The organism is Aliidiomarina maris (assembly GCF_003987335.1).
GTDB classification, from domain to species: Bacteria; Pseudomonadota; Gammaproteobacteria; order Enterobacterales; family Alteromonadaceae; genus Aliidiomarina; species Aliidiomarina maris.
On sequence record NZ_PIPK01000009.1, the window covers coordinates 1 to 57,671 of the forward strand.

Genomic DNA, 57,671 nt, shown 5'->3' on the forward strand with positions numbered 1-57,671 from the left:
AGCGACGTGGAACCACCTGAATCCATTCCGAACTCAGAAGTGAAACATGTCAGCGCCGATGGTAGTGTGGGGCCTCCCCATGTGAGAGTAGGACACCGCCAGGCATCCAAATAAACAACCCCAGCCCGAAAGCTGGGGTTTTTTATTTATATCCCGCCCTATCCCCACCACCCCACATGCAAATTCATGATTATACTGCTAAACTTGAATCATGTTATAGATAAAATTAGGTGAATATCATGAAACGAACCCTGCTAGCAGCCATTCCTGTTGTTGTACTTACCGCCTGTGGCCAACCCGATGTAGTGCCACATGAAACAGGTGTTGAAACCTTTACGGCTACGATAGTTGCAACTGAAGGTAATCGTGCCGAAGGTGTGGTCAATTTCCGTCGTAGTGGTGACGGTATTGTGGTGTCAGCTACCATCGAAGGATTAGAGCCAAACAATCGTCATGGCTTCCATATTCATCAGTTTGGTGACTGCACGGCGCCGGACGCTACGTCTGCGGGCGGGCACTTTAATCCAACGGGTGAACGTCACGGTGCACGTCATGATGACCAACGTCACCTGGGTGATCTTGGCAACCTGGAGGCAAACGACCAAGGTGTTGCAGTGCTTGAATACATTGATGATCGCTTAAGCATGGACGGGGCGCATAGTATTTTAGGCCGCGGCATCATTGTCCACGCTCAAGCTGACGATTACGAAACCCAGCCCACTGGTGATGCGGGCGGACGTATTGGCTGTGGTGTCATTGGTGTGGCAGAACGTAACTAAATTCAAGATAAATAAAAATGGCACTCAGTGAGTGCCATTTTTTTATCTTTCAATCGTGAAAAACAAGTCCGCACCGCTTTGTTCATTACTCGTGCGCGATTCAAAGTTTAGGTTATCCGTTAGTCGGTATTGAATAAAGAAGGTTGATACAGGCTCAATTAAGCCCATCCCATACTTAATATACAGCCGTGAAGATAGCTGCTTACCTATAAATAGCGCAGTTGATTCAAAGGTATCGCCTGAATCCAGTGATATCTCGTCGACCCCGAGTGTGTCTGAGAGACGCTCACCTAAACGATTACCGCCACTCATGCCCAATGCAAGTGTCGCCCGTGCCAGCATGTTTTGCTCGCCAGAGCTGCCTTGGCCTGGTCCACGACCAAACAATAAGTAAGACAGAATCGCGCTATCTTGCATCGTCGGGCTCGAGAACAAATTAAGCGTCGGATTCTCTAATGTCCCTCCGACCCGTGCGCCGACGGTAACGCTTTGCGCATCGATGCTACGCTCAACCCGCAAGTCCAAACCTGGGTTAGCGACCGGTCCGCCAGTAAAAATAAGGCGTCCTCGTTCAATATTGAGCGCTTGCCCATATATCTCATAAGCACCTGAGGCAACGTCAATATTCCCTACCGCAGTCGTTTCCTGCCCGGTCTGCTCTATAATTCGAAGACCCCCTTGCAAGCGACCTTCAAAACCAAAGGCGCTAACCTGTACATCGTCTCCAAGGTTGACGGTTAGGTCCATATCAATGGGTAAGCCGCCGATATTTTGTTCGTAAGGCCCGCCGTCACCACTGACAATCACTGTGTCATTTGAAATAGAGTCCACCGATTCGAAATCCGGTGGTGTGATTCGCGCATAAGGTACGTCAACAGCACCGCGCAGCCTGAGTAATTCTGGCGTGTATACGATACTTAGGTCAGGTGCGATGGTGACTTGTAACTCACGGGTGTTTAACGCCGGAAATGCTGCGCCTTGAATGTTCAGCTCGGCACGCTGGGCTGTTAAGTAATAAGCGCCATCAATATCTAGCTGGCCTTCACCAGCATCCACTGCGCCCTCCAAAATAAACGGTTCATCACGACCTGTTGGGGCTTGAATGACTAAATTGAGGTTACGTAGCTGCAAGCCGGTTGCGGGAATCTCAGCGCTGCCGTCGCGCAGCTCTAATCCACCTCCAATCGTAAGGTCGTCCAATTGTCCGGCGAAGTCGACGCGTCCGTTCATGTGTCCAGCGACGTTTTGAATTTCTGGCATTAACACAGACAGTAAAACAAATGAACGTACGTCGATTCCGATCTCACCATCAATACTGCGGGTATCATCAAGCACATCGTTAATCGTTGCATTACCCTCAGCGCCACCCTCGAGCTGGTCCGAAAGAATGCGTAATTGAGCTTCTAGCTGCTGTTGATTACCCACAAGCCTAAACAGTTCACCACTATCAAAGTCAACGCGAAGTTCCTGTGCAGGGACGCGTACTGAGGTGTCGCTAATGGTAAGGCGAACATCGGCATTGAGCTCATCGCCAGTCTGGTTGACATCGGCGATTACGTTAAACTCGCCAAGTATATTGACGTCTTCAGGTAAAAATGCGGAGAATAATTGATAGGGAATGGCCTCAGCACGGACTTCGAAGTCGAAATCCCCTGACGCTGCTTGCCATTGAGCCTGCGCACATAGTTCTGATTCACGGGTGGAAATGATCAGGCAGAAATCATCCAGCGCAAATTGCTCTGGTGATACGCGCAACGGTGCTGGCTGTGTTACGTTCCAACGGCCGATATCCGGATAGCGTAATTGCAGACGGTTGATAGTACCCTGCCATTCTTGCTCCTCGCGTTGCCAATCGCCATGTAATGCCACGCGCATTTCAAGTTGGTCATAGTCGACATCAATTTCGGTTTGATGCTGCTGCTGTTGACGCATGCGTACGGCTAAGCGCTCAATAGTCTGGCCCTCGGCTTGAATACCACTAAGTAACACATTGCCGGTAGGCAATCGAGTTAACGTGCCATCGGCTTCAACATCGGCTGATATATCGTCAAGCCGATAGGTTTGCCAAAATAGCTCGCTGCCACGAACCTGTATATTGAGCTGTGGTTGTTCCTCACTCCCAGTTACATCTCCGCGCGCACTTAGCTGCCCGCCAGCTTGCGGCAATAAAGAGGCGAGCTCCGGAATATCCACCAGGAAGCTTAAATTAATTCCCTCGGGGCTGTACTGTCCATCTGCGCGAATGCGCGTTTCGCCCCAAATGATATCTAGATTATTGGCTTGAAAATGGTCACCTTGAATATTGACATCGCCGCGGCCTGAAATGGTGTAGTCCATCAGGCTACCTTGCAGTTCATTGATGCTTGCCTGAAGCTCCAAAACATCATCGAAACGACCCTGAGTTGCAATTTGAGCTTTTAAGTCGCCTTGCAGCTCGTCACTGATTTCGGCAAAGTTAAGCTCATCCACTCGGATGTTTAGATCCCAACTAAGGTAAGGTGCCCAACCAATGCTACCATTTAAAGTGGCACTTCCTTGAGGCAAGTTTAAGGAGAGCTCAAGGTGCTCTGCACCATCTTGGGTGCCGGTGGCGCGCAACGAAAACTGATTTTGCGAGAAGCCAAAAGCTTCGGCATCTCCGCTAATATCAATATCAAGTACGTCGCTAATCACTGCGTAACCAGTTACAGTGACGCTGGAAATCATTTCTTCGGCACTCATGTCGAACTGTTCAATTGTGAGCGTGCGATCATTCCAAACCAGCGCCGCGCTGATATCTACTTCGCCTTGCTCAGCAGACTCAAGGTTGCCGTCCAACTCAATCCCAAACCGGGCTAGGTTGCCTTGACTATGTAATTCAAAATCTAGTGCATGAATACTGTCCTGTAAGGCTTCGTGACGTATATCTTTAAGCAGCACTTGGGCATCCCAACTCAGCTCATCAATATCTAATACTTGCGCTAGCTGAGCTTCGACCTCGCTGTCGACCAGACCTTGAGTGCGAAGGGTTACCTGTAACGCTTCTAAATCACCGACCAGTGCAAGCTCGGCTTGGATTGCACGCATATCAGGCAACGCAAATTCAGCTTCAAGGTTGATATCTAAAGGATAGTTGTCACGGGTTTCAATCGTACCTTGACCTCGAACTTCACCCTGCTCCACGCGTACCAGCAGATGTTCTATATGTTGTTCGTACCCAACACTTGAAGCTCGTAATTGTACTTCATCAATTACCTGCTCAAACTCACCGATCTGAAGATGAATATTGGCGAGATCTAGTGAATCTACTTTGATATCGATAGGTAATTCAATATCAGGTAATTCAAATTCCGTGTCTGCGGGCGCTTCATCCTCTTCGCTTGGTTCCAGTACCAACGACATGCGGCTAAAGCTCAGGGTGTTGACATGAAATGTGCGCGCCATCAATGCGCGCGGTTGCCAATCGAACTGCAAATCTTCAATGTCTATCGCACTGCCTGGCTGAGTAAAGCTTACATTCGCTATGCGTAAATCACGTAACAACGACCCCGACTGATGGGTAATGCTCAATTCGCCGGGCGCAAAACGTTCAGCGAGGTTTAAAGTGATTCGTGTGCCGCGTTCCGTGGTGAGCATCAAGGAGATGATGATCAGTAAGGACAGCAGGAAAATTAAAATACCGCTGATGATAATCGTGGTGGCAAGACCTGCTCGGCGCCAATTAATACTCATAAATCAGGCCCCAACGTCAAATGTAAGCTAACTTTATCGCCTTCTGGGCCAAAACCATGGGCGAGGTCTATGCGAATTGGACCCACTGGGCTTTGCCAGCGGAAGCCAAAACCGGCGCCATGCCTTGTAGCGCTGGTGATGTCGTTAAATGCATTACCTGCGTCCCAAAATGTGGCCACCCGAAAATTAGGCCGGAATTCGTAATCAAGCTCAATACTACCAACCATAAGGTGGCGTCCGCCTAACATGATGCCGTCTTCGTCACGGGGACCAATGCTGCGGTAACCGTAACCTCGAATCGAGCTGTCACCACCGGCATAAAACCGTAATGAGGTGGGTATACGGTCAAAATCGCTGGCAACCGTGGTGCCGAGTTCGCCACGAGTCAATAAACGATAATGCTCAGCAAAAGAGAACACGTATTTAGCGCCTAATGTAGCCTGTGCAAAGTCGGTACTGGAAAGTACCGCATCGGACGCGCCGCGAAGCGCCAAAGACGTTCTAAAACCTTCGCGCACGTTGAGTCGATCCGGTGTGTGGACACGATTCCATTGCACACTCGGGATTAAAAACTGGGTGTCCCGGCGCTCGCCGCTAAAGGTATCGCGTTCGTCCTGCCAGTCTAAGGCTATTGTGCGCTGAGTGCGCTCTAATTGGCGTTGCCAACTTACGCCTAAATTTACCAATTCAGAGCGTGTAGTGGAGGTGTCTTCATCACGCCAACCAGCACGAAGCACGTATTGGTCGGTTTGCGGTTGACGCCCCGGGATGATGTAGTTCGCACCCACCGCCGATATTAATTCAGAAAATTGAAACTGAGAATTAAAGCGATGACCACGAGTATTGACCCAGCGCCGATTTTGCTCGAAAAGTACGCGAGCACCCGTGTCTGTACCATAGCCCAGACCAGCGCGATAATGCGTGCGATTATTCGGCTCTACGTTAATCGCGACAGGCACAATGGCGTCGTCACTGGCCTCATCCCACAGCGGTTGAATTTGTACACGGCTAAAATAGTCGCTATCTGATAGCGCCATTTGCAGCTCTACCAATTCATCTGAAGTGATGTATTCACCTTGTTCAAATTGCACAAAGCGCTGCAGAATGTCTTCATCTAGCTGGGCTTCGCTAAAGCGAACATCGCCAAAGCGAAAGCGCGTGCCTGAATCAAATTCAATTAAGATATCGGCAGCATAATCATTCAAGTCGATTTGCAGTTCACTACGTTCAAAGCGCGCGTTACGATAACCACGGTCAGCCGCTAAAGACCGAATTCGGTTCTTCGCATTGTCGTAATTGCGATGATGTAAGTCCTGGCCCGGTTGAATGTTTAAATTGCGAATAAGGCGGTTGAATGCATCATCGTTCTCGGCGTCGCCAGTAATGCGAATATCGACGTTACGAATTGGCATGGCGGGGCCTGGTGTTATGCGGTAGGTTAAACGCCATACTCCGTTGTCGCGTTCAAATTCAGTCTCAACAGACGCGCGATAGAAACCAGCTGGGGCTAGCGCACGCAGAATTTCCTGCTCAGCACGGCGGTGCAAAAAGCGCACGCGAGCAGGACCCGGAGAGGGCTGCTGATGGTAATTATAAATGCCTAAACGGTTGCGCACATTGGTCAAAAGCTGTCCGCTAACGCCCTCAATGACCACATTCAGCTGCGGTCGACCATTATCGTCGTCTTCGTCGTCATTGAAGGCCAGCGCTGACCCGTTAAAAAGAAAAATAGCCCAAAACAGCAGCCAATAACGCATTACTACACCTTTTTCAGATTACTTCGCAGCTTGACGATAAGCTGCTAGCGCGGGTTCGCTTTGTCCAGCAGCCAGATGAGCATCGCCAAGTAAACGATAGAGAAAGTTATTAGGCTTCACTTGAACGGCTGCTTTAACGGCGCGAAGAGCTAATTCATGGTCCCCTTGATCGATAGCAATGGTCGCCAATAGTGCAAGTGCGTCGACGTCTTGCGGGGCTTGTTTCAAATAATCTTGAATAAAATCTGCAAGCGGCTCGTATTGGTGATGCCATTTGAGTTTAACAGGGGCGTGTAAAATGTGAGCAGGCGTTAGATAGCCTTTACGCAAACCTTTCACCAGCACGCGTGCCGCAATATCGTCGGCCTGTAAACGCTGCAAGTGCTGCACATAGATAACCCGAACGTTACCCAGCTTGCGCGTGCTAGCGTCTAAGCTTCGCCATAATTGGTGCGCTTCAATAGCATCGGTCGCCTTGCCAAAATAGCCTTGATACGCCATCACCTGATAACCATTCAGATGTTCAGCGGTCAATGCCTGAGAGCGCTCAAGTGCTGGCATCAACGCATATAAAGCGTTGCCTGCGCGATGCTCGAAGAACACCTCAGCGGCTTGGCGCTGCACACCTAAGTGTTGCGGGAAGCGCTGAAGTAGCGCTTGCATTTGTTTTACCGAACGCTCAGGAGCAGCGCGCCTCGCTTGAGCGAGTTCAAAGGCTAAACTGGCGTCATCTTGGTAGGTTTGAATGCGCTCTAAAAGCTTTTGCTCAGACACGACGTCCCCTTGCAGTTTTGCTGCATGCGCCGCAATTGAAAGTGCCATGAGGGGGTCTTGGACATAGCGTAAAGAATCTTCCGCGTGTTGCTGAGCCGCTTCATACGCACCTGTGGTTAAATCTTCGGTGCTTTGTTGCAATAGTTGCTGCGCTTTTTGGGCTTTGCGCTTAGCCGACCAGCGCAGCCCTCGCTGCGCGCTGCCGCGAACTTTCTTAAACGCCCAATCAAGCAACCACACCAGCAGCAGCAAGAGTAACAGAGCCAGAATTAAGACCACCAAGCTGGTTTCAATCGTATAGCCTGCAATGGCTATCATGACATAACCGGTCTGCCCGGACAGCAAAGGCCCGGCGATAAAGCCGCCAATGATGATCAGCAGGACAATAACAGCTTTAGTCACCGGTTATCTCCTTCCAGCATCTCCTCGACGACATCGCGTAACATCGCCTCTGACAGCAGGCGGGTTGGATAGGCTGGGTCTAAATCATACCCGCTCAGCTCGCGCAATTCCGCAAGGCTGCGCTGCACAGCTTGGCGCTCGGTATCAAAGTAGCTCTCGATCCACTCCGCTGCCTGTTCTAAGGCTTCACGGTAATTAATGGTTTGACGTTGCATCAGCGCTTGCTGCGCAATTTGCAGTTGTAATTCAATTTGGCTAACCAGTAAGGCGCGCTGTTCTTGCCCAATTTTCATACTTGGCAGCTCATCAGTACGTTGAATGCGGACAAAGTCATCCGTAAAGTTCGCCCAAGCCTTGGCCAGGTTAGCGCGCCATTCACTAAACTCGCTGCTGGTTGCCTGATCATCGCCTTCATCAAAACCAATTGTCTGATTTACAAAGGGCAACTGACGAATTTGACGTCGTTGAGTGCTCACGCGCATGCTCAAGCTTTCAATATCTTGCTCTTCAATTGACGCTATTAACTCAATGTCGTCACGTAGCTGCTGTCGTATCGGCAGCAAACGGTTCTGTTCGGCGGCTGCGAGCAGGTTCTCTGCACGCTCAAGTAACTGAATAGCGGTTTTACGGTCATGGTCTAGCCATAACTTGCGCCCTGCTGCTAACACTAAATCACGTGCTTCAACTAAAAACAGGTCTTCAGATACGCGCAAATTGGCGCTATCGACTTGCTGTTTAAGTGCTGTTAATTCTGCATTATGCTGTTCAAATTCCTCGCGCATTTGCTCGCGCTCAGCGGCCGCTTGTTCACGTAAAGCTTGCGCTTCTTGCTGACGTTGTTGCTGTAATTCATTAAAACGTCGCTGCAGCTGCTCGTCCATACGGTCAACTACATCACTGCGAATGGATTGCTGCGCGCGGTCTGCGTCCGCAATGCGCTGGTTCAGTTCGCTTAATTCAGCTTGGGTTTGCTGACGGAATGCCTCTTGTTGCGCCCACGCGTAATAACCACCCACGCCCAAAGTCACTACGCACAGCAATAATACAATGCTGATAAACAGGCCAAATGCACTGCGTTTTGGCGTTGGGATGGCGTCGCTGTGCGCTGCTTTTTGTGGGGTGTCCTGCTCTACTGCCACGGGCGTATCACTCTTAGTTGTGGGTTGGCTGTCGTCGTGCGACTTGTCTGTATTTACTGTCTGCTTAGTCAGCGCGGGCGCGTGACTACGATTGATTAGCTCAAGTAGGCTTCGTGTCAGCGCTGGGGTGCTGGCGTTGGTGGCAAGCACTATTTGTTGTTTGCGTATGCCATAGTGTAGCAGGCAATCTTGTAAACGTTGGCTGGACACCAGCCAGGTGATTGTCTGCAACCAGTCGCTACCGCCGTCAAGTCGTTCAATGGCGGTAGTAAATAATTCAATGTGCTGCTGGCTGGTGAACACGACAATATTGACTTGCTCACTCCAACTACTGAATGGACCGCGTAGATCTATCTCGCGTACTACGCGCTCATATACCTCTAACACCTCGACTTGAGCGCCGCGGCTGCGCAGGGTGTCAGCAATCAGCGTTCTTCCCTCGCGGCCGGTTATTACCATCCAGCGTTGTGCTTCGATGTTTTTAAGCGCGCTAAGTTCCAATAACGCTTCTGCGGTGTGTAACGGCGCCGGATAAGTAGCAGGTTGGCCACTCAATGGCACCATTGCTTCGGCCGTACCAGCGCCAACACAGTAATAGTTGGTCTGCGGCCAGTCTTGCTGGTGCTGCTGTATATGCGCATCGAAGTAACTTACCGCAGCTGGGCTAACTACCACAATACCATGATACGTGGCTTGCCAATCAACGCTGGCGCCCTCAGGTAAGGCGAGTGCTTGGGTGTCGACCATGGATTGGGTCGTAATATGACACTGCCGCCCGTGCAGCCCTTTGCGTACGGCTTTCGCTAATGCGTCAGCATGTTCGGGGGCGCGGACAATGAGAACGCCTGGTTGCATCATGAATCTCCGTGGTTCTCGTTCGCGTAGACTGCAGCCAAAATGTCTCCTGCACCACGCGCTAATAAATCCTCTGCTAAGGCGATGCCAATTGCTTCCGGGTCGCTTTGGCTTCCGGTTTGCTCACCCCGAATAATCAGCTTGCCGTCTGTACTGCCGACCAACCCTCGCAGGAAAATCTGTTCACCTTGCAGCTGTGCAAAGGCGCCAATTGGCACCTGACAACCGCCTTCAAGGCGACGATTCATGGCGCGTTCCGCCAATACACACACGCGGGTTTCTTCATGCTCAAGGGGTTTTAGCAAGGCTTTGACGCGGGCGTCGTCACTACGGCACTCAATCCCCAAAGCACCTTGCCCATTAGCAGGCAGTGACTGTTCAGGTGGCAGGCGCAGGCGAATGCGCTCGTCCAGCTCAAGGCGCACCAGCCCCGAGGTCGCTAAGATAATGGCGTCAAATTCACCGTCATCAAGTTTGCGCAGTCGTGTTTGCACGTTACCACGCAAGTCTTTGATTACTAGGTCGGGAAATTGCTCGGCAATTTGGCTTTTACGACGCAAACTACAAGTACCGACCACTGCGCCTGCGGGCATGTCTGCAAGCTGAGCATAGTGATTAGACACAAAGGCGTCGGTTGGGTCTTCGCGTTCACAAATGGTAAAAAGCTCTAGCCCTGGGGGGAAATCCACGGGTAGGTCTTTCATCGAATGCACAGCAATATCGGCACGGCCTTCCAACATGGCAACCTCAAGCTCTTTGACAAATAGCCCTTTACCGCCGATTTTCGCAAGCGGTGTGTCCAGGATAACGTCCCCGCGTGTGCTCATAGGCAACAGGGTGACCGCTAGCTGCGGATGGAGCGCTTCCAAGCGGGCTTTAATGTGCTCGGCTTGCCACAATGCCAAAGCGCTTTTACGGGTTGCGATGGTGAGGGTTTCTGTCTTAGTCATGCACTCGCTCTACTACGTGTATAAAATGGGCTGATGTGTTGGGCTAGCGATAGAAGCTAGCGCGACACACTAAATTCATATTCAACCAGGGTTTGATCGCGATCGTTGAGCACGCGCACTTGCCAATCGCCACTGGCCATATAACTGATGCGGCGGCTCGAATAGGTGCGCCAACTATCACTACCGACCGCTAACGTGACTTCGCTGTCCAATTCGCCGTTGCGCCACCATTGATGGCGAATACCACGACCATCATGGTTGATCACATGGGTAAAAAATACCAATTGGTCATAGTTGGCGCCACTGTGACGGTATGCGTGACCCAAGTTATCCAGGGGTTCACGATTTTCAACCGCACTGGTTAAAACGGCGCGTTCAACATACTGAGCGTTCACTTCAAGCTGGCTGTCGTCAGCGTTTTGCGCGTTGCTGGCGATAGGTGTGAAGCATAACAACGATAAAATAAGTACAACAAGTTGACGGTTTAACATTGTGGCGTCCTTATTCAACGGGTTTGGCGTGGTGACAAACGTACCTATGAATGCGATTATAGGTGTTTTGCGAACTTAAGTGTAACGTGAGCCATGAGAAAACGCATTATTCCCCTGTGTTGCAGTGTCGTCCTGTTGCTTGGGTTGACCGCATGTGGGCAAAAAGGGCCACTGTATATCCCGCCAGAGCGTGATACAACGTCGCCACAACCAGAGCAGCCTGTCGATGAGGCTGTAGATCAGAGTACTCAACCAGAGCCAATTGAAAATTATCGCAATGAATCAATTTAGTTATCAGCACGGCCAGTTGCATGTAGAAGCCTGTGCCAGCCAAGATTTAGCCCATACCTACGGCACGCCTTTGTATGTTTATTCCCGGGCTCAGTTAACGCATAACTGGCAAGCGTTTAATCAGCACTTACCGAAACCGCATCGCGCTTGCTACGCGGTAAAGGCCAATGGCAACCTCGCGGTTTTACAAGTGCTGGCGCACTTAGGTGCCGGTTTTGATGTGGTCTCCGGGGGAGAAATTGCACGCGTACTGAAAGCGGGTGGTCGCGCTGATAGTATTGTTTTTTCTGGGGTCGCCAAGTCCCACGCAGAAATTGAATACGCCCTTGATGTGGGTATTTTGCAATTCAATGTCGAGTCGCTCGCAGAATTAGAACGGATTAATCAGATAGCAGCTGAGCGCGGTACGTCTGCGCCGGTGTCATTGCGGGTGAACCCAGATGTGGATGCGAAAACCCATCCTTACATTGCCACTGGGTTGGAAGCCAACAAGTTCGGTATTCCCATGCGCGATGCAGTAGCGGCATTTAAGCGTGCGCACAGCCTTGAACACGTGCACGTGGTTGGAGTTGACTGTCATATCGGTTCGCAACTGACCGAATTAGCCCCCTTCTTGGATGCTATGGACCGCATGTTAGCCTTGGTGGATGAACTCGCGGCCATCGGGATCGAGATTGCGCACTTAGATATGGGCGGCGGACTTGGGGTAACTTACGACGATGAAACGCCGCCAGCGGTGGCTGACTATATTCAAGCCATGTTGGCAAAAATTGAACATTACCCGCAGCTCGCCCTTTACTTAGAACCTGGGCGCGCAATTGTGGCCAATGCAGGCATTTTGCTGACGCGAGTGGAGTATGTGAAGCCAAGCGATAAAAAAGATTTCGTGATTGTCGATGCAGGCATGAATGACATGTTAAGACCGTCGCTTTATCAAGCTTTTCACCGAATCGAGAACACGTCCACTCACCAGCACGGTGAGGCGCAAAAGCCCTGTGACGTGGTAGGCCCGGTGTGCGAAACTGGTGACTTCCTCGGCCAGGAGCGTAAGGTAAAAGCCGCTGAAGGTGATATTTTGGCGGTGTTCAATGCCGGCGCATACGGCTTTGCGATGAGTTCCAACTACAACACCCGCGTGCGTCCGGCTGAAATTATGGTGGATGGCAACCAGGTACATGTCGTGCGTCAGCGTGAACAACTCGAGCAGCTATGGCAGCTTGAACGAACTTTGGAGCTGTAATGCTGATTCACTTTTCCAAAATGCACGGCTTGGGCAACGATTTCATGGTGATCGATAATGTGACCCAGAATATCTTTCTGAATTCCGAGCAAATTGCGGCACTGGCTGATCGCAACCGGGGTGTGGGCTTTGATCAGCTGCTCATGGTCGAGCCTCCTTATGACCCCGATGTCGATTTCCATTACCGTATTTTCAATGCCGATGGCTCTGAGGTGCAACAGTGCGGCAACGGCGCGCGCTGTTTCGGTCGTTTCGTGCGCCATAAAGGGTTATCGAATAAAAACCAAATTCGAGTCAGCACCAAGAAAGGCGTGATTGATATACAGCTCAAAAGCGAAGAGCTGGTGGAAGTCGATATGGGCATGCCGGAATTTGAGCCACAACAGATCCCGTTTAAAGCCAATAAAAGTGAAGTGACCTATATTTTGCGCGCGGCGGAGCAAACATTCCTGTGTGGCGTGCTGAGCATGGGCAACCCACATTGCGTGATCTTGGTGGATGACATCGCAACAGCGCCTGTGGCTGAGGTCGGCGCTTTGTTAACACGGCACGAGCGCTTTGCCGAAGGGGCTAATATTGGCTTCTTACAAATCATCAGCCGTGACCATGCCAAGCTAAGAGTGTTCGAGCGCGGCGTCGGTGAAACTCAAGCATGTGGTACTGGCGCTTGTGCTGCTGCGGTTTGGGCGATGCGTCAAGATAAGTTGGCGAATAGCGCACGCATCGAGTTACCAGGCGGTAGCCTCGATATAACATGGCAAGCGGGCCATCCGGTGATGATGACTGGCACCGCAACTCACGTGTTTGATGGACAAATAGTGATATGAGCGATTCAAAGCAACCACAAAGCCAGGCATTACGCATTGATGATCAATTCATTGCTGAATACTTACAGGAAAACCCGCACTTTTTCGATGCTCACCCTGACTTGCTCAGCCATATGCGAGTGCGGCATCAGCAACAAGGCTCGGTGTCGCTTGTAGAGCGTCAGCAATTGGTATTGCGTGAGAAAGTTGCCGCCTTGGAAGAAGAAATCACCACGCTGATGGCGAATGCGCGGCGTAACGAATTTATCTTCGAATGCTATAGCGAGCTATACCAGCAACTACTTAACTGCACCTCGCTTGACGACCTTGAACAGGCATTACACTACACATTTATTGAGCAGCTTGGCTTGGTCGATATGAGCTTGAAGTTGTTTGTGCCGACTGCGCTTGAACACTTGGCTTTCAACGCCGACACTCATAAACACCTGGTGGGTAAACGCTTTGACCGTGCGCCAGTGTATTTTGGCCGTTTGCCAGCCGATGAACAAAAGCTGGTATTTCGGGCTAATGCACAACCGGTTGAATCGGTAGCCCTATTGCTATTGGGTGAGAATACCAAGTATGGGTTGCTGGCGCTGGGTAGTCGCGATGCGTCGCACTTTGAACCCAATATGGATCATCTGCTAATCAGTCAGCTGCAAGCTCTGTTGACCCAAGTGCTGCCGCGTCTGGTGGCTTAGCGGCGGCTAGCGCTTGGTTATTTACAGTGATGCGAGGTGAAAGTTTGTGAGTCACGCACTAGAGCCCAGTATCAATGCGTTTATCGACTACTTGCACAGCGCGCGTGGCTATTCAGTGCTGACCTGCCAAACCTATCAGCGCCAATTAAACGCCTGTGCAGATGTCCTGCACCAGCAAGGTTTATCAAACTGGCAGGGGTTAACGTCACGCGCTATTGAATCCTTGCTGATTAGCTGGCGCCGCAACGAAGTCGGCATCGCAACTATCAATCAACGCCTAGCCGCACTGCGTAGTTTTGCCGAGTTTTTATTGCGCCAAGGCGTATTGAGCAGCAATCCAGCTAAGTTAGTTAAAGCCCCGAAGGCACCGCGACGGCTGCCAAAGAATATGGACGTGGACGGTGTCGCGCACTTGTTGGACGAAACACCAACGGATGCCCTTGGTATCCGCGACCGCGCGATGTTCGAACTGATTTATAGCAGTGGTTTGCGGGTATCTGAATTAGTTGCCGTTAATGTGTCGGACCTGAATGCCAGTCGTGAGCTGCGTGTCACCGGTAAGGGTCAAAAGACGCGGATTGTGCCCTATGGCCGTGAAGCAGAGCGGTGGCTCAATGCGTGGTTAGAGGTACGTTCCCAGTGGCTGGTTACGCCAAGCGTGGCCGCGAAAGCGAGCCATCAAGGCCTGTTTATTAGTCAGCGCGGTGGACGCCTTACGGCGCGCTCAGTGCAGCTGCGCTTACGTGACTGGGCGCAGCGTCGTGGCATGCCCGAGCATGTGCACCCGCATAAATTACGCCATAGCTTCGCGTCTCATGTGTTGGAATCAAGTGGTGATTTACGCGCCGTGCAAGAGTTGCTGGGGCACGCGAACCTGAGCACCACCCAAGTATATACGCACTTAGATTTCCAACACTTAGCTAAGGTTTATGACACCGCGCATCCAAGGGCGCGTAAAAACCGTAAACCTGAAAAGTGATTTGTCAGTAAAAGGTTTAGCATGATCCAATTTCACCGCCGTTTACGTCCAGTTAAAGCGATCAGCTTTGATCTCGACGATACCCTCTATGACAACCTGCCGGTGATGCAACGAGCCGAGCAAGCGCTTAGCCAATATTTACTCGAGACTCATCCGCAAACGCAGTCGATGCAACTGAGGGATTGGCGTCAGTTACGCGACCAGTTAGCGGCCTCGGACCCTGAGTTAGCGGGTAATATGACCGCCCTGCGGTTGGCAACCTTACAGCAGGGCTTAGCGCAATCTGGGCTGCCTAAAGCACAGCTTCAGGCCGCCAGTGATGCTGCCATGACGCACTTTTTGACCCACCGTAACCGCGTCACCATTAGCCCAGAGGTGCATCAGTTGCTGGCGCAATTGGCGCAGAATTATCCATTGATTGCGATTTCGAACGGCAATGTAGACATTCAACAAATCGGTTTAGCGCCTTACTTTAGTAGTGCCTGGCAACCAAGCGCGCAATTGCGCGGTAAGCCCACTACCGACATGTTTGACGCCGCACGTCGAGCTCATGGCTTTGCCCCTCACGAACTGCTTCATATCGGTGACCATCCGGTCAGTGACATTCAAGGCGCTGCGCATTTTGGTGCCCAAAGTGTGTGGCTCAATCCAACCGGAAAGCCACTCGCACAATTAACTTGGTTGCCGACCGTCACGATTCGTCAATTGCCGCAGCTGGCGCAAATTCTATAACTGTACCGACGCTGGTTGCATATACAGTGGTAGACCCTTAGACTAAGTGGTTGGCGGCGCTCGCCGTCACTTGAAGCAAGTCAGTTTCCGTTTTCCGAGGTATCAGCGTGGACGTTTCTTATTTACTAGATGGCTTAAACGACAAGCAGCGTGAGGCTGTGAGTGCTGCCGAGCAAGATATGCTGGTACTAGCGGGCGCTGGCAGCGGTAAAACCCGCGTATTGGTGCACCGTATCGCGTGGTTAATTCAAGTTATGCAGCATTCGCCGATGTCAGTCATGGCGGTGACCTTCACCAATAAGGCAGCGGCGGAAATGCGTGGGCGCATCGAAGCATTGATGGGTCGTGATGTGCGTCAAATGTGGATAGGCACCTTCCATGGCTTGGCGCATCGTCTATTGCGCGCCCATTATAAAGACGCAGGGCTACCGCAAAGCTTCCAAATTCTGGACAGCGATGATCAGTTACGGTTAGTGAAGCGAACCATACGCGCGCTGAACATTGACGAGAAGCAATGGCCCGCGAAGCAAGCGCAGTGGTATATCAACGCGAAAAAGGACGAAGGCCTGCGCGCGCACCATATTGACGCCTACGATATTGCTGAACAAACCCACAAGCAAATTTACCAAACCTATCAGGAGTCTTGCGACCGTGCAGGCTTGGTCGACTTTGCGGAGCTACTATTACGAGCCCACGAATTACTGCGTGATAACCAATATGTGCGTGAACATTACCAACGCCGTTTTCGGCATATTCTGGTGGACGAGTTTCAAGATACCAACGCGATCCAATATGCGTGGGTGCAGTTGTTGGCGGGACAAGATAACCGCGTCACTATCGTCGGCGATGATGACCAGTCAATTTATGGCTGGCGCGGCGCGCAAGTTGAAAACTTGCAGCACTTTTTGCGTGACTTTCCCCAAGCCGAAACCATCCGTTTAGAGCAAAACTATCGCTCTACCAGCACGATTCTTAATGCGGCCAACCAAGTAATTGCCAATAACAGCGACCGCTTGGGTAAAGACTTATGGACCGACGGTCATAGTGGAGAGCCGATACGAGTCTACGCCGCGTTTAATGAGCAAGACGAAGCGCGCTATGTGGTGAGTAGTATTCAGCAGTGGCTGGAGCAGGGCAACGCGTTGCAGGATGTGGCTATTTTATATCGCTCTAACGCGCAGTCGCGAGTACTTGAAGAAACCTTGCTGTATGCCAGCATTGCTTATCGTATTTATGGCGGCTTACGCTTTTTCGACCGTCAGGAAATTAAAGACGCCCTGGCGTATTTGCGTTTGATCAGCAACCGCATCGACGATGCTGCCTTTGAGCGAGTGATTAACACCCCGAGCCGTGGAATTGGAGACCGTACCTTAGGGCTGATTCGCGAAGCGTCACGTGATCAAAAATTGCCACTATGGGATGCCGCCAAATTCTTAGTGCGTGAAAACTTACTCACAGGGCGGGCAAAGAATGCGGTGCAAGGGTTTATCAGCCTGATCGATACGCTGGAAGATGAATGTATTGACCGTCCGCTGTCAAAGCAAACCGATATCGCGATTAAACGCAGTGGTTTGATGGCAATGTACGAGTCAGAAAAAAGCGAAAAAGCCGAAACGCGGGTGGAGAACCTAGGTGAGCTGGTTAGTGCGACGGAAAGCTTTATGCCCACCGGCGAGGAAGATATGAGCCCATTGGCGGAGTTTTTGGCCCATGCAGCACTTGAGGCAGGTGAAGAGCAGGCCGATGAGCACCAGGACGCAGTGCAGCTAATGACATTGCACAGCGCTAAAGGCTTAGAATTTCCATTGGTGTTTATGGTGGGGGTGGAAGAAGGCTTGTTCCCTTCGCAGCAATCTATGGGCGAGCCTGGGCGCTTAGAGGAAGAGCGCCGGTTGTGCTATGTCGGCATGACGCGCGCCAAGCAGCAACTAGTGATTACCCATGCGGAAAGTCGCCGCTTATATGGCCAAGAGCAGTTTCACCGTAAGAGTCGGTTTATTGGCGAAATGCCCCCTGAGGCCCTGCATGAAGTGCGCATGCAAACCAAGGTAAGTCAGCCGGCCGCGCAACGTGGGCGCTTTCATTCAGGCGCGAGCCATGAAACCTTTGAGCAGACGGGCTACCAACTTGGCCAACGTGTGTTACACCAAACTTTTGGTGAGGGCACGGTGATTAATTACGAAGGCAGTGGTGCGCAAAGCCGCATTCAAATTAACTTCGATGAAAAAGGCAGTAAATGGCTGGTGGTTGCCTATGCCAAGTTAACCCCTCTAGCCTAGGTATTCAGACGCCTCGCAGCGCGCACACTTTGACGATGCGTGCGTGCGGCGTCAATCGAGTAAATCGCTAGCGCGACCCAAATGAAGCTAAAGGTTACGACTTTATCCATAGTAAAGGCTTCGCCATATACGCCGACCGCAAGCAATAGCATTAAAGTTGGTCCGATATATTGGAAAAACCCCAAGGTCGAGTAACGAATGCGCTTCGCTGCGCCAGTGAAAAATAGCAATGGCACCGTGGTTATCACCCCAGCAGCAATCAGCAAGCTATTCAGTTGCCAGCTGTTATCTAGCATATTGCTGCTATCGCTTTGGGCGAAGAAGCCGAACCAAATTAAGATAAATGGCAGCAACAAAAGTATTTCCAGCCACAAACCAGTGAGCGAATCGAAAGGCAGCGTTTTGCGCATGGCGCCGTAGACGGCAAACGATGACGCTAGTGCTAAGGCGACCCAAGGCACTGAGCCGAAGGTGACGAGTTGAATAACTACCCCAGTCAACGCCAACGCGACTGCTACCCACTGCAGGCGGCGCAGGCGTTCGGCAAAAAACACCATGCCCAGCACCACATTTAGCAACGGATTAATGTAATAGCCTAAGCTTGCTTCAAGAATAAAGTCGTTTGCCACCGACCAGATAAATAGAAGCCAATTGAAGCCAATTAATGTGGCGGCCACTGCAAGACGGGCCAGTAATGCGGGGGCTTTGAATGCGGCTACCACACGTTGCATGCGCCCGGTGGCGATGATAAGTACTAGTACCAGCAAAAACGCCCAGATAATACGGTGCGCGAGGACTTCAAATGGTGGCACATGGCTCACCGCTTTGAAGTAAATCGGCGCTAAACCCCAAATGGTGTAAGCGGCGATAGCAAACAACACGCCTTGGCGTGTGCGCTGCTGCTGTTCAGCGGCGAACTGCGCTTCAGTTTGAGCCGGTTCTGTCACTGCTTAACCCACCATATAAGTGCCGGTGCCAAAGGCGATCAGCATATTGTCCTGGTTATGTAATTCCATCCGAGCGACGGCCACCTTATTGCCGGAACGAATAATATGCGAGGTAGTAATGAACGTGTCACCACGACCAGGGCGCACATAATCGACCCGTAAATCGATAGTGCCGCAGCGGCTGATGCGTTGAATCACTTCTGCCGCCGGCGTGTCATGGGGTAAGCCTTCGACCACGCTGGCAATTGCAACCAAACCGCCACACATATCAAGTGCAGTAGCTGTGACGCCGCCATGCAAAATACCTTGTGGCGCGTTACCGATAAGCTCAGGCTTCCAGGTAAATTGCACTTCCGAAATGTCGGACGCAAACCGAGTTACCTCAAGGCCAATTAAGCGGTGAAAGGGAATTTGTTCATTCATTAAGCGCGAAATTTGCGCAAGTAAAGGAGAAGACGACATTTCGGCATGGTTATTAGAGGTCGGGATGCATACAATAGGGGGCGAACAAATCATCGTCAACCAGTTATCCAACGCAAGGGTCTATTTTGTCTCAACCGCACGCGTCATCCAATCTATACACGTCCCCTCCAGCCGCGCAAGCAAGCACGCTGGACCAAGCGCGCGCCGTGTTGAAGCAAGTGTTTGGCTACGAGACTTTCCGCAGTGGTCAGGAAACTGTGATTGAAGCGGTGCTCAATGGGCGCGATGCCGTGGCGTTGATGCCAACGGGGGGCGGTAAGTCGCTGTGTTATCAGCTTCCCGCGCTGATGTTACCGGGTGTGACTGTGGTGGTATCACCCCTGGTGTCGTTAATGGACGATCAAGTCAGCGCGATGCAAGCGATGGGCGTGCCAGCTGGCGCGATTCACTCGGGCATGCAAGGGGCTGAAGTGATGCAAGTGTTGCGTGACTTGCAAGACGGCCGCATTCGTTTGTTATACGCAGCGCCGGAACGTGTGTTAACACCTGCCTTCGCAGAGCGCTTACAAACCTTGCAGGTGTCTTTGCTGGCGGTCGATGAAGCCCACTGTATTTCCCAGTGGGGACATGATTTTAGGCCAGAATACGGTCGCTTAGGCGAGTTACGCCAACTATTGCCCCACACCCCCATGTTGGCACTAACCGCGACGGCCGACCATGTGACCCGTGACGATATTCTACAGCGTTTGCAGCTGCGTGAACCGCAAGTCTTCCAAAGCTCGTTTGACCGCCCGAATATTCGCTACTTGGTGCAAGAGAAATTTAAGCCGCTCAAGCAAGTAGTGGAATATGTCAAAGCACAGCGCGGCGTGTCGGGAATTATCTATTGCGGGAGTCGTAAAAAGACCGAAGAGCTGGCGCTGAAACTACAAGTCGAGGGCGTGCGCAGTGCGGCTTACCATGCTGGCTTGCCCCATGAGGAAAAGCGTCAAACACTACACGGTTTCTTGCGTGATGACATTGACGTGGTAGTTGCAACCATTGCGTTTGGCATGGGCATTAATAAACCTAACGTGCGCTTTGTGTTGCATTACGATATTCCGCGCAGTGTAGAGGCGTATTATCAGGAAACTGGTCGCGCCGGTCGGGATGGCGTCGCGTCAGAGGCGGTGATGTTCTATGAACCAGGTGACGCCGCGTGGATTTGGCGCTTATTCGATGAGCAGCCTGATAGTGAGCGCTTACGGGTGGAGCGGCAAAAATTTCAGGTGATGACCTCGTTTGCCGAAGCGCAAACATGCAGGCGTTTGGTGCTATTGAATTACTTTGGAGAATACCGCGAGCAACCCTGTGGCAACTGCGACCTGTGTTTAAATCCGCCACAGCAGTATGACGGTACCGTCGATGCGCAAAAGGCACTCAGTTGTGTGTATCGCACGGGGCAACAGTTTGGAGTTAATCATATCGTTGAAGTGCTGCGTGGCGCGCAGACTCAACGCATCAAGCAACAACGCCATGATGAGCTCACTACCTATGGCATAGGTAAAGAGCAAAGCGCAGAGCACTGGGTGTCCGTGATTCGACAGTTAATCCACCGTGGCTTACTGATTCAAGATATTCGTCGCCATAGTGCGCTGCATTTAGCTCAGAACGCACGCCCAGTGTTGCGTGGCGAAATCGCGTTGACTCTCGCAAAACCACGAATTCAAGCAGTGGCGGGTGCGAAAGTCGCAGAGCGCGGTATGCATGACAAGGTGCTGTTTGGCCGCTTACGCAAACTACGTAAGGCGATTGCCGAGCGCGCTGAAGTGCCACCATTTGTTGTCTTTGGTGATTCTACGTTACAGGACATGGCGACCTTGTTGCCAACCAATCCAGCGCAGTTTTTACTGGTGTCGGGTGTCGGACAAGTAAAACTTGAACGCTATGGCAGCGCTTTTATTGCTGAAATCTGTGCGTATTTAGACGGAGAGGACAGCCCCCACGCTTAACCTTTGCCAGGCGGCAATTTTGACTTGTGCGCCCGACAGTGATAACTGTTAAGACAACCCGTGCAGCATCATGGTATGCGCGGGCTACCTTGATTCGTTATTTCACTCCAGCAAAGGATTACCCTATGCAACATGCAAAACCTGCGATGGCGGGATTAGCGGTGCTTGCCTTCACGGCAGCCTGCTCACCATCTCAGCCCAGCGATACCAACCAAGACAACATGGCGCTGCAAGCGTTTCCAGCAGTGACCGATGCCGATGGCTATGTCGACACCAACTTTTCCGCCACCTACCGTGATCACCTGCGTACCTTAGCATCCGATGAGTTTGAAGGGCGGGCGCCAGGTACACGTGGCGAGGAATTAACCGTGGACTATGTGCGTTCGGTGTATGAGCAAGCTGGCTTAGTGTCGATGACCGACGACACCTACACCCAGATGGTGCCGATGGCGCGTATTGCACCCAGCCGAGTGACGAATATGCAGTTTTCGGGTGCCGATGACAGCAATGAGTTTAGCTATCGCCAACAAATGATGGGTTGGACCCAGCGCATTACCGATGCAGTGGAAGTCGAAGACAGTGACATGGTATTTGTCGGTTATGGCATTGTGGCACCCGAATATGACTGGAATGATCATGCTGGCCTAAACGTTGAAGGCAAAACTGTGGTGATGCTGGTTAACGACCCCGGCTATGCCACTCAGGATGAATCGTTGTTTAATGGCAACGCGATGACCTACTACGGGCGCTGGACCTATAAATTTGAAGAGGCAGCGCGTCAAGGCGCTGAAGCCGCGATTATTATTCACGAGACAGGCCCTGCGGGTTATGGCTGGGGCGTGGTCGCTGGTGGATCTCCGGTGCGTTTTAGTTTAAAAACCGATGACTTAAATAGTCACCGCGCCAAGATTGAAGGTTGGGTCACTGAAGAATCGGCGCAAACCTTGTTTAATCACGTTGGGATGACCCTTGACGAAGCGCGCGAGCGAGCATTATCCAGCGATTTCACGCCGATTGAGTTGAATCGGCAGATGTCGATGATAGTCGAGAATGAGATAGAGTTTTTCGAGACGGCGAATATCATCGGTAAGGTTGAAGGCAGCTTGTACCCAGATGAGCATGTCATTTACATGGCACACTGGGACCATATGGGCACCGACCCTATCAGTGGCGCAATTTTTAATGGTGCCCAAGACAACGCCAGTGGCGCCGCCGCCTTGCTGTCTTTGGCCGAGGCATTTGGCCAAGGTGAGCAACCAGAGCGTAGCATCGTGTTCCTGATGGTCGGTGCCGAGGAACGTGGTTTACTAGGCTCATTATGGTATGGCGAAGAGCCCTTGCTACCGCTTGATCAAGCCGTAGCAGGCATCAACATGGACATGCAAAACATGTACGGTCCAATGCGTGATTTCGTGGTGGTCGGTTGGAATAATTCTGACATGCAAGACGTCGCTGCCCCCTTTGTAGCCGCGCAAAACCGCTATCTAGCCCCTGAAACCAATCCAGAAACTGGCTTTTTCTATCGCTCAGATCACTTTAGTTTAGCCAACAAAGGCGTACCTATGTTGTACGCAAAAGGCGGCATCGACCATTTTGAGAAAGGCAAAGCGTATGGCCGTGAAATGTACGAGTATTTGTTTGCAGAGCTATATCATAAGCCTGCGGATGAGTATGACCCTAAATGGGACTTGCGTGGTATGCAGCAAGACTTATGGGTGTACTTTAGAGTGGGTTATGAGCTTGCTAACACACGTCGCTGGCCGCAATGGGCGCCAGGCAATGAATTTGAAGCTGAGCGTTTAGCAACCGACCACTTGCGTCAAGACTAAAGCTTCGCACCAGACATAGAAAAAGGGCAACCAGTGATGGTTGCCCTTTTTATTTGGTTTGTTGCTATTGCTTATACGCGGGGCGTATTAGAAGCGGTAGCGAACACCAATTTTCGCACTCCAGGTAGAGGCACGCTCGTTGTATCGAGTTGCAAAACGAGGGCTTGCATCAAACGCGAAGCGAGGTTCGCTGTAGATGTAACCACCTGATTCTGGGTCAACATCAATACCTGCGAAACGCAAGCCTGTATCGGCGAAGCTTACTGTGTGACGTTGGTTCTCACCGAAGATTGCAAACACGTTGCGAATGTCGATGTAGAAAGCACCCTTATGACCTTCGACGAAACCAGGAATCTCCTGCTCGAAACGGAAGTCTAAGTTACCGTTCCAAGGGCCACGCTCCCAGTTACGTGGTGCATAACCACCGCGGAACTGGTCTAGGCCCGCTGCCATGATGTATGCATCCAACTGCTCGTAACTAAATCCGTCTGCATACCCTGCGATAGCTGGGTCATTAGGGCCGGTCGGAATGTACGGAAGGTAGTTTTGAGAGCGCCACAAGCCTTGGCTAGAACCGTCACCAAACGCACGCACGCCGCCGCTTGAACCGATTTCAGTGTCAAGTGCCCAGCTGTATGGACGACCAGAGAAGCGGTCCCAGAATAAGCTAAAGTTAGAAGCATAGCCTTGGAAGAATTCACGGCGATAGTTTAATGACGCCATGAAGCGATGCTCAACTTGATAAGAAGCAACACCAGTGCCTGGGTTTTGCTTATCAATAGCGGTTTGGAAGTTGTAGTTAGAGTGAGCAGTTGAAGAACCACCCGCCGTCACGTTAGTAACGTCTTGATTGGTATATGCAACACGGAAACTTAAACCGTTATCCCAAGCATTACCTAAACTGAAGGTTGAAACGATACCACGACCACCACTTACGTTAGTCAGCATGATGTCGTACCGTTCAGTGTTAAAGCCACCAATTTCAGTTGGTTGAGGCCCTGCTAACGGATCCCAGTTAACATACAGAGGACGGCCACCCGCGGTAGTAATCTGGTTGCCGCTTTCATCTAGCAGAGGGGCTTTGGATAAATCGAACCAAGCAACTTCGCGCTCGTTATCAGTATAAATAACTTCTGCAGACGCGAACCAGCCTTCACCTAAAAAGCCCAAGTTCAGGTTGTCATAATCCACAGCAAGTGAGTAACGCGTATCGACTGGTAACTTGAAGTCAGGGTCGATCGGCGTGGTATTACCATCACCAGCAGACAATGAATCGCGCATCTCCTGAGGGACATTAGTAATGTCAGCGTTTTCAACATTGTTGAGGTCTGGCGCAGCAACGATAGTTACACCATCATTGGTATAAGCGTTCGAAATCCACACATTGGGTCGACCACCAGAGAAGCGACCTACGCCACCGCGTACAGTGATGTCATCAGTCCAGCGATATTCAAAACTTACACGAGGAAGGAATAAGTCCAAGCCGTCCATGTTCGTTGTATTCGCAAAACCATAACGGTCAAAGAAGTTTTGGTTGAACGTTGGTTCAGCACTTGAAAGCTGGCGCTCGTAGCGTAAACCGAAGTTTAAGGTTAGATCCCAGTTTACTTCCCAGGAGTTTTGTAAGTAAGCTGCGATGTTACCGTAGCTAAAGTCAGCTGCGCCGTCTGCTGAGTTATTCGTGATGGCATTTTGATATTGAATACGGTCAGCGAAGCGGTTTTCGAAGTCTTCAACTGAGCTGAAGCTAAATACACCCAGCGAGTTTTGAACAAACTCATTGAAAACCTCAATGTCGGTATACTCGACACCAAACTGAATACGATTATCATTCAGTAAATATTCACCATGTGCTTGTAATTCAAGCGTCGTGGTTTCCAGGTAGTTTGCATGACGTGAGCGGTCAGGGCCTAAGTTAATTGTGCCGCGAGCTAGGCCAAAGTTCTCTTCCTCAGTGAAGTTAACCGCAACAGCACCGAAATTACGACCTAACTGAGGATCTTGACTCGTCTTAACGTCTTTGTATGAAACTTTTAGTTCAGAACTAAAGTTAGGTGACCAGTTTGAATATAATTGCGCAGCAAAGTTATTCATTGACTGTTCACGGAAGTACCAGTTTGAGTTGAGGTTCAAACTTTCCCCGCCAGTCGTAGCGCCGTTTGTGTTTAAATCTTCAGCGCGCTGGTAAGTGAATGCAGCACGATGGTCATCATTAATATTCCAGTCAATTTTTGCTAGAATTTTTTCATCATTTTGTTCTGGTTGAACATTCCAGTCACCAGGCTCTACGCCGTAAACAGAGCGAGCAATCTCTTGAACACGTTCAACCACACGAGGGTCAAGATTTTTCTGTTCAACTGCACCTGAACCAAGTGGTCCTTGCTGAATGCTAGTTGGTTCTTCATAGCGCTCGTAGTTTACAAAGAAGAATAAACGGTCGCGTAAAATAGGACCGCCCAAACTAAAGCCCATAGATTCTTCTTTAAAATCTAATTCTGGGCGTGAATTCGGGTTATATCGGTTTGCAGGCGGGTTACCGGCTAGGCTATCACTTGCGTACTCATAAAAAACTGAACCAAAGAAATCATTGGTACCAGAACGAGTTACCGCATTCACACGTGCACCAGCAAAACCACTGTAGCGTGCATTGAATGGTACGGCTTCAATAGACACCTGTTCAATAGCATCGATTGAGATAGGCGAACGGTTAGTAGGGTACCCGCTGTTGTTCAAACCAAAATCATCGTTTTGGCCGATACCGTCAACGGTGATGCTGTTATAACGTGGATTGTTACCAGCAACCGATAACGAACGGTTGCTATCACCCAAGTCTGTAGCCAATGGGTTTTGACGTACAACGTCTCGTAAGTCGCGGTCAAACGCTGGCATATTCTGGATTTCTTGGGCGCCCCAAGTACTCGCTGAGCCAGACTGCAAAGAAGTAGTGTTAATAGCACGACCAGTGACTGAAATGCGCTCGTAGTTAGCTTGGCCTTGCGGCTCTAACTCAGCAGTCAGTCGGTAGGCGTCGCCTAACTGAAGGAAGATATCTTCGATAGTTTTGGCTTCGAAACTCGCGTTTTCCAGGATGACACGGTATGGACCGCCAACACGCAGACCAGACGCAGTAAAGTTACCGCTGCTGTTAGTGACTGCTGTTGTAGTCGTACCTGAAGGAACGTGAATGATGATAACACGGGTGTTAGCGACAACCTGACCTTGTTGGTCAACAATCTGGCCTCGCATTGAAGATGATGTTTCCTGAGCCATTACAGCTGCAGAAGACATGCTTAGTGTCAGCGCGACTGCCGCAGCAATGCGGGTCAGTTTGGTCTTCTTAGTCATGCTATTTTCCTGCATAGTTTGTGAGAGAGTTTGAGAGTAAAGCTTTTGGATGGGTGAGGTTACAGTCCATTTGTTACAACACCATGACAATTCGGCGAGTATTTTATGACAAAAAGTAACCAGTTTCATATGTTTTTTCGTATTTATTTGGTTATTAAGGGAACTTAATTTTATTACCCTAAATAAGAGTTACTAAACTAGCGGTTTTCACGGGCTAAATCATGAAATATGATCGGCAACTACTAGACCTTGGTCTAATCTTTCCTTGCGGTTGGAATGTGTAAACTAGCAGAACCGTTTAAAATAACGAAGCGAGAGCGACACATGAATGCAATTTTTGTCTTACTACTAGGTCTCGGCGCCATGGCGCTTGGGTACTTGGTTTACTCTAAATTCATTGCCGAACGGATTTTTCGGCTTGATCCGAACTTCAGGACGCCGGCACATGAGTTTGAGGACGGTGTCGATTTCGTCCCAACCAACAAATACGTGTTATGGGGCCACCATTTCACTTCAGTTGCTGGCGCAGCGCCAATTATCGGCCCTGCAATTGCGGTTATCTGGGGTTGGGTGCCAGCCTTTATTTGGGTGGTATTAGGTACCATTTTCTTCGCGGGTGTCCACGACGCCGGCGCGATCTGGGCAAGTAACCGCAATAAAGCGAAGTCGATTGGTGCACTGACGGGCGACGTCGTGGGCAAACGCGCACGTAGCTTGTTTATGATCGTCATCTTCTTGGTTCTGCTGATGGTGAACGCGGTATTCGCGACCGTTATTGCAGGCCTGTTGGTTGACTTCCCAAGTTCAGTGATTCCGGTTTGGGGTGCTATTTTCGTCGCGCTGATTATTGGTCAGCTGATTTACCGTAAGTACATCGGCCTTATTACTGTATCGATTGTCGGTGTGATTGCGTTATACGCGCTTATCGGCTTAGGTCCGGTCATGCCGATCAGCCTGCCGGAGAGCATTGGTGGTGTATCTGACCGCGCGACCTGGATTATGATTTTGTTCGGTTATGCAGCTATCGCATCACTATTACCAGTTTGGATGCTGTTACAACCACGAGACTATATTAATGGTTTACAGCTTTTCATCGGTCTAATCCTGCTTTACGCAGCTGTTATTCTGATGGGCCCGGAAATGGTTGCGCCTGCGTTTAATACCGATGTGCCCGAAGGCACACCGTCATTGATTCCGTTATTGTTCGTAACCATTGCCTGTGGTGCGATTTCTGGATTCCACGGCTTAGTAGCGGGCGGTACAACGTCGAAGCAGCTTGAGAAAGAAACCGACGCGCGTTTTGTTGGTTACTTCGGTGCCGTAGGTGAAGGCTCACTGGCATTGGCTGCAATTATCGCCGCTACGGCTGGTTTTGCGACGTTCGCGGACTGGAATGCCGTTTACTCTGCGTTCGGTCAAGGTGGTGTGAATGCCTTCGTTCAAGGTGGTGCTTACATTATTAATAACGGCATCGGCTTGGAAATTGGTTTAGCGGAAACTTTGCTGACGGTGATGGCGGTACTCTTCGCTGGAACCACGATGGATACAGGCTTACGTTTACAACGCTACATTTTCCAAGAGTGGGGCAGCATTTACGACATCAAATGGATGCAAAAAGTTATCCCAGCCACGCTGTTGGCGGTCGGTACCTGTTTGTTGCTTGCCTTTGGTGCAGGTGGCGCAGATGGTTCAGGTGGTCTATTGATTTGGCCTCTGTTCGGAACCACCAACCAGCTGTTAGCAGGCTTAACCCTGATGGTGATTACGGTTCTGTTAGTACGCATGGGCCGCCCAATGTACTACACTTTAATTCCATTGCTGTTCTTACTGGTGATGACGGTTGCAGCGCTACTGTTACAATTGAAAACTTTCTATGTCGCTGGTGACTGGTTCTTATTCACCTTAGACATCGTGGTGTTAGTGGCGGCTATCTTCATCGCTTTCGAATGTGCATCTACGTTGAGTAAGCTGCGCAAAGAAACTGCCAACAAACATGAAGATTCATAAGCTCACCGCAATTAAAGACTGGTGGCAAAAGGCGAATCACTTCGCGGAGGAGGCGTATAACGCCCCCTACCGCGCAGCGATTGCGCGAGCAAAACGCGAGCAGGATGATTTATTCATGCTGCTCGTTTTTTCTGACCTCATGGGCGTGCCGAACCCAGCCAGTTACTACACCCTCGAATTACAACCCTTACTGCTTGAACGATTCCATGACTGGCATATGCGAATGGGCATGGAAAAGTCACCTTTGGATCATTTCAAATGCTGTTAAATGATAAGAACGTCATCTTAGTCGGTGGCAAGGGCGGGGTCGGCAAGACCACGATGTCTGCCACGCTGGCGCTGCTCGCGGCCGCACGCGGGCGTAAAACCTTGGTGGTATCGACGGATCCAGCCCATAGTTTGGCTGATGCCTTTGGGGTCAAAGTGGGCGACCCGAAAGACACCTTAGGTGTGCGCTTGAAAGACAATTTGTATGCGCTCGAAATTGACCCCGATCGTGAGGTTAAAGCACATATAGAGCGTGTGGGTGCCGAGATGAAAAAGCTCACCCGGCCTGAAATGTTTGCTGAAATTGAGCGCCAACTGCGCTTAACCCAGCAATCCCCCGGCGCACAAGAGGCTGCGCTGCTGGAACGCATCGCAACCATTTTAGAGCAAGGGTTAGAGCAGCAAGATTTTGACCTGATTATCTTTGATACCGCCCCGACCGGGCACACCTTACGCTTGCTGAGCTTGCCAGAAGCGATGGCGGCTTGGACTCAAGGCTTGTTAAAGCATGATAGTCGGTCACAAAAGCTTGCTGGGGTGTTAGACCATTTAACCCCCAAAAAAGGGCGCGATATTGATAACCCGATGAGCGACCCCAAGCAACATGAGTCCGATGGCATGAGTGAGCGCAACCAAGCTATTAGCGAGCGCCTGCAGGCGCGCCAACGTTTGTTTCAGCGCACGCGTCGGCTTTTCACTGACCCGCAGCGTTGCGCTATTTTGTTCGTATTAACCCCGGAGAAGCTGCCGGTGCTGGAAACTCAGCGTAGCGTCGCGACACTGCAGCAGGAAAAGCTGCCGTTGGCGGGCTTGATAGTCAACCGGGTGCTACCGGAGGATGCCGACGGCGCTTTCTTAGCGCAGCGGCGTCAGCATGAACAGCAATATTTGGCGCAAATAGAGCAGTCGTTTGCTGCGATTGAACGCTTTTATGTGCCGCTACAGGCGATGGATATCGAAGGCATGCAAGGCTTAGAGCATATGCAAACACTACTTGCGCAAGCCAAGCTATAACGCGGCGCGCAAGCGAATAATACGGCCAGCCAACACAGACATGGCGGCGTGAACATTTGAACCTTTACAGGAGCAGTTATGAAAGCAGTATTAGCTCGACAAGGACAATTGCAAGATATAAAGACCGATAAGCCGACTGCAACTGGCTATGACCTATTGGTCGCCGTTGATGCGGTGTCAGTGAACCCTGTCGACACTAAGGTATTAGCGCGCGCTAAAGCCAGTGGTGATGAAAAAATCTTAGGCTTTGATGCCGTAGGTACAGTGCAGGCCATGGGTGACAAGGCGACTGGCTTTTCAGTTGGTGACCGCGTGTGGTATGCGGGCGATGTGACTCGCCCGGGCAGTAATGCAGAGTTTCAGTGTGTCGACGCACGTATTGCTAGTTTGGCACCTAAATCGGCGTCTGACGCGCAGGCAGCGGCAGTGCCATTAACTGCACTGACCGCCTGGGAATTGCTGTTCGACCGTTTACAGCTTGAATCAGACAACAGTGACCAAGTGTTGCTGGTCATCGGTGCTGCCGGCGGTGTCGGTTCGATGCTGATCCAGCTGGCTAAACACTTTACCAACGCCACCGTGGTGGCGACTGCGTCGCGTGACGAATCAAAAGCCTGGGTGACTGAATTAGGTGCTGATGTGGTACTCGACCATTCTGAGCCATTAAGTGCTGAGCTTGCGGCCGCGGGTTTAAAAGACGTGACCCATGTTGCGTCGCTGACGCACACCGACTCTTACTTTGAAGAAGTGGTTGGTATGATGCGTCCTCAAGGCCGTTTTGCACTCATTGACGACCCTGCAGAGCCGCTGGACATTAACGTGATGAAGCAAAAGTCATTGTCATTGCATTGGGAATTTATGTTTACTCGCCCAATGTTTAAAACCAAAGACATTGCCAAGCAGGGCGAGATACTACAGCAAGTTGCGAGTTTGATTGACGCGGGTAAATTGCGTTCAAGCTTGAACCAAACCCTGGCACCTATGGATGCGGCAACGCTGACAAAAGCCCATGAGTTGATCCGCTCACAACGTGCGGTGGGTAAAGTCGTGGTGACCCGCTAACGGCTCGCTAACGGGTCACGGCAGAAAAATAAAAGGGCATGCTTCGGCATGCCCTTTTCGCTTCTATACAACGCGCCTAGCGCGTAATGTCATCGGCGATGGGCATCATCATCGGTTGACTGCGAAGCGGCTCGATAGGTTGTTCTTCAAGCTGACGCTCTAGTAGCTCGAGCGCAAACTCCAGTTGCGCATCGCGGCCATTGAAGGTTGCGTGGGGCAAGTTATCGACTTCATAGTCAGGGGCAACACCGTAGCCCTCAAGCACCCAGCGACCGTCCATTGCAAACTGTGCGGTTTCAGCTACACGTGCGACACCACCATCGGCTAAGGTATTGCGACCCGAGAGCCAAACCCCAGCGCCAGCCGTGCGTTTACCGACTAATGGGCCTAACCCTAACGCCTTGACCCCAGCAGAGAAGGTTTCGCCGTCGGAGTACGTCAGTTCGTCAGTCAGCACCACCAAGTGGCCACGGAACGTCTGCTGCATATTGGTGTAAGGCGCGCCATGTGTATTCGGCTCCCAGAACGACCACGCGCGACGTAACAGCTTTTCGATAATCCAACTGTCAATGTTGCCACCGCGGTTACGACGTACATCAATAATTAAACCTTCACGTTCGACATTGGCATAGAACTCACGCGCAAAACTGGCGATATCGTTCGCGCCCATAGCATAGAGGTGCAGGTAACCAATATCAGCGTCACTGCGCTCGCTAATCACTTGGCGATTACGCTCAATCCAGTCTTCATAGCGCAGACGATGGTCACGTTGGACGCTGACTGGCTGCACCACGGTACGGTGGGTGTTACGGCCACGCTGTAATTCAATCAATACCGGTTTGCCGACTTGATTGCGTAGCGCTTGATGCAACTCAGCCGGGTTCGTTACGTGCTGTCCGTTGACTGCACGAATAAAATCACCCACTTGGACGTCTACGCCTGGTTGGGCAAGCGGTGAGGCTTGATTCGGTAGTTCCGGGTCGGTGCGATATACATGGCGGATGCGCACGCCATCTTGCGTGCTCTCCAGCGCAGCACCCAAGGTTGCAGCCTGTGGGCGCTCAGGGTTACTCGGATATTCACCGCCGCGTACCTGTGAGTGCAACACATTCAATTCGCTCATCATTTGCGCAAATAAGTCATCCAGCTCGTGGCGGTCTGTGACACGCGCAAGCAGCGGCTGGTACTTGTCACGGGTATTCTGCCAGTTCACTCCGCGCATATCGGCGTCAAATAGGAAATCACGATGCATCAACCATGCGTCACGGAACATTTGTTGCCATTCTTGCTGTGGTTTAAATGCAAGTTGCCATTGATTCGCATGATAACGCGCCTGAGTTAAGTCACTGGGCGCTTGTGCCTGCGTCCCGTGGCTATACATTTGGCGATCGCGTGTGCGCCAGAATATCTTGTCTGCATTGGCACTTAACTGATAGTCCGCGACCTGGCGTGCGAAGGTTGCCACCGTCGGGTTGCGCGCATCAATAGCAATGCTGACAAGTTCACTGTCCCAGCTGCCTGCGTCACTGCGCAACGCATACAAGAAGCCTTCGGCAGCACTTAGGTTACGATAATTATCGGCACTCACCGGAAGCTGCCATAAACGACCGGCCAGGCCGTCCCAATCGACGCGTTGACCACGGCGATTACTGCGTGCTTCATCCGCCGCAGCTTGGTTACAAACGCTCACCTCGCGCTCAGGTTCAAATGGGAAGCACGCTTGGGCGCGCAGACTCACTGCAAATATTTGCGCGCGGCGATCAAAGGCCGGGCCCATATTGCGATCCCCCCAAGGGGACGACGGTGTGGCACTGAAATTACGATTAGAAATGAAGTATAGCCAATCACCATTGGCACTAAACGCAGGTGAGAACGACTCATACTTATCGCTGGTTAACGTCTGTTCACGTTGCTCTGCGAGTGAATATAGCACCACACGCGGCCGCGAACCATCTTGGGCACTGCGCGTGAAGGCAAGCAATTCACTATCGGCCGACCAGACTATATCGCGGTAAGGCTGGTGGCCCCAGCCGCCACTGGCAATGCGATTGTTTGCACCATTACTGAGGTTTAATAGCCATAAATCGCCATTTTTATCGTCATGGGCAATGTATTGACCATTCGGTGACAGGTGCAGACCCCAGCGGAAGGTACTTGCGTTATCTGTCAATTGGCTGGCGCCACTGGAACCATCCGCCGGGAAACGCCAAATTTCGTTTTCACCACTGTGGTCATTCAAGGCGTAAACCCATTGACCATCATGGCTCAGCACCGCATTGCGCGAGCGGCTACCGGCAGGGGTACTGATATTAACAATGCGTTGATGCGCCCGACCTGCTAAGGCAATTTGCGAACGGGCGGTGATCGCCACGCGCTCTTGAGCGCCACTAAAATGGGTTGAGGTCAAGTACTGTAGTGGGTTATCCAGCCAGCGCTCCTGACGCTCAGTGAAATCACTGGTGAGCCGAATGTCTAAAGTTTCGCTCTCGCCCGTGGTGGTGTCGAGTAATTTAAGGTCGGCGCCATGCTGATACGCCACGCGACCTTGGTTTACACTGGCAGACCAAACTTGGAAATCGTTATAGGCGGTATGCTGAACAAAGTCTTGGCCATCGGCGTCAACTGACCAAATATTGGGTGTGCCGTCAGAGTCCGAAATAAAGTAAACCCGGGTACCGTCGACCATTGGGTTGCGGACCGAGCCAACGTGGTCGGCACTGATATGTGTCGCCTCTTGGTCACCCTGGGTAAAGCGCCACAGCTGACCCATGGCACCGCCCCGATAAATACGTGCATTATCCGCAGTTGCATCTTTTAAGCCGAAGCGTACAAAAAATAGTGACTCTGGGTTAATTGGGTTAATCGTGGTGGTGGTAACGCTATATTCACCATCGTCGTTTGGCTCAGCGCTTGGGGTTTCCACCACCAAGCCTTCTGCACGCAAGTTGTAACTACCCGCAAATGCATCGGTCAACGGCACTGTGCGGGTGTTTAAGTTACTTGGGTTTACTTCGCGCAACACCCATTGATTGGCAGGCCCCATCACATGGTCGGTGCTGTATAAAATTAGTCCTTCTGGGGTCCAACCTTGTACTCGGACACGGCTATTTTCAAAGGTCACACGCTTAGGAATACCGCCATCAATTGGCATCACGTAGGCTTCAGGCACGCCATCATAATCAGCAACAAAAGCCACCCATTCGCCGTCCGGGGAAATGCTGGCATAACGCTCTTCGGCAGCACTGGTAGTTAAGCGAACGGCTGAACCACCGCGAATATGGGCGCGCCAAAGGTCGCCTTCGGCAGTAAAAATGACAGTGTCTTGATGCAGTGCGGGGTCGCGATAATAGCCGCGATTATCATCGCCAGCCAAGGCTGGTGCAGAAACGCCAGCCAACAAGGTGCCCGACGCCAGGTATAGCGCTAACTTCATGCTCTTTTCCCGTATAATTATTTAACTGAAGTGTCCGGCGCCTTTTTACTCCCCAAACCGCCACTGAGCACTAATTGCAAGGCTTCGGCGGGTTTCATATCAAGGTTGCGGGTACAAGATTTGGGCACCATGATCATATAACCACCCACGTTGTACGCCATTGGTAAAAATACTGCAAGTTGTTCTTCGCCCAATAAATCAGCAATTCGATCGTTTTGCTCGGTGCCTTTTTTGGTCACAATACCAATCAACTCGACTTCTGAATTCGGCAGCTTCACCATCACCACAGACTCGTCTTCGAAGTTTTCCCCACTCATCACCTCAAACAGGTCTTGAATAATACCGTAAATCTTATTAATCCCGGGTATGGCGGCCAACACGCGACCTGGAATTCGCCACAACCTGGCACCACGTCGAGAGTAGGCGGAGAACCCGATGAGTACACAAATGAGTAGGAAGGCGATAAGTGCCATGCCGGGGATATACCAGTGCGGTGGTACAAACGTTTCAAGGGAGGGCGAAAGCCAGCCCTCAACGGTCATGAATACCCAGCGAACCAACTCAATCGTGATCACGATAGGTAAAACGATGAACAATCCGCGCAACATAAAGCGGCTTAGCTTGCTAACGGTTAAGCGCATTGGATACTCCTGAGATTAAGGCTAATAAGCTTATAACAAGGCAATTAAGCCTAGGATTAATAGCGCCAAGTTTGCCAGCCACGCTAGGCCAAAAAAGTAACTACGCGGGCTTGGGTTCTTATCGGTTGCGATAGCATAGTACAAAATCATATGAACGAGACGGCCAAATAGCATCACCCACACGAGCAAGGCGACCCAAAACGGGTTGGCGCCCGCGACGATAGCAAGGAAGCTCGCGCCCAACATAGTGCCTAAATTTTCTAAGGTGTTCTGGTGTGTGCGCCAAGCGCGAAAGGTAAAGTCCTGATGGCTCAAGTGCTTGGGCGGTGTGCCTGGTAAGGCTCCGGCTTCTTTCGCTTTACGGCCATTGCCAACCATCCACTGTACGAACACCATAAGTAAGAGTAAACCGACGCCAATTAGCGCGACACGGTAGTCGGAGAAATCAATTTGCATGTTGAAGTCCTAGTTGTTGTTTTGCCAGATAATGACGTTCCTACTGCGAAACACTTCGCGCAGCTTCCAGTGGTTGCGCAGCCAATGCAGTGCGGTTTCAGTATAGAAGCTGATATGCGTTGGGTCATTTAAATATCCCCAAGTGGCAAAATTTGTTTGCTCGTCGGGGCGTTGCATCATCACCGCAAGTAAGCCATTCGGGTTGAGGCAAGCGTGCAGTTGCTGCATCACGTGTTGCGGTTGAGCTAAATGCTCAAACACTTCGGTGGCGCAAATAAAGTCATAGCTATGCTGAAGGCGCTCAAGTTTCGGTGCGTAGTATAAGTCGTACACCTCGCAACGATGTCCGAGAGACTGAAGTAGGCTCGGCAATACTGGGCCCGGGCCAGCACCAAAATCCAGACCTTGTGCTGAGGTTTTACCTGCCGCGACCAATAGCGCATGTAGCGGCTTGCTGACCTGGGTTAGAAAATCGCGATACCCTGTGTCGTTCGGGTCATTTTGGTGTAAATCGTACAATGCTTTTTCATCCGTACTGCTGTAGCGCTGCGTAGGTGGCACTTGAATCAATTGGCAGTGGTTGCATTGCATGAATTGGCGGCCAGTTAAAGGACGCTGTTGGTGGGTGTGTATGAGAGTGTGGCCTGTGTGCCCACATAGCCCACACGCCCAAGAACTTTTCAGCTTCACAGAGTATCTCTCGCAATTAAACAGACGCGTCAGAATAACAAAAAAGCCGCTGCAAGCAGCGGCTTTTTCGCATTCAAACGAGTTTAGAAGCGATACGTTAAGCTGGCACCTAAGCTTGTGCCAGGGTCGCGTGCCTGCAAAATCTCGCCTTGTTGCAGGATTTCAGTGCGCTCACCCAAAATATTCTTTGCACTTAACTTTAAAGTTAAGCGCTCAGTTGGGTAATAACTATAGGTCGCATCCACCGAATGAAACGGCTGTTCGTAGGCGTCATCTTTGCCATCCACACCAGCGAAGTTAATCCGCGAGCCGAACACGTTGTAGCTCAAGGTCGCACTGTGGCGCTCATTGAACGAATCAAACCCAAGCTGCGCGTTAACCACGTATTGAGAGTGACCGCTCATGCGCCGTTCTCGATTGGTTATGTTGGACTCGCCCAATGGTTGAATCCGGATTTCTGAATCGCTCAAAGTCAGGTTACCAGCCACAAAGAACTGTTCCAGCCAATTAGGGGCCTGTTGCCATAAGCCGCCTAAGCGGCGCACAAACTCGGTTTCAACCCCGTACATCCGACCCTGCTCAGCGTTTCTAAATGACACCAATAAGTTGCCGTCAGAACCCAGAATTTCAACGGTTTCAATAGGCGAATCGATGTCTTTGTAGAAAGCACCCACGCTTAAGCTGTTGCCAGACGGTAGATACCATTCCCAGCGCAGATCCGCATTGTTCAACTTAGAGCTTTCTAAGCCAGCAAAACCTATCACACTAAAATCGGTAATAGGGTCAACGTACAGAACCGGCGTAACTTCACGTAGGTCTGGACGCACTACGGTTTGGCTGATACCAGCCCGTAACTGCATGTCGGGGTGGAACAACCAGGTGACCGCAGCGCTTGGGTACCAATCGTCGTCAAGCAACGGGTAATCGGCAGGGTTCCCTTCAATTTGACCGTTCGCAGGATTTAGCGGCAGGGCGACCTGGCGGAAGTCCTCGTAGCGAGCGCCTAAAGTAAAGCGCCAGGTGTCGTTATAGAGTGCGTCGAGACCCAGGTACGCTGCATCCAGTTGTTGGGCCGCCACATAGTCATCGGCTTGTGCTGTGATGTCTGAAATCGCAAAGTTTTTACTCGGATCCAAAATATTCTGATCTGAGAAAATTTGGCTAAACGATTGTTGCAGCTCTAGATTACTAAAGCCACGGCTATCGAACTTAAAGCGGTCTACTTCAGATTCACGGGCGCGCTGAAAATAGGTGTAGCCACTTTGGAATTCAAGTTGCCAGCGGTTGGTATCAATGGGTAAACGAACATCAACGCTACCATTTTCAGTGCTGTCACGCATATCAGCAAAGACGTATTGCACCGCATTATCGCTGCGCCGCAGCGCTGCTGTGGTGACACCGTCTGCGTTGGTGTTGCGTACATAGCGATACTCGACTTCGCCCGGTGCGTAGCGGCGTGCACGTGCATCCGTCCATTGCCAGTCGACACCTAGGTCCCATAACCATTCAAACGCATGCTTACCACGTATTTGGTTAGCGACCATGGTGCGCTCTTCGTAGCGCACCGAGTAGTCCATATTTTCGCGGTTCGGCTCATTAATGGTTTCAATGGAGTCACCGACTTTCAATTTCACTTCATCGGCGGTATCAAGCAGATAGATATGCGTGCCTTCAAGCCGATGGGTGTTGTCGTAGTTAATCCCCGCGCTCAAAATACCGGATAGCTGGGTGCTATATTCGGTGCCTGAGATATCGTCGTAACGAACTAGCGGGGTTAAATTACTGCCTTGCGTGATGGAAAAGTAACGCTCTTGCTCATCGATATTGCGGCTTGAGCTGTCATACGCGATTGAAGCCACGGCGCCGACTGTCCAGCGGTCGCTCAACTGAATGCGATCGCCATAGGTGACACTGGCGTCAAAGTCAGGACCAATGGATTTGTCCGTCACATCCATATTGCGGTTAAATGCTGTACCAAGTTCACGGTTGATTTCGCGTGCCTGGCTTAACGTTTGCGCATTTAGCGGTCCCAAAGTTCGCGCGATGGAGATAGTTTCCAGCGAGCCATAGGCATCCAGTGCCTGATTAATTTGGTTCGGCAGCGCGCGGGTGCCGTCATCACGTCCACGCCAATCGTCAGAGCCGCCTGAATACGTCAAACCATTGTCACTATTGAGAGTGTTAAAGCCAGTACCAAGGTTCACCTCAAAAATACGCTCACGGGGCAAACTCAGGGTGCGAATATTCACCCCACCACCACCAAATGACGCAGGTTGATCAACCGAGTAGCTTTTCAGTACCGCAAGGCTGTCAATGATACCTGTTGGGAACATGTCCAGAGGCACTACGTTACGGGTCGGGTCTGGGCTTGGCACCATAGCACCGTTCAGGAGAGTGCTTGAGTAACGCTCACCTAAACCACGCACATAAATAAATTTGTTATCTACCAAAGTTAAGCCAGTGACGCGTTTTAACGCAGCACCGACATCGGAGTCTCCGATACGGCCAATCATTTCGGCGTCCAGAAATTCACTGACTTGGGCCTGACCGCGGCGCTCTGCGGCGGTAATTGCGGCTGAGCTCAGTAAACGACCAGTGACTTGAATTCTTTCTACGCTGGGGCTGGCATTGCTTTCAACTGCTTCGGCTGTCGTGTCTGTCTCAGCCCATGCGGGCTGAGACAGGTAGGAGGCCGATGCGAGCGCAAGCAGAACTGACTTCGCCAAGGGGCGTAGGGTCAATTTTGAGTACGTCATCGTCATATTGCCTATTAGTTAGCTTGCAAGCCAATGGTCCACCCGCGAGTCCAGTCATAGTCAGCAGCTGCTGCCCCTACGAATGGCACCGTGATGAAAAAGTCGTCGCTGTCGAAGTCACGCGTCGGGTTTTCAATGATGGTCAGGTAACCATCAACCACGTCTGCCATGCTGTCTGCAACTGCATTGCCTTCCTGCGCTAGGAACCACTGCTCAGTCGTTTGCGTTGCGCTCACGTCGCCAAGGAATGGTTCAGAACAAGCAATCACGGAATGGGTCATTTCAGTCGTGAAATCAGCGGCAAGTGCCATCGATTCAGCCGAATTGAACTCCAGACATTCGCCCATGCCTTCCGGGCCTGTGACTAGCATATTGAATAATTTTCCAGTGGTACCTGCGCGCAGCAGGATGCCTTCTGAGTCTTTATCCGCAGAGGTATAGTCATTACCGATAATGGTCATGTTAGCAATAGTTGGATTGGACAGTGGCAGCGCAGTGAAATTACCTGATTGGTTGTCCGCTTCGATACCGCGGTTGGCTTCACCATTATGTATCGCAAGCATAAACTGAATGCGTCCAGTCCAGCCATCTGCCCAGTCAAGCGAGTCATCACCGGCACCCGTGGTCACGACATAACGCGCGTCTACGGTACCACCAAAGAACTCAATACCGTCGTCCAGGTTTTCATGCACTTGAATAAAGGCAACACGGGTGCGATTACCGACGCTACCAAAGGTAATCCCATTCAACTCGTTGTCTGGCAATACTTCAAAGCCTGCGTACTGCACACGTAAAAACTTCAACTTACCAGAATCGTCATCTGCATCACCGCCACCATAAGGGCCTGCATCGCCTTCAGATTCAATTGCACAGCTTGATGGATTGGCTTGATCACATTTGTTGCTTGGTGCATTACCGAGCAACACCAAACCACCCCATTGGCCTTTCTCAGTGCCTGCGCCAACTACATCCTGTAATGACGTCATCACGATAGGTGCATTCGGGCGACCTTCGGCGATAATCCGAGAACCACGTGAAATAGTCAGGAAATCCGCGCCATTTTCGCCGAACAGGCGTACACCTGGGTCAATAAATAGCGTGGCTGAATCGGCATTGTCATTACCAATGCGCACCAAACCATCTAACACATAGTCAGCGCCAACAGGTAAATGTAAATCTTCTGTGTAAGTGCCGCTTAGTTCACAGTTCAGCTTGTCGGTCACAGACGTGATCTGGGTGGTACCAGCTGGGCAGCTGATTGCCGAGAAATCGTTATGAAGGGCGTAGGTCCAATCTAAGGTCCAGTCGTTCTCACCATCAAACGCACCGATGTAATCCACTGCGTCGAACCAGCTGTCGACTTCGTTGGCTACGTTTAAGCCCGCACCCAGTGCAGGTGACACCGCAGACGGGAAGTAGCCGCCGAGCAGTGGGTCTTGGGTTGAGTTGCCAGGTTGCGCTAAGAACCAAGCCTCGGCGTCAAAAGTGGTGTTGCCATTGGCATCGACCGTATTTCTGAACGGCTCGCTGCATGAAATAATTGAGTGCTCGAAGCGCAAGTCGCCACTGTCCGCTTGGTCGACTGTGGCTTGGTCGTTGAGCTCAAAACATTCGCCCATGCCTGGTTCACCAGTAACAATGACATTATAAAGTTCGGCGCTGGTACCACGACGCAACAGGATACCTTCCGCGTCATCGTCCCCTTCCCATTCATTACCGATAATGGTCACATTCGAGATAATTGGGCGACTGCGCGGCGTCGCACTGAAGTTGGTTGAACTGTTGTCGGCTTCAATGCCACGGTTCGCTTTACCATTTACCGGGTTGTGCTGAATCAGCACGTGCTGCATACGGCCATTCCAGCCAGCGTCCCAGTCCAGTGAATCATCACCATTGCCGGTTAATACGACATATTTTGCATCGACAGTACCGCCAAAGAATTCAATGCCGTCGTCCAGGTTGTTGTGCACTTGAATATACTCGACGGTTGTACCAGCACCTACGCCACCAAACGTGATACCGTTAAGCTCATTGTCAGGCAGTACTTCGAAGCCTGCGTAGCGTACTTGCAAGTAACGTAAGGTACCGCTGTTATCATTGACGTCGCCACCGCCGTAAGGGCCAGCGTCACCTTCTGATTCAATTGCACAAGCATCTAAGTTGCTTTGGTCACATCCATTTACCGGCGCTTGACCAAGCAGCACTAAGCCACCCCATTGGCCAACTGAGTTAGCGTCGGTAAGGCCCAGCAAGTTCTGTAACGATGTCATCACGATAGGTTGGGTGCGCGTACCGTTCGCCTCTAGTTGCGAACCACGACGCACGACTAAAAAGTCGGCGCCACTTTTGCCAAACAACGTGGTGCCGCGCTCAATAGTCAGCACGGTATTGTCGGCTTTGTCGTTACCTACCGCCACACGGCCATCCAGTGCCCATAGAATGTCGTTGGTTAAGGTTCTATTTTCGGTAAAGGTGCCGCTGATTTCACACACTGGTAAGTTATACCCTTCAACCGCAGCTCCTGCAGTTGCCCAGCTTGGGCATGATGCGCCATTTGCAGGTGGGGGTGTGCCACCACCGCCACCGCCAGTTGGAGGAGGCGTATTGCCGCCGCCCGTATTGCCAGTGTTAATATTAATATCACCGCCGCAAGCGGCCAGGGTCAGGGCACCTGCAATCAGGCTAAGGCGAAAAAAGTTTTGCACGAACATGGAGGTCTCCGCGTGGAAGTTGTGAGAAAACGCGGTGAGTATGAAGTTTTAATATGACAGCTCAGTGATGAAAATGTGACGAAATGGCTGGATTTATGTGACGTATTTATGAACACTTTGAACACTGCGGGTTAAAAAAAGCCCCTGTGGTCAGGGGCTTAAAAATTTACACATCGTCAGCTAAAAAGCCACCAGATTGTCGGCGCCATAGCTTGGCATATAAACCATCTTGGGCAATTAGTTGTTCATGCGTACCCTCTTCAATCACCTCACCTTTGTCCATGACTATCAGCCGATCCATGGCGGCGATGGTGGACAAGCGGTGGGCAATCGCGATCACGGTTTTGCCTTCCATCAGGTTATAGAGGTTTTCTTGAATGGCGGTTTCCACTTCGCTATCAAGAGCCGATGTCGCTTCATCCAAAATAAGAATCGGTGCATCTTTTAGCATTACGCGGGCAATTGCAATACGCTGACGCTGACCGCCCGACAATTTCACCCCGCGCTCGCCGACATGCGCGTCATAGCCAGTGCGTCCTTGGTGGTCACTCAGGCCAGCGATAAACTCGTCAGCGTGGGCTCGTTTAGCAGCATGGATTAATGCATCTTCGTCAGCATCGGGGCGGCCATACATAATATTATCGCGCACTGAGCGGTGCAGTAACGAGGTGTCTTGAGTGACCATGCCAATGTGTGCGCGTAAGGTGTCTTGCTGCACCTGAGCAATGTCTTGACCGTCGATCAGAATGCGACCGCTTTGGACGTCGTAGAAGCGCAGCAGTAGGTTGACCAGCGTAGACTTACCCGCGCCTGAACGACCCACAATACCGACTTTTTCACCTGCGTTAATACGCAAGTTGAGCCGTTCCATCACGCCGCTCGCTTTGCCATAATGAAAACCTACTTGGTCAAAGGTAATCGCACCGTGTTGTACTTCAAGGGCAGGTGCTGCGGGTACGTCTTCTACTGTGCGCGACACCGCAATCGATCCAATACCATCTTGCACCGTACCTATGGCTTCAAATAGCTGGGTTAACTGCCACATCACCATTTGTGACATGCCAAATAAGCGCAGCACCAAACCAATCACCACGGCAACGGCGCCCAACGACACTGCTTCGTTGAGCCACAAACCAATGGCTAGTGCAGCGGAGCTAAATAGTAATAGGCAGTTAATGATGTACAACATGCCGTATAACTGGGTGACTAAGCGCATTTGTTTGTGCACGGTGACCAGAAACTCGTCCATCCCCTCGCGCGCAAATTTAGTCTCGCGCTCGCCGTGAGAAAATAGCTTCACGGTTTGAATGTTGGTGTAGCTATCGACAATACGTCCGGTCATGATCGAGCGCGCATCGGCTTGCTCTTGGGAAATCTTGCCGAGGCGCGGCACAAAGTAATACAGCAGCAGGCCATAAAGCACGACCCAAGCGGCCAGGGGCAACACCAAGCGCAAGTCAGCACTGCCGATAATCACGAACATCGCTAAGAAATACACACCGATGTAGTTGACGACTTCAATTAAACTCACCACTACCTGTCGCACTGACAGGGCAGTTTGCATTAATTTGGTCGCAACTCGGCCAGGGAACTCGTCTTGGTAATAACTCATCGACTGCTTGAGCAAAAAACGGTGCACCAGCCAGCGGATCCGCATTGGGTAATTACCCAAAATTGTTTGGTGTAAAAACAGCGACTGGAACCAGACCATCAAGGGTAAGCCAATCAATACCACCGCCGACATCGCTGCAAGCTGCATCCACTCATTGGCTAAGAAACTTTCACGCTCTTGCTCGGCTAACCAGTCAACGATGCTGCCAAGAAATCCAAACAGCCATACTTCAGTAATCGCAATCAGCGCCATTAAAATAGCGACTGCAACTAAGTACTTTTCAGACCCTTTGGTAAAGTGGTAGCAAAACGCAAAAAAGCCTTTCGGGGGTTGCGAAGGCTCCATATTAGGGAAGGGGTCGAGACGTTTTTCAAACCAGCGAAACATGCAGCATCCTTTACGGCTATGGGATAAACCCAGACACTTGAACAGGGCACTAGTATGCCACAAATTTAAGTCGCTGCTGTGACTAAAACATGGGTAAAAAATCGTTCAGTACACGCTTGATAATTCACTCATCCGCACCGATGTATTAGCTATTGCTCACTTAGCTTGCATTGGAGTTTCTATGCATCAACACCTGTTTCAACCGATTACCCTAAGTAAAACGCTGAGTTTGAAGAACCGCATTGCCATGGCGCCGTTAACTCGTTGTATGGCGGGCCCAGGCTTGGTGCCAACTCAAACCATGGCTGATTATTACGCACGCCGTGCCGATGTTGGCTTGATTATCTCTGAAGCGACGATTATTCGCGCCGACGCCCAAGGTTACCCGAATGTGCCTGGCATTTGGAGCACGGCACAGATTGAAGGTTGGCAGCGTGTCACTGACGCGGTGCATGCGAATGACGGTGTTATGTTTTGTCAGTTGTGGCATGTCGGTCGGGTATCCCATCAAATATTCCACGGCACGCGACCAGTATCAGCGTCGGCCATCGGCTTAAATGAGCGCATTCCGCGCATGCCGGGACTAACGTACCCAGTGCCGCGGGCATTGTCGGCCGGCGAAATTGAGCAATTAATTGAAGATTACGCAACAGCCGCCGCTAATGCGCGCGCAGCTGGCTTTGATGGCGTTGAAATACATGGCGCGAATGGCTACTTGCTCGATCAGTTCTTACATTATGCGAGCAATCATCGTGACGATGAATTTGGTGGCACACCTGAGAATATGGTGCGTTTCCCGCTGGCAGTGATTGATGCGGTGATCGATGCCGTCGGCGCTGATCGTGTGGGTCTGCGTTTGTCGCCAGGCGCGTATGCGCACATGAGCGAAGACAAGCGTGACAAGGCCGTTTTTGAGCTGCTGCTGAGTGAGCTCGAGAAACGTAATTTAGCCTATTTGCATGTGGGTATTTTTGACGACAGCATGACGTTTGAAAGTTTAGACGGACTGCAATCCAGTGTGTTCTTACGTCAAAACTACAAGGGCAACTTTATTGGATGTGGCAGTTATACCGCAGCCCAAGCGGACGCAAGTATTGCCAGCGGTGCCCATGACATGGTCGCCATTGGGCGCCCGCTGATTGCGAACCCAGACTACGTAAGCCGTGTACAACAGGGCGAAGCGCTGGTCGACTACGACGCCGATATGCTCAATACCCTAGTGTAAAGCGTTGCGTTAGGCTTGGTGTCTTTTGCTACGCAACTGATGCCAAGCCAAGCCTACGGCAATAAACGCACAGCCAGCCGCAAATACGGCACCATCAATGAAGAAAGTTAGTCCCACGCAACTGGCTAACCCTAGCCAAGACACCCATTTGGGTACAAATCGCTGGGCTGGCGCTACCTTCAGCGCGGCTAAATTGGTAATACTGTAATAGGCCAACACCGTAAAAGCGCTGAACGACCAAGCCAATTGCACATCGCCCAATAGCGCAAGTACTGCCATCACACCTGTGGCTGCGTACACTGAATTCGGTGCAGAGGTACGTGCGGCATTCAAATGCGCAAGGTGCGCGGGTAAGTCATTACGTCGGCCCATGGCTAATATGACGCGAGACACGCCTAAAATTAAGTTCAATATGACGCCCAGCAAGGCGATGGCAGCACCTACTAATACGACAACGCGCAGCCAATTCGCATCCGCCAGAGCGACCAATGCCAATTGTGTATCATCAACGGCTTGCGGCGCACTATATAAACTGGTGTGCAGCAATGCGTAGCCGATAAGCACATACAACAAGGTGGTGACTACCACGGTCACTGCAATTGCAATTGGAATGGTGCGTCTAGGGTTTGCCACCTCTTCGCCCATGGTCGCGATGCGCCCATAGCCTGTGTAAGCGACGAATAAGAGCGCCGCAGACCCCAAAAATTCACGCCAACCAATACTGTCAGCAATAGACACCTGATAATTCAGCACGTTAGCTTGCTGGGTTTCGTCGGCCGTTAGCACCGCGTATAGCGAGAAGATCAGCAGCGCACCGATGCTGCTACATACAATCACTAAGTTGGCAGTATTTGAGCGTCGCATGCCCCCATTCACCAATATCATTAAAGCCAATAGCACCAACAGGGCAAGGGGGATTTGCAGGCCCAGTGGTAAACCAAGCGCGGGCAACACGTAAAGACCAAATGCGAGAGCCGCGGTCGCAGCCGACGCGCTCTTTGCTGCCACAAATAACCAGCCTGCGATAAACCCAGCCCATGGGGTTAAAAACTGGTAGCCGTATTCGTAGGTTCCGCCGCTCACGGGGTGAACCGCGGCAAGCTGGGCGCTGGATAAACCATTACAGGCGGCGACTAAAGCCGCGATTAGGATAGCGAATAGCACCCACGAACCCGCCATTTCGGTGGCAAGAGCAATCGATACGTAGGCGCCGGTGCCAACAATCGCGCCAAGCCCTAGAAGCACAGCGCCTGGTAAGGATGTATGGCGGACAAGTTTAGGTGATGACATGAGAGCCCCTGAATTGCATGCGTATTGTTTTATTATATGGCAATTTTATGACAATTAGGTGACAACTCAGCTTAGGCGGACGCCAATGCCACTTGATTACGGCCACGCTGCTTCGCTACATACAAAGCTTTGTCCGCGGCACTAATCAGTTGCTCCGCGTTGCCATCTTGGTATAGCGCGACGCCTGCGGTGATAGCCATCAATATCCACTGGGCGCTGATAGGTAATTGCCCAATAATCTGCCGATTGGTCATAATACAAGCCTGTCCAAGCGGGACCGTATTGTGCGAGTAAGCGTGTGGCTATCACCACCCGGGCTTTGAATTCGTCGTCATGGGGTGCTTCGTAGCGACCAATGAAGCCGCTGACATCACGAATGGTGAGCGGCCCATCCGTCAGCCCATGGGCCAAGGCGGGGCGCAAGCGGTGGATGCCGTCCGTGGCTTCTACCCACTGCTCCATAGTAAGGCAGTAGGTCAGCAAAATGAGAACGCTGGTAGATATCGGTAAAAGCCTCAGCCAGCAGTTGGGTGTTTTGCTCGGCCTGAATAAATGGCCAGCGCTCGCGCTCAATTCGACTTAGGCTCTGGACTTTCAATTGCTGCACGGTTTGTTGCATCTCGTGCTGATAGGTGTAATTAAAATACAGCCCACCGATCAACGCCACAGCAAGTATGGACGATAGCGAGATCATCACTAGTAGATGGGTCGTGAGGCGGCGATAGCGGCGTCTAATTATTTTCATTCTAATTTAACGAACAATCAACTTCGCCCAGCTTACCCAGGAGTTAATTCCCAGGCAAGCTAGGTTTGTATGCGTTCGTAAAAATTTAGCGAGTCAGTCGTGATAGCGTGCAAGCGGTCTGCTGTGCACGAATTAAAATGGTCTCGAAACGGCGTATTAACGCTTTATCCGCCTCCGTATGCTGCAGTTGATAGAGTGTATGCAGCAAGTGCAAGGCATCGGCAAAGTGGCCACATGCTTGATCGTCATGGGCAAGTTTGAGCTCAGTGGCTGCTAGCAGAATGACTGCGGTGCAGTAATCTTCGGCACGTTCAGCGCACAGCTTAGCGCGTAAATCGACCTCACTAATACACACGCAAGCTTGCAAGCAGATGTACGCCGCCTCGTAGTCGCGGGCTTGAAGTGCGGTGGTACTTTTACGCATCAGCTGGTGAAACTGAGAGTCCTGCTTTGCCTGTTCAAACATACACGATCCTCCAAAGTTTCATCTAACTTAGTGCAATTGAGAATCGTTATCAATATGTGTGGATTATTTTTTCTCCGTTTTAACCTTGAACGTCGAGTTGTCCGCACGTTCTGGTAAGCGAGCCACTGTAATGCCCGATAGTAGTAACAAGGCCGCAGAGATGATTAAGCAGGCCACCAAACCATGTTGTTGATACACCCAGCCGGATAACACAGTGCCAAGTAAGCGGCCGGCAGCGTTGGCCATATAATAAAAGCCAACATCCATCGACACCCCGTCAGCGCGTGCATAAGCCACAATTAAATAGCTATGCAGTGACGAATTAATCGCAAACAGCACACCGAAGATCATCAGCCCAATCACCAAACTCGGTGCTGGCGCTATGCCCAGCCAAAGCGCAGCGGCGATGGCGAGTGGGCTTAGGGTCAATGCCATTGCCCAGATGCGGGCTTGGCGGTGTTCGGGTATTTGGCTACGCTGGGTTAACTTGGGCGCGAGCCCTTGAACCACGCCATACCCTATCACCCAAGCGGCTAAAAAGCTTCCCACTAGCCAGTTGCTCCAGCCGAGTTGGCTGGCCAGGAAAACCGGCAAGGCGACGACAAACCAGACATCGCGCGCACCAAATAGCAGTAATCGAGCCGCCGCCAAGATATTAATTGGGCGACTCTTTGACCACATATCTTTGAATTTGGGCTTAAACTTGGCTTTGCCAACGTCCCGCTTGAGGCTGATTAAACTGGCTAACCACACCAAGCCAAGCCCAATGGCCATCGCTAGAATGGCACCCTGGAAGCCAAGCAAGGTAAGTAGTAACCCGCCTAAAAAGAAACCCACACCTTTCAGTGTGTTTTTCGAACCCGTCAGAATGGCGACCCAGCGATACAACTGCCCTTGCTGATTATCAGGCACCAACAATTTAATGGTGCTTTTGGCACTCATTTTATTTAGGTCTTTAGCGATACCAGACAATGCTTGAGCGACCATCACCCAGACCAGGCTTAGCCAATGCGGCGGTACCAACAACATAGATAACGCAGCAATTTGTAAACCTAAACCGATATTCATCGTGCGGTTTAAGCCAAAGCGAGCGCCTAGCCAGCCACCAAATAAGTTGGTCACCACGCCAAATAGCTCGTAGAACAAAAATAGCATCGCAACTTCCAGCGCACTGTACCCAAGCTGGTGGAAATACAGTACCACCAGCATACGCAGTGCGCCGTCAGTTAACGTAAACGCCCAATAATTGCCGGTTACAATCAAATATTGGCGCACCGCAGGTGACAAGGTTGCTAGCATGCAGCGACCTTGGCAACCAGTTCAACGGCGCGGTTCGCATAGCCCCATTCGTTGTCATACCAAGCATAGAGTTTGACGTGGGTGCCATTGATGACTTTGGTGGAGAGTGCATCGATAATGCTCGAGCGTGGGTCTGTCTTATAATCGATAGACACTAACGGGCGCTCTTCATAACCCAAAATACCTTGCAATGATGACTCGGCCGCTTGTTGCATCCAGCGATTAATCTCCTCAGCACTGGTCGCGCGTTCGACTTCAAACACACAGTCGGTCAACGATGCATTAGCAAGAGGCACGCGTACCGCATGGCCGTCAATCTTGCCTTTAAGCTCAGGAAAAATTTCCACAATGGCAGTGGCCGAGCCCGTCGATGTTGGAATCAGACTCATGCCACAGGCGCGTGCCCGACGTAAATCTTTGTGCGGGGTGTCTAAAATACTTTGGGTATTGGTAAGGTCATGAATGGTGGTGATTGACCCGTGGCGAATACCGATATTGTCCTGCAATACTTTAACCACAGGCGCCAAGCAGTTCGTGGTACACGAGGCTGCAGTCACAATACGGTGCTTTGCAGGGTCGTATAGATGATCGTTGACGCCCATCACGATATTGAGCGCACCAGGCTCTTTTACTGGGGCCGAAACCACGACACGTTCAACGCCTTGGTCCAAATATGCGTTCAGCAATGCCACGGTTTTCATCTTACCTGACGCTTCAAGCACCACGTCGCATTGACTCCAATCAGTATCGGCAATCGCTGTATTATTGGTCAGCGTAATCCCTTGGCCGTTAAGCACTAAGCTACCATTGTCTGCCTCGACCTGGTGTTGCCAACGCCCATGCACAGAATCGAAATTGAGCAGGTGTGCAAAGGTCGCTGCGTCTGCGGCAGGGTCATTGACTTGCACTAGCTCAAGTCCAGGGTGCTCACTTACAATTCGAAAGGCTAGGCGACCAATGCGGCCTAAACCATTGATACCAACTTTTACTGTCATACTTTACCTCTAAAAATTTAGCCGCAACTGCCATCAACTGGGCTCAGGGCATCAGGAATCAGGTGCGGGTGATGGGCGGCACTATCGCGAATAACGCTTGCCATCCAATCAGCCAGCGCAGGATTGATACGGTAATACACCCAACGCTTGTCTCTGCGGTCAGTCAATAAGCCGTATTCACGCAACTGCGCGAGGTGGCGTGAAACTTTGGGCTGCGACATCTGGGTGCTGTCGACGAACTGACACACACACACCTCGCCATGGCGATGTAAGGTTAAGATCATCTGCAGCCGCAACGGGTCACTCAGGATCTTGAAAAACTCATGGGGGGCATCAAATAAGGTGGCGCGTTGGCTTTGCTTGCGTGCAATCAGCAAGAACATACGAATACGTTCTGTCAGTTCATGGGCGGTCACCCGAAAGGCGTCGCTGCGCTGACTTGCCACTGGGTCCGGGAAGTCCCAAGCAATAAAGGTGTTATCTGTGCATAAGCTCTGGCATTCAGTGCGCGCGCGGTCGCACAAGCTAATCACATAATCGAACGTGGCTATATCAAGTTGATCAATGGACTTAGAATGCAGACCGTCTGTGCTAATGCCAGCATCAGATAGCGCTTTGAGCGCTTGCGGCTCCGGTCGTGTAGGCAAAGTACCCGCACTCACCACCTCAAAGTCAGAACCTGCAAACTGACGGCATATCGCCTCAGCCATAATAGAGCGCGCCGAATTGGCGGTGCACAGAAACAAAATACGCGGACGAACATGCTCAATTGACATACGTAACACCATACATATGGGAATTCATATATATGGTATTGCGTATGTGTTTTTTTGGCAAGTATTTGTTGAGCTGTTTACACTGACTCGCCGCACACATGCGCGCTCGACCAAGCCCACTGGAAATTGTAGCCACCCAGCCAGCCGGTAACATCCAACACTTCGCCGATAAAATAGAGTCCCGGCTGAATATTGCTTTGCATGGTTTTTGAGCTGACCTGGTTGGTATCGACGCCGCCTAAGGTGACTTCTGCGGTGCGATAACCTTCGGTGCCGTTGGGTTTTACTGGCCAGGCATGCAGGCGCTCGGCGATATCACTGAGTTCTTGGTGGCTATAATCTGCCATATTTTTAAGCGGCCATTGCTCGCGCTGCAAAAGCATACTGACTAAACGCTTGGGTAGCTGGCTACTTAGCCAAGCTTTGAGCCCTGACTTGGGTTGCTGCTGTTTCACTTGCTTCAATGCTTCGAGGGCGTCAATCTCAGGCAACAAGTTAAGCCAAACTGGCTCACCAGGCTGCCAGTAGGACGAAATTTGTAAAATGCTTGGGCCGCTTAATCCACGGTGAGTAAATAACATGGCTTCTTTAAAGCTGGTCAGGTGATTACCTGCGACCACATCACACGCGGTGCCAGCTAAAGGCTCAAATTGAGCTTTATCAGCGTCATGCAAGGTAAATGGCACTAAGCCTGCGCGCACAGGAAGCACCCGATGGCCAAATTGTTCGGCTAATTTAAAGCCAAACGGCGTGGCACCTAATTTCGGCATCGACAAGCCGCCGGTGGCCACCACCAGCGCATCGGCCAGATAATCGCCTTGGTTGGTGGCGACTCTATATTGCTTGGCGTCATTAACAGTCACGCTGGCTATCTCAGTGCGAAGCTGCACTCGTGCGCCTGCGTCGCTGCATTCCTGGAGCAACATACGCACGATGTCTTTCGCGGAGTCGTCACAAAATAACTGACCTAATGTTTTTTCATGATACGCAATGCCGTGGCGCTCAACTTGGGCGATAAAGTCCCATTGGGTGTAGCGACTTAATGCGGATTTACAGAAATGCGGGTTGGCGCTGATAAAATTCTCAGGGCTGGTAAACATATTGGTGAAGTTACAGCGCCCACCGCCGGAAATAAGGATTTTTTTCCCTGCCTGCTTCGCGTGGTCAAGCACTAACACGCGTTTTCCGCGTCGAGCTGCGGTGGCTGCACAGTGTAAGCCTGCGGCACCCGCTCCCAAAACAATGACATCAAACTGCTTAGAATCCATGAACTTAGCGCCAAGGTGAAAGAAAACGATTGGCACTAGGCCAAGAATAGGCGCATTTTAACACACTAAATGGGCAAATCAGATTTGCGCCAAGGCCTGCTTTTGCATAGTCTAGAGCGCGTTTTAATTTGGGGAACACACCTTGTTATGTCAAAAATAAAAATTCCACATACATTGGTGCTGATGTTTATCATGATGATGGTGGCATTGGTGCTGACTTGGGTTCTACCCACTGGCTCGTTTGAGCGGGTTGCCGAAGAGGGCCGCACGGTCGTGGTGCCAGGCAGTTTCGAGCTACAACCTGAAGCGCCGACGTTGAGCCCACTGCGTCTTTTGACTGCGATACCTGAAGCATTGGCGCAAGCCCAGGACGTAATTTTCTTCGTGTTTTTAATTGGTGGCGTGCTCGGCATTATTCGCCATACCGGTGCCCTGGATGCAGTGATTGGTAAATTGCTGGAGAAATTTGGTAGCCGCATGGGGCTTCTGATTTTCGGCGGGATGTTTATCTTCGGTGTGTTTTCTTCCGTGATAGGGATGGCCGCTGAATACGTGGTATTCGTCGCGCTACTGGTTGGGCTGTGTCGCGCAATTAAACTCGATGCCATGGTCGCGATGGGCATCCTGGTGGTCGGCTACGGGGTCGGTTATGGTTTGTCGTTGACCAACCCATTTACCGTCATCATTGCCCAAGCTATTGCTGAAGTCCAACCTGGTAGCGGCAACTGGTTGCGTTTGGTGCTGTTGGTGCCAATTTTCGCGGTGGGCTTTCACCACGTGTATAGCTATGCCCGCAAAGTAAAAGCCGACCCGAATAATTCTTTGTTGGCTGACTTGCCCACTGGTGATGTGCAACAAGACCCGGACGCGTACCCGAAGATGACCCGCACCCATATCGCGGTGATTAGCGCCTTTGTTGTTGCATTGGCGACGCTGGTGTTTGGTATTCGCGCCTATGGTTGGTACTTAACTGAATTAAGTGCGTTATTCATTGGTTTAGGTATTGCCACCGTGTTTATTGGCCGTATCAGTTTTGATGAAGCGGCGCAGAAGTTTATTGATGGTGCGGCGCAGTTGACAGCGACTGCCTTGCTGGTTGGCTTTGCGCGCAGTATTGCACTCATTATGGAAGACGGCCAAGTGCTGGATACGGTAATTTATTATCTGTCGATGCCAGTGGAGGCCATGGGCGCCTACTTTGGTGCGGTGGGCATGTTGCTGATCCAATCCTTCCTTAACCTGTTTATTCCATCGGGTTCGGGTCAGGCTTTTGTCACCATGCCGATCATGGTGCCGATTGCGGACACCGCCGGTATTGGGCGTCAGGTCGCGGTGTTAGCATTCCAAATGGGTGACGGCTTTATGAATATGATAGTGCCAACTAACCCTGTACTGATGGGTATTCTGGGCCTTGCGGGTATTCCATATGACCGCTGGTTCCGCTTTATGGCGCCATTGATGTTGAAGCTACTCGTCGTGTGCGCGCTGGCACTGATGTTTGCGGTGTTTGTAGGCTACTAACACCTTGCTGCAGCTGCAGCACATACCTTGAAGTACGTACCTTGAAGCACATACCTTGAAGCAAATAAAAAACCGCAGGTCAGCCTGCGGTTTTTTTATTACAACAGAAGCATTTTATAAGTCGTTTTAATACGCCTGCTTAATATAAATATCGAAGCGGTGCTTTTTGCTACTCACTTGTGCGTGCGGCGCTTGGCCTGCGAGAAACGGGGCCTTGGCCGGTCGTTTGACCACCACGCGGTGGGTCGCAAGGGCCAATGCGGGGGCGAGTAGACCGTCGCTGTCATCATCGCTCCCCACCAGCGCTTGTAACATTTGCATGTCTTTTTTCACTGCCGCGCTTTTGTCGCGATGGGGAAACATCGGATCCAGGTATATCGCCATGGGCGGCTTACTGGCTAACTGAGCCGTATATTCGTCCTGCAATAAGCTACCGGGGCCAAGCACACGTACACGCTCACTGACCCAATCGCCAATGCTATCACTATGGCTGGCGCGATAAATGGCATCACTTAGCAATGCATGAATGGTGCGGTTACGCTCTAAAAAGCGCACGTGGCAGCCAGCATGGGCGAGGATCATGCCATCGCGGCCAAGCCCTGCCGTGGCGTCCAAAATATCGGGGCGATGGCCTTTTTGCAGGCCGAAAGCGCGTGCGATGGCCTCATCGCGCATGCCCCCTGCCTGACGCCGCCAACCTTGGGTACCACCGACAAAGTCGATTTGTAACGGGGTAACTTTAGGGTGTGGCTTCCAGCGCAATTGCAAACCTAACTGGGTGAGTTCGAGCACAAACGGATGGGCGCTGTCTTCATTGGGTAATTGCAGTTCATTGGCGAGCGCAGCAGCCGTTGGCGACAGTTCTGGGTCCGCCGCCACTAACGCGGTCAGTGCTTGTTCAGGGTGGCAGAGATCGGCAGCGGCGACGTTAGGCATCGGCCCACTGTAGCGCATATCCTGATGCTCAATGCCATCTTCTAAATACACGTCGCCTTCGCTGATAAAGCCTAAATCTTGGTAGAAACTTAATAAGTAGGTTTGCGCGCCAATGACTATTTCGCTGCTCCCGCTGTGGCTGAGTGCCAGTTGCATTGCGCGTTGCATCAGGGTGCGGCCGAGCTGTTGTCCGCGCGCCTGCGGGGCAATAATGACGCGGCCAATGCGATGCACATCGGGGTCTGCACCGTGGTGATGCTGCTTTGGCGCGGCAATTGTACCCGAGGCATGAAATACCCGCGCATAGCCCACCAATTGCTGTTGTTGCCATGCCATGATGTGTAGTGCTTTATGATCTTCGCCATCGGCGTCCAGATACGCACAGGCTTGCTCTACGACGAAGACTTGCTGGCGTAAGGCGAGTATTGCGTACAACTCATCACGACTGAGTTCTGCGTAGGGCTTGGTGCACCAGGTTATTGTATTCATTCCTTGGCCTTAGCTTAGTTGGCAACGTGAGGTCGTTACAGCACACGCGCCGGATAATAGGCGAGCAATTCGGCAACTTTATTACGACTGTCACCCTTTTGTGAAATGTAGCGGCTGACCTGCAGTGGGGTCAATTCCGCTTGCTGATAGTATAGTCGGCTTAACCCTGTGTCGTGATTGCTAATTAACACCGAAATACCGCGCTTAAAAGCCGCATGTTGCGCTTTCTTGGCAAGAATTGCCTGCTCGTCCAAGCTAAAGCCGCCACTGGCATAGCTGGTGAAGCTTGCCGTTGGGCTCAGTGGCAAGTAAGGCGGGTCACAATAGATGACTTGGCCTTTGCGTGCACGCCGAAAGCTATTTTGAAATGGCTGACAGGTAAAAGTCGCACGCTTGGCTTTCTCGGCAAAAAACTCAAGCTCAGCTTCCGGGTAGTAGGGTTTTTTATACTTGCCAAACGGCACATTGAACTTGCCGCTGCTGTTGTAACGGCACAAGCCGTTGTATCCGTGACGGTTGAGATACAAAAATAACAGCGAGCGCTCGTAAATATCGTCGGTGGCGTTAAATTCGCGACGCAGCGCATAGAACGCATCGGCGTTATTGTGCCGCGGGGTGAAATACTCACGGGCGTCCTGAATAAAGGTTTTTGGCCGCCGCTTAACGATTTGGTATAGGTTAATTAAATCGGCGTTGATGTCATTGAGCAGGTAATCGTCGTAGTCGGTGTTGAGAAACACCGAACCAGCACCCACAAAGGGCTCTATCAGCTTGTCTGCTGGTGGTAATACTCGGTTAATCGCTTCAACGAGAGAATATTTGCCTCCCGCCCACTTCAAAAAGGCGCGCTGTTTTTTCATTTAGTTTGTTGAGTCCTGAGCGCTGGATTGCATGACTGGGGCAAGGTCCTCTTGCACCAAACGCACCGCTTTAAGCCACGGCTGCATGCTTTGTAGGTCTGAGTTTGTGGCCAAGTAGTCGCGCGCACTGTCGGCGTCCGGGTAGTCACCCAAGACCACCATAAACCAAGTTTGGTCATTACGTAGGGTTTGGTAAATTGCCATATCGGGGTGGTTGAACCCAGCTAAGAATTGCAATAAGCGCGCGCGGTCATTAAATGCGGCTAGCTGAAACACATAACGATTTGGGTCACGCTGCCACAGTGCTTGGTTGTCATACTCTGAGGCATACGGATGAGCATCTGCTACAGCCTCGGTTTCTGTGGCAATGCTCGTATCGTCAACATCAGTCAGCGCTGCATTGGTGCTCGGGTCTGCGTCCTCGATACTATTTTCTGCATTCGCTTGTGTATCTTCGCGCAGGTGATTCAGCGGCTGTACCAGCTGGAATTGGATGTCACGTGCAGCTGGGCGGTCGTCTGCGCGCTCACGCAAACGTGCCATCGCTTGGTCAAAGGGCATCACTGTATTGGCGTTTGCAGCATCTTCATCCAACTCAGAGTCATCTGCCTGCGAACTTTGTTGTGTGCCATCCGCTTCTGGCTCTGGCTCAACGGGCGTTTCTGACACTTGCGTAAGGGGTGCGCTAGCGTCGTTGGTGGCAGGTGTCTTTTGCTGCTGCAACCACCAAGCCACTGCCACCGCGATGAGTGCAGCAACAACCACTAAGATAATCAGCAACTGATTACCCTTGAGTTTAGCTGCAGAAGGCTCGTCGCTGGGGCTAGGCTTTTGCTGTAAACGTGCGCGGCGGGCTTGAATCGCTTGCTCAGTATGCGGTCGTTGGAGCAATTCTTGCTCCAAAACTGCCTGAATTTGGCCAGGATACCCTTGGGTTTGGGCCAGCCAGTCACTGACTTGTTGTTCGCTACGCTGCGGCGAGTCGCTATGGTCGGCTTGGGTAGCGGCCAACTTGCGCGCAAACCATTGTTGCTCACGTTTGAAAAAAGCTGGAATGTCGATTACCACCGGCGATTCACTGGCACCCAGTGCAAGCCCTTTACTGGCGCGCTTCACCCACTGGCTTTCACCGCTAATAATCACGCTAATGCGCTGCTCAGGGTCAAACAGGTGGCGGCTGCTAACAAGCTCTTGTAATTCTTGTAAAATTTGACTTGGTACATTGGCGCCATCGTCAATGCAAACCACTAAATGCTGACGCCCTTTCTTGATATTACGCTGCAGCGCTTCAAGTAAACTATCGTCGGTAGAATAGGCGTCCAGGCTGACTAGTTGGCGCAGTAGTTTGCTGCGCAAGGCACTGGCCTTGGCGGTGCTGCCATCGGGTTGATAGGCTAAATTGGCGTAATCTGAAGCCTGCTCAAGAAATACTTCAAGCAGTGTGGTCTTGCCAGCTCCTTGGGGGCCACTTAGGAATATCAATGATTCACTAAAGGCCACATGGTTGTGTAGCTGATCCAGCACACTTTGCTGGCTGGCAGTAATCTTGGTGGGAATGGCTAAGCCGGGGTCGCGATCATCATCGGCTTTGCCCGCTGCGTTTTGCATCTGCTTCGGATGGTACGCCATTGGTTAGCCCCGCTGGCGGCTGACCGCCTTAACGATGAGTGATTCAGCAACTTTATCGGTTATCACAGCGTCCCCTAAGCCACGTGGTAAAATAAAGCGGACTTTGCCGCCTTGTACCTTTTTATCACGTAACATCAATTGCTGCCACTCGTCCCAGTCCATGCTGGCGGGCGCGCTGGTGGGTAAGTTCGCGGCGCGCAGAAGCGTTAACACACGCTCGTAGTCCGCAGCTAACATATGGCCTTGCTCAACGCTGATATCACAAGCGATGGCCATGCCTGCAGCGACAGCTTCGCCGTGCAGCCATTCGCCATAGCCTTGTGCTTTCTCAATGGCATGGCCAAAGGTATGGCCTAAATTCAGTAGTGCACGACGACCATGCTCACGCTCGTCGTCACTCACGACTTCGGCTTTGCAACGGCAACTGCGCATAATGGCTTGGGTTAACGCACGCTGATCAAGTGCCATTAGGGCAGGCATATATTGCTCAAGCCAAGCAAAAAACTCAGCGTCGGCCATGATGCCGTACTTGATCACTTCGGCTAAGCCAGCACTGAGTTCGCGGCTGGGCAAACTGGTCAAAAAGTGCGTGTCGATGAGTACGGCTTTAGGCTGATGAAAGGCACCAATTAAATTCTTGCCACGCGGGTGGTTGACCGCGGTTTTGCCGCCGACAGAAGAATCTACTTGTGACAGCAAAGTAGTGGGCATTTGC

Annotated in this window: 44 protein-coding genes and 1 rRNA gene (1 of these 45 running past the window's edge); 17 read left to right on the top strand and 28 right to left on the bottom strand. The window is 51.3% G+C overall.

Annotated elements, in window-relative coordinates; translation table 11 throughout:
- Positions 1-104: ribosomal RNA gene (gene rrf / locus CWE07_RS09900) — 5S ribosomal RNA — on the top strand; the annotation flags it as partial.
- A gap of 135 nt (positions 105-239) precedes the next feature.
- Positions 240-779, top strand: a complete 540-nt coding sequence (locus tag CWE07_RS09905; protein ID WP_111569830.1) for a superoxide dismutase family protein — start codon at positions 240-242, stop codon at positions 777-779.
- 42 nt (positions 780-821) lie between these two features.
- Here the strand turns inward: CWE07_RS09905 and CWE07_RS09910 are convergent, their stop codons facing one another.
- The 6 genes from CWE07_RS09910 to CWE07_RS09935 are packed head-to-tail and all read right to left on the bottom strand — an operon-like array spanning position 822 to position 10,858.
- Positions 822-4,490, bottom strand: coding sequence for a translocation/assembly module TamB domain-containing protein (locus CWE07_RS09910; protein WP_111569829.1), 3,669 nt, complete (start codon positions 4,488-4,490; stop codon positions 822-824).
- Positions 4,487-6,247: an autotransporter assembly complex protein TamA gene (locus CWE07_RS09915; RefSeq protein ID WP_111569828.1), complete on the bottom strand. Its 1,761-nt coding sequence runs from the start codon at positions 6,245-6,247 to the stop codon at positions 4,487-4,489. Before CWE07_RS09915 ends, CWE07_RS09910 begins: the two co-directional genes overlap by 4 nt.
- Before the next feature lie 18 nt (positions 6,248-6,265).
- Positions 6,266-7,423 carry a heme biosynthesis HemY N-terminal domain-containing protein gene (locus tag CWE07_RS09920; RefSeq protein WP_111569827.1) on the bottom strand — a complete coding sequence of 386 codons (1,158 nt, stop codon included), beginning with the start codon at positions 7,421-7,423 and terminating at the stop codon, positions 6,266-6,268.
- Complete coding sequence (locus CWE07_RS09925) at positions 7,420-9,420, bottom strand: uroporphyrinogen-III C-methyltransferase (protein ID WP_111569826.1); 2,001 nt, start codon at positions 9,418-9,420, stop codon at positions 7,420-7,422. Before CWE07_RS09925 ends, CWE07_RS09920 begins: the two co-directional genes overlap by 4 nt.
- Positions 9,417-10,367: a hydroxymethylbilane synthase gene (gene hemC, locus CWE07_RS09930; RefSeq protein ID WP_111569825.1), complete on the bottom strand. Its 951-nt coding sequence runs from the start codon at positions 10,365-10,367 to the stop codon at positions 9,417-9,419. Before hemC ends, CWE07_RS09925 begins: the two co-directional genes overlap by 4 nt.
- A gap of 56 nt (positions 10,368-10,423) precedes the next feature.
- Positions 10,424-10,858 carry a DUF2914 domain-containing protein gene (locus CWE07_RS09935; protein WP_111569824.1) on the bottom strand — a complete coding sequence of 145 codons (435 nt, stop codon included), beginning with the start codon at positions 10,856-10,858 and terminating at the stop codon, positions 10,424-10,426.
- A 93-nt stretch (positions 10,859-10,951) separates the two neighbouring features.
- Between CWE07_RS09935 and lptM the strand changes: the two genes are divergently transcribed.
- The 7 genes from lptM to uvrD all read left to right on the top strand — a co-directional run bounded on the left by lptM (position 10,952) and on the right by uvrD (position 17,886).
- Positions 10,952-11,149 carry an LPS translocon maturation chaperone LptM gene (gene lptM, locus CWE07_RS09940; RefSeq protein ID WP_111569823.1) on the top strand — a complete coding sequence of 66 codons (198 nt, stop codon included), beginning with the start codon at positions 10,952-10,954 and terminating at the stop codon, positions 11,147-11,149.
- Positions 11,136-12,389 (top strand): diaminopimelate decarboxylase, encoded by a 1,254-nt coding sequence (gene lysA / locus CWE07_RS09945; protein ID WP_111569822.1) that lies wholly within the window; start codon positions 11,136-11,138, stop codon positions 12,387-12,389. The genes lptM and lysA overlap by 14 nt, the downstream gene beginning before the upstream one ends.
- Positions 12,390-12,391: 2 nt before the next feature.
- Positions 12,392-13,216, top strand: coding sequence for a diaminopimelate epimerase (dapF, locus tag CWE07_RS09950; RefSeq protein ID WP_111569835.1), 825 nt, complete (start codon positions 12,392-12,394; stop codon positions 13,214-13,216).
- The gene (locus CWE07_RS09955; protein WP_111569821.1) at positions 13,213-13,896 is read left to right on the top strand and encodes a DUF484 family protein; all 684 of its coding nucleotides are present in this window, start codon (positions 13,213-13,215) and stop codon (positions 13,894-13,896) included. The genes dapF and CWE07_RS09955 overlap by 4 nt, the downstream gene beginning before the upstream one ends.
- 46 nt (positions 13,897-13,942) lie before the next feature.
- A complete protein-coding gene (gene xerC, locus CWE07_RS09960; protein WP_111569820.1) occupies positions 13,943-14,875 on the top strand; it encodes a tyrosine recombinase XerC in 933 nt (310 codons plus the stop codon).
- A 21-nt stretch (positions 14,876-14,896) separates the two neighbouring features.
- Positions 14,897-15,607 carry an HAD-IA family hydrolase gene (locus tag CWE07_RS09965; protein ID WP_111569819.1) on the top strand — a complete coding sequence of 237 codons (711 nt, stop codon included), beginning with the start codon at positions 14,897-14,899 and terminating at the stop codon, positions 15,605-15,607.
- 107 nt (positions 15,608-15,714) lie between these two features.
- Positions 15,715-17,886: a DNA helicase II gene (uvrD, locus tag CWE07_RS09970; RefSeq protein ID WP_111569818.1), complete on the top strand. Its 2,172-nt coding sequence runs from the start codon at positions 15,715-15,717 to the stop codon at positions 17,884-17,886.
- On the opposite strand, the gene rarD is transcribed toward uvrD, so the two are convergent.
- Both rarD and CWE07_RS09980 read right to left on the bottom strand, forming a co-directional pair.
- The gene (gene rarD, locus CWE07_RS09975; RefSeq protein WP_111569817.1) at positions 17,883-18,833 is read right to left on the bottom strand and encodes an EamA family transporter RarD; all 951 of its coding nucleotides are present in this window, start codon (positions 18,831-18,833) and stop codon (positions 17,883-17,885) included. The genes uvrD and rarD overlap by 4 nt on opposite strands.
- Positions 18,834-18,836: 3 nt before the next feature.
- The gene (locus CWE07_RS09980) at positions 18,837-19,295 is read right to left on the bottom strand and encodes a thioesterase family protein (protein ID WP_111569816.1); all 459 of its coding nucleotides are present in this window, start codon (positions 19,293-19,295) and stop codon (positions 18,837-18,839) included.
- A 149-nt stretch (positions 19,296-19,444) separates the two neighbouring features.
- On the opposite strand from CWE07_RS09980, the gene recQ reads away from it, so the two are divergent.
- On the top strand, positions 19,445-21,247 hold the full coding sequence (recQ, locus tag CWE07_RS09985; RefSeq protein ID WP_198679915.1) for a DNA helicase RecQ: 1,803 nt from the start codon (positions 19,445-19,447) through the stop codon (positions 21,245-21,247).
- 125 nt (positions 21,248-21,372) lie between these two features.
- Positions 21,373-23,076, top strand: a complete 1,704-nt coding sequence (locus CWE07_RS09990) for a M28 family metallopeptidase (protein ID WP_111569814.1) — start codon at positions 21,373-21,375, stop codon at positions 23,074-23,076.
- A gap of 87 nt (positions 23,077-23,163) precedes the next feature.
- Here the strand turns inward: CWE07_RS09990 and CWE07_RS09995 are convergent, their stop codons facing one another.
- Positions 23,164-26,421: a TonB-dependent receptor gene (locus CWE07_RS09995; RefSeq protein ID WP_181452282.1), complete on the bottom strand. Its 3,258-nt coding sequence runs from the start codon at positions 26,419-26,421 to the stop codon at positions 23,164-23,166.
- A 324-nt stretch (positions 26,422-26,745) separates the two neighbouring features.
- Between CWE07_RS09995 and CWE07_RS10000 the strand changes: the two genes are divergently transcribed.
- The 4 genes from CWE07_RS10000 to CWE07_RS10015 all read left to right on the top strand — a co-directional run bounded on the left by CWE07_RS10000 (position 26,746) and on the right by CWE07_RS10015 (position 30,771).
- Positions 26,746-28,428: a carbon starvation CstA family protein gene (locus CWE07_RS10000; RefSeq protein ID WP_111569812.1), complete on the top strand. Its 1,683-nt coding sequence runs from the start codon at positions 26,746-26,748 to the stop codon at positions 28,426-28,428.
- Positions 28,415-28,696, top strand: coding sequence for a cory-CC-star protein (locus tag CWE07_RS10005; protein ID WP_111569811.1), 282 nt, complete (start codon positions 28,415-28,417; stop codon positions 28,694-28,696). Before CWE07_RS10000 ends, CWE07_RS10005 begins: the two co-directional genes overlap by 14 nt.
- Positions 28,687-29,709, top strand: coding sequence for an ArsA family ATPase (locus CWE07_RS10010; protein WP_111569810.1), 1,023 nt, complete (start codon positions 28,687-28,689; stop codon positions 29,707-29,709). Before CWE07_RS10005 ends, CWE07_RS10010 begins: the two co-directional genes overlap by 10 nt.
- A gap of 78 nt (positions 29,710-29,787) precedes the next feature.
- Positions 29,788-30,771, top strand: coding sequence for a zinc-binding alcohol dehydrogenase family protein (locus CWE07_RS10015; protein WP_111569809.1), 984 nt, complete (start codon positions 29,788-29,790; stop codon positions 30,769-30,771).
- 76 nt (positions 30,772-30,847) lie between these two features.
- Here the strand turns inward: CWE07_RS10015 and CWE07_RS10020 are convergent, their stop codons facing one another.
- From CWE07_RS10020 to CWE07_RS10050, 7 genes are all read right to left on the bottom strand, one after another.
- Positions 30,848-34,204, bottom strand: coding sequence for a S41 family peptidase (locus CWE07_RS10020; RefSeq protein ID WP_111569808.1), 3,357 nt, complete (start codon positions 34,202-34,204; stop codon positions 30,848-30,850).
- Positions 34,205-34,221: 17 nt separating this feature from the next.
- Positions 34,222-34,845, bottom strand: a complete 624-nt coding sequence (locus CWE07_RS10025) for a DUF502 domain-containing protein (RefSeq protein WP_111569807.1) — start codon at positions 34,843-34,845, stop codon at positions 34,222-34,224.
- Positions 34,846-34,875: 30 nt separating this feature from the next.
- The gene (locus CWE07_RS10030; RefSeq protein WP_181452281.1) at positions 34,876-35,301 is read right to left on the bottom strand and encodes an MAPEG family protein; all 426 of its coding nucleotides are present in this window, start codon (positions 35,299-35,301) and stop codon (positions 34,876-34,878) included.
- Between the two features lie 9 nt (positions 35,302-35,310).
- Positions 35,311-35,892: a class I SAM-dependent methyltransferase gene (locus CWE07_RS10035; protein ID WP_111569806.1), complete on the bottom strand. Its 582-nt coding sequence runs from the start codon at positions 35,890-35,892 to the stop codon at positions 35,311-35,313.
- A 182-nt stretch (positions 35,893-36,074) separates the two neighbouring features.
- Positions 36,075-38,747 (bottom strand): TonB-dependent receptor domain-containing protein, encoded by a 2,673-nt coding sequence (locus CWE07_RS10040; RefSeq protein WP_111569805.1) that lies wholly within the window; start codon positions 38,745-38,747, stop codon positions 36,075-36,077.
- Positions 38,748-38,761: 14 nt separating this feature from the next.
- Positions 38,762-41,458: a hypothetical protein gene (locus CWE07_RS10045; protein WP_111569804.1), complete on the bottom strand. Its 2,697-nt coding sequence runs from the start codon at positions 41,456-41,458 to the stop codon at positions 38,762-38,764.
- Positions 41,459-41,624: 166 nt separating this feature from the next.
- Positions 41,625-43,457: an ABC transporter ATP-binding protein gene (locus CWE07_RS10050; RefSeq protein ID WP_111569803.1), complete on the bottom strand. Its 1,833-nt coding sequence runs from the start codon at positions 43,455-43,457 to the stop codon at positions 41,625-41,627.
- 181 nt (positions 43,458-43,638) lie between these two features.
- Between CWE07_RS10050 and CWE07_RS10055 the strand changes: the two genes are divergently transcribed.
- Positions 43,639-44,682 (top strand): alkene reductase, encoded by a 1,044-nt coding sequence (locus CWE07_RS10055; protein ID WP_111569802.1) that lies wholly within the window; start codon positions 43,639-43,641, stop codon positions 44,680-44,682.
- 9 nt (positions 44,683-44,691) lie between these two features.
- Here CWE07_RS10055 and CWE07_RS10060 read toward each other — a convergent pair whose 3' ends face one another.
- The 8 genes from CWE07_RS10060 to CWE07_RS10095 form a co-directional block, all read right to left on the bottom strand.
- Positions 44,692-45,972, bottom strand: coding sequence for an APC family permease (locus CWE07_RS10060; protein WP_111569801.1), 1,281 nt, complete (start codon positions 45,970-45,972; stop codon positions 44,692-44,694).
- 71 nt (positions 45,973-46,043) lie between these two features.
- The gene (locus CWE07_RS10065; RefSeq protein WP_111569800.1) at positions 46,044-46,226 is read right to left on the bottom strand and encodes a diguanylate cyclase domain-containing protein; all 183 of its coding nucleotides are present in this window, start codon (positions 46,224-46,226) and stop codon (positions 46,044-46,046) included.
- 116 nt (positions 46,227-46,342) lie between these two features.
- Entirely contained in the window at positions 46,343-46,717 is a 375-nt protein-coding gene (locus CWE07_RS10070) for a hypothetical protein (protein ID WP_111569799.1), read from the bottom strand.
- Positions 46,718-46,802: 85 nt separating this feature from the next.
- Complete coding sequence (locus CWE07_RS10075; protein ID WP_111569798.1) at positions 46,803-47,183, bottom strand: hypothetical protein; 381 nt, start codon at positions 47,181-47,183, stop codon at positions 46,803-46,805.
- Between the two features lie 63 nt (positions 47,184-47,246).
- Complete coding sequence (arsJ, locus tag CWE07_RS10080) at positions 47,247-48,482, bottom strand: organoarsenical effux MFS transporter ArsJ (RefSeq protein WP_111569797.1); 1,236 nt, start codon at positions 48,480-48,482, stop codon at positions 47,247-47,249.
- Positions 48,476-49,477 (bottom strand): ArsJ-associated glyceraldehyde-3-phosphate dehydrogenase, encoded by a 1,002-nt coding sequence (locus CWE07_RS10085; RefSeq protein WP_111569796.1) that lies wholly within the window; start codon positions 49,475-49,477, stop codon positions 48,476-48,478. The genes arsJ and CWE07_RS10085 overlap by 7 nt, the downstream gene beginning before the upstream one ends.
- Before the next feature lie 17 nt (positions 49,478-49,494).
- The gene (locus CWE07_RS10090) at positions 49,495-50,253 is read right to left on the bottom strand and encodes a metalloregulator ArsR/SmtB family transcription factor (protein ID WP_111569795.1); all 759 of its coding nucleotides are present in this window, start codon (positions 50,251-50,253) and stop codon (positions 49,495-49,497) included.
- 77 nt (positions 50,254-50,330) lie between these two features.
- On the bottom strand, positions 50,331-51,521 hold the full coding sequence (locus CWE07_RS10095) for a BaiN/RdsA family NAD(P)/FAD-dependent oxidoreductase (RefSeq protein WP_111569794.1): 1,191 nt from the start codon (positions 51,519-51,521) through the stop codon (positions 50,331-50,333).
- 147 nt (positions 51,522-51,668) lie between these two features.
- Between CWE07_RS10095 and CWE07_RS10100 the strand changes: the two genes are divergently transcribed.
- Positions 51,669-53,042: a YfcC family protein gene (locus CWE07_RS10100; RefSeq protein WP_111569833.1), complete on the top strand. Its 1,374-nt coding sequence runs from the start codon at positions 51,669-51,671 to the stop codon at positions 53,040-53,042.
- A 126-nt stretch (positions 53,043-53,168) separates the two neighbouring features.
- On the opposite strand, the gene CWE07_RS10105 is transcribed toward CWE07_RS10100, so the two are convergent.
- The 4 genes in view from CWE07_RS10105 to aroB are tightly spaced (at most 35 nt apart) and all read right to left on the bottom strand, a layout consistent with a single transcriptional unit that may run on beyond the window.
- Positions 53,169-54,467 (bottom strand): class I SAM-dependent methyltransferase, encoded by a 1,299-nt coding sequence (locus tag CWE07_RS10105; RefSeq protein ID WP_111569793.1) that lies wholly within the window; start codon positions 54,465-54,467, stop codon positions 53,169-53,171.
- A 35-nt stretch (positions 54,468-54,502) separates the two neighbouring features.
- A complete protein-coding gene (locus tag CWE07_RS10110) occupies positions 54,503-55,327 on the bottom strand; it encodes a Dam family site-specific DNA-(adenine-N6)-methyltransferase (RefSeq protein WP_111569792.1) in 825 nt (274 codons plus the stop codon).
- Positions 55,328-56,956, bottom strand: a complete 1,629-nt coding sequence (locus CWE07_RS10115; protein ID WP_111569791.1) for an AAA family ATPase — start codon at positions 56,954-56,956, stop codon at positions 55,328-55,330.
- 3 nt (positions 56,957-56,959) lie between these two features.
- Positions 56,960-57,671: the 3' portion of a 3-dehydroquinate synthase gene (gene aroB, locus CWE07_RS10120; RefSeq protein ID WP_111569790.1), read on the bottom strand. 368 nt of this gene lie beyond the right edge of the window; the window shows 712 of its 1,080 coding nt (coding positions 369-1,080); its start codon lies off the right edge, out of view; it ends in the stop codon at positions 56,960-56,962.

Excerpts from the sequence above, each read along its gene's own strand:
- CWE07_RS09905 (WP_111569830.1), top strand. The coding sequence starts at position 240 with ATGAAACGAACCCTGCTAGCAGCCATTCCTGTTGTTGTACTTACCGCC.
- CWE07_RS09910 (WP_111569829.1), bottom strand. The coding sequence starts at position 4,490 with ATGAGTATTAATTGGCGCCGAGCAGGTCTTGCCACCACGATTATCATC.
- CWE07_RS09915 (WP_111569828.1), bottom strand. The coding sequence starts at position 6,247 with ATGCGTTATTGGCTGCTGTTTTGGGCTATTTTTCTTTTTAACGGGTCA.
- CWE07_RS09925 (WP_111569826.1), bottom strand. The coding sequence starts at position 9,420 with ATGATGCAACCAGGCGTTCTCATTGTCCGCGCCCCCGAACATGCTGAC.
- hemC (WP_111569825.1), bottom strand. The coding sequence starts at position 10,367 with ATGACTAAGACAGAAACCCTCACCATCGCAACCCGTAAAAGCGCTTTG.
- CWE07_RS09935 (WP_111569824.1), bottom strand. The coding sequence starts at position 10,858 with ATGTTAAACCGTCAACTTGTTGTACTTATTTTATCGTTGTTATGCTTC.
- lptM (WP_111569823.1), top strand. The coding sequence starts at position 10,952 with ATGAGAAAACGCATTATTCCCCTGTGTTGCAGTGTCGTCCTGTTGCTT.
- lysA (WP_111569822.1), top strand. The coding sequence starts at position 11,136 with ATGAATCAATTTAGTTATCAGCACGGCCAGTTGCATGTAGAAGCCTGT.
- CWE07_RS09955 (WP_111569821.1), top strand. The coding sequence starts at position 13,213 with ATGAGCGATTCAAAGCAACCACAAAGCCAGGCATTACGCATTGATGAT.
- CWE07_RS09965 (WP_111569819.1), top strand. The coding sequence starts at position 14,897 with ATGATCCAATTTCACCGCCGTTTACGTCCAGTTAAAGCGATCAGCTTT.
- CWE07_RS09980 (WP_111569816.1), bottom strand. The coding sequence starts at position 19,295 with ATGTCGTCTTCTCCTTTACTTGCGCAAATTTCGCGCTTAATGAATGAA.
- CWE07_RS09990 (WP_111569814.1), top strand. The coding sequence starts at position 21,373 with ATGCAACATGCAAAACCTGCGATGGCGGGATTAGCGGTGCTTGCCTTC.
- CWE07_RS09995 (WP_181452282.1), bottom strand. The coding sequence starts at position 26,421 with ATGACTAAGAAGACCAAACTGACCCGCATTGCTGCGGCAGTCGCGCTG.
- CWE07_RS10000 (WP_111569812.1), top strand. The coding sequence starts at position 26,746 with ATGAATGCAATTTTTGTCTTACTACTAGGTCTCGGCGCCATGGCGCTT.
- CWE07_RS10005 (WP_111569811.1), top strand. The coding sequence starts at position 28,415 with ATGAAGATTCATAAGCTCACCGCAATTAAAGACTGGTGGCAAAAGGCG.
- CWE07_RS10010 (WP_111569810.1), top strand. The coding sequence starts at position 28,687 with ATGCTGTTAAATGATAAGAACGTCATCTTAGTCGGTGGCAAGGGCGGG.
- CWE07_RS10015 (WP_111569809.1), top strand. The coding sequence starts at position 29,788 with ATGAAAGCAGTATTAGCTCGACAAGGACAATTGCAAGATATAAAGACC.
- CWE07_RS10020 (WP_111569808.1), bottom strand. The coding sequence starts at position 34,204 with ATGAAGTTAGCGCTATACCTGGCGTCGGGCACCTTGTTGGCTGGCGTT.
- CWE07_RS10025 (WP_111569807.1), bottom strand. The coding sequence starts at position 34,845 with ATGCGCTTAACCGTTAGCAAGCTAAGCCGCTTTATGTTGCGCGGATTG.
- CWE07_RS10030 (WP_181452281.1), bottom strand. The coding sequence starts at position 35,301 with ATGCAAATTGATTTCTCCGACTACCGTGTCGCGCTAATTGGCGTCGGT.
- CWE07_RS10035 (WP_111569806.1), bottom strand. The coding sequence starts at position 35,892 with ATGCAATGCAACCACTGCCAATTGATTCAAGTGCCACCTACGCAGCGC.
- CWE07_RS10040 (WP_111569805.1), bottom strand. The coding sequence starts at position 38,747 with ATGACGTACTCAAAATTGACCCTACGCCCCTTGGCGAAGTCAGTTCTG.
- CWE07_RS10045 (WP_111569804.1), bottom strand. The coding sequence starts at position 41,458 with ATGTTCGTGCAAAACTTTTTTCGCCTTAGCCTGATTGCAGGTGCCCTG.
- CWE07_RS10050 (WP_111569803.1), bottom strand. The coding sequence starts at position 43,457 with ATGTTTCGCTGGTTTGAAAAACGTCTCGACCCCTTCCCTAATATGGAG.
- CWE07_RS10055 (WP_111569802.1), top strand. The coding sequence starts at position 43,639 with ATGCATCAACACCTGTTTCAACCGATTACCCTAAGTAAAACGCTGAGT.
- CWE07_RS10060 (WP_111569801.1), bottom strand. The coding sequence starts at position 45,972 with ATGTCATCACCTAAACTTGTCCGCCATACATCCTTACCAGGCGCTGTG.
- CWE07_RS10065 (WP_111569800.1), bottom strand. The coding sequence starts at position 46,226 with ATGACCAATCGGCAGATTATTGGGCAATTACCTATCAGCGCCCAGTGG.
- CWE07_RS10070 (WP_111569799.1), bottom strand. The coding sequence starts at position 46,717 with ATGAAAATAATTAGACGCCGCTATCGCCGCCTCACGACCCATCTACTA.
- CWE07_RS10075 (WP_111569798.1), bottom strand. The coding sequence starts at position 47,183 with ATGTTTGAACAGGCAAAGCAGGACTCTCAGTTTCACCAGCTGATGCGT.
- arsJ (WP_111569797.1), bottom strand. The coding sequence starts at position 48,482 with ATGCTAGCAACCTTGTCACCTGCGGTGCGCCAATATTTGATTGTAACC.
- CWE07_RS10085 (WP_111569796.1), bottom strand. The coding sequence starts at position 49,477 with ATGACAGTAAAAGTTGGTATCAATGGTTTAGGCCGCATTGGTCGCCTA.
- CWE07_RS10090 (WP_111569795.1), bottom strand. The coding sequence starts at position 50,253 with ATGTCAATTGAGCATGTTCGTCCGCGTATTTTGTTTCTGTGCACCGCC.
- CWE07_RS10095 (WP_111569794.1), bottom strand. The coding sequence starts at position 51,521 with ATGGATTCTAAGCAGTTTGATGTCATTGTTTTGGGAGCGGGTGCCGCA.
- CWE07_RS10100 (WP_111569833.1), top strand. The coding sequence starts at position 51,669 with ATGTCAAAAATAAAAATTCCACATACATTGGTGCTGATGTTTATCATG.
- CWE07_RS10105 (WP_111569793.1), bottom strand. The coding sequence starts at position 54,467 with ATGAATACAATAACCTGGTGCACCAAGCCCTACGCAGAACTCAGTCGT.
- CWE07_RS10110 (WP_111569792.1), bottom strand. The coding sequence starts at position 55,327 with ATGAAAAAACAGCGCGCCTTTTTGAAGTGGGCGGGAGGCAAATATTCT.
- CWE07_RS10115 (WP_111569791.1), bottom strand. The coding sequence starts at position 56,956 with ATGGCGTACCATCCGAAGCAGATGCAAAACGCAGCGGGCAAAGCCGAT.